This window comes from Streptococcus sp. HF-2466, from assembly GCF_015594645.1.
Taxonomy (GTDB): domain Bacteria; phylum Bacillota; class Bacilli; order Lactobacillales; family Streptococcaceae; genus Streptococcus; species Streptococcus anginosus.
In genome coordinates, this window is sequence record NZ_JADNQU010000002.1 from 1 (window position 1) to 57671 (window position 57671).

Here is a 57671-nt window from a genome sequence, read left to right on the forward strand (position 1 = left end):
TACTCAGCAGTTAAGTGACGATAGCCTAGGAGATACACCTGTACCCATGCCGAACACAGAAGTTAAGCCCTAGAACGCCGGAAGTAGTTGGGGGTTGCCCCCTGTGAGATATGGTAGTCGCTTAGCATTTATCCGGCATAGCTCAGTTGGTAGTAGCGCATGACTGTTAATCATGATGTCGTAGGTTCGAGTCCTACTGCCGGAGTTGATACATGATTAGAAACCCTGATATAATCGGGTTTCTTTTTTGCTATTTTTAAAATAGAATGCAGAATCTCGGGTTAAAATTATTATTTATAACACTAATTCAGGCTCTTGGTTGATGAAAAGCAGAGGACGAAGTTCATTCTCTTTTTTTATGTTCAAAGCAATGAGAATGTATTTTTTTAAAATTTTCATTTTTAGAGAATGAGTTACACTGTTTCATTTATCGAGAGGATTGTATTATCTTAATCAAATTAAGATTGTTTGGTTTTTAGACTGCTCATGGATGATTATATTTTGTAATAGATTTCCAGGTGAGATGCCTGACGAGTTCACCTATAAATAATACACTCTGGGGAGATTACGCATAGCAATCAATCAAAATTTGAAAATTTTTAGTTCGTACTCCTACCTACCCTATTCTGTTGCTTTTATCATCAGCTACTACATCAAGATTTTGGGGTTAATATAATGCAAGTGGCTGAGCAAAAACTCAATTCATGGTCAAAGTGTAATAATCGCTTATAGCGAAAAAAGCTTAAAATCAACCTTTTAATTAACTTGATTTTAAGCTTTTTGACTATTTTTATGAATTTTTACCTAGACTCTCAATTTTTATTCAAAAAAAGCTTTGTACAGTGCTTTTATAGCTGCTTTTTCTTGTTCGGAATTGATAACAATCATGATAGAAACTTCACTAGATCCTTGGGAAATCATTTGGATATTAATGTGATTATCTGACAATGCTTTAGTTGCGGTAGCAGTCAAACCGATGTGACTTTTCATTTTTTCACCGACAATCATAATGATTGAGAGATCATGTTCGATTTCTGCGTGGTCAACTTCTAATTTTTGTCTTAATTGACGAAGAATTTCTTCCTCTTTAATGGGGGTTAACTCACGATCCCGAAGAATAATAGATAAGTCATCGATACCGGTAGGCATGTGCTCCCAGCGGATATTTAGATCTTCCAATATTTGCAGAACTTTTCTACCAAAACCGATTTCACGGTTCATGAGGTATTTAGACATGTTAATACTGGTGAAATGGGCATCTGCAGCAATACCTACTACAGGGAAGTCCCTGTTGTTGTGCTTTAAAACAATTTTTGTACCAGGATGAGTAGGGTTATTTGTATTTTTAATAACGAGTGGAATTTTCCCACGGTAAGCTGGAATGAGTGCTTCGTCATGTAATACAGTAAAACCTGCATAAGCTAATTCGCGCATTTCGCGATAAGTTAATTCTGGAATGGAGTGTGGCATGTGGATAATGCCAGGGTGTGCTGCAAAAATACCATCAACATCTGTAAAATTTTCATAAAGATCAGCTTTTACACCTGCAGCAATAATAGAGCCAGTAATATCAGACCCACCACGTGAAAAGGTGCAAATCTGGTCGTTTTTTGTTACTCCAAAGAATCCTGGTATAATCAATACTTCATCAGCTTCATTTAATTCTTCGATTTTATCATAACTGGAGGGGAGAAGTCGCGCATTTCCTGGTTCACTGGACACAATAAGTCCTGCTTCTCTGGGATGAACATAACGTGCATTTATCCCATTTTGGGAGAAATAGGCTGCAGTAAGTTTCGCATTATTATTTTCACCTGCAGCAAGAAAAGTATCGTACAAGAACTTATTATTTTCGATAGGAAGGCTTGCGAGCTTTTGGAAACTTTTTGAAATTCTTTCTAGAATATTTGGTTTGAGCTGCAGTTCTAACGCCATATCTCGATAACGCTGAATAATCCATTGTTGGTGCTTTGTTACGTCATTACCAGCAACATAGTCTCTATAATATTTAATGAGGGCATCTGTTACCTTTGTATCCTGAGTGCTTCTCTTCCCAGGCGCAGAGACAATCACGAATCGACGTTCAGGATCAGCTTTTATAATCTGTAATACTTTTTCTAATTGACCAGCAGAGGCAAGTGAACTTCCTCCAAATTTAACAACTTTCATAAATTCTCCTATAGGCTGATTGTTTAAATTATAGCAAAATTCTGAAATCTTTTCAAATTTACTTGTGCTTACTTGCTAAAGCAAATATTTTATGTTAGAATGTAACCATATTATTTGATATTCAAATAATTTAATTGACAAAGAAAATAATTGTCGGAGGCAATTAAATGCAATTTGAAAATATTTTATATAACGTTAATGACGGTGTTGCAACATTGACTTTGAATCGCCCAGAGGTTTCCAATGGGTTTAATGTTCCCATGTGTGAAGAAATTTTAAGAGCGATAAAAATGGCTTCTGAAGATGAAGAAATCCAAATTTTGCTCATCAATGCAAATGGGAAAGTATTTTCTGTTGGCGGTGATTTGGCAGAAATGCAACGAGCGGTGGAGGCAGATGATATTCAGTCTTTGGTCAAAATTGCTGAATTGGTCAATGAAATTTCTTACTCAATGAAACAATTATCTAAGCCGGTCGTTATGAGTGTAGATGGGCCAGTCGCTGGTGCAGCAGCTAATATGGTAGTCGCCGCGGATTTCTGTATTGCAACGGATCGTTCTCGTTTTATTCAAGCTTTTGTGGGGGTAGGTCTTGCTCCTGATGCGGGTGGTCTGTATTTACTTGCTAGAGCGATTGGTGTGACGAGAGCAACTCAATTAGCAATGACAGGTGAACCGTTAAACGCAGAAAAAGCTTTAAATTATGGTCTTTTGTATAAAGTTTGTGAAGTTGAAAAGTTAGAAACTACAACGAATCAAGTGATTAAGAAGTTGAAACGTCATTCACTTAATTCTTATCGTGCTATTAAAGAATTGGTATGGAAGAGTTTGTTTACTGGTTGGGATGAGTATGCAAAACTCGAACTACAGTTGCAGAAGACATTGGCTTTCACAGAAGATTTCAAAGAAGGGGTGCGAGCTTATGCTGAGAAGCGTCGACCAAAATTTTCTGGGAAGTAAAAAAGTAGTTGCAATTTAATTTGATATTTGATATACTTTTCTAGTCAAATGTTTTGATGTTGAAAGTTTTTTGTTAGAGGAGGATAGATTTTTGGATTACCAATTGGTCAATGATTATTTAACATCTATTTTCAATAATGTATTGGTTATTGAAGAATCTAGTTTGAGAGGCAGTCGCTTCAAAGATATCTCTATCAAAGAAATGCACACGATTGATGTTGTTGGAAAAAATCCCAATGCGACTCCTAGTAGCGTAGCAAAGGAATTGATGGTGACATTAGGAACCGTAACAACTAGTTTAAATAACCTTGAAAGAAAAGGCTATATTGAACGGACACGTTCAGAAGTTGATCGTCGTGTCGTTCATCTGAATTTGACAAAAAATGGTCGCCTGATTTATCGCTTGCACAGAAGATTTCACAAGAGAATGGTTGAAAGAATCATTGAAGGAATGGGTGCTGAAGAGATGAAGGTCATGGGGAAAGGGTTAACTAATCTGTATCATTTTCTAGAGGATTTGAAATAATGAACTATGCTAAAATTAGTCAAGTCGCTCATTATGCTCCAAGTCAGGTGGTTACAAATGATGATTTGGCAAAAATAATGAATACGAGCGATGAATGGATTTCAAGTCGAACAGGAATAGAGCGTCGTCATTTATCACAAATAGAATCAACGAGTGTTTTGGCTACCAAGGTGGCAGAACAATTGTTGAAAAAGGCAAACATCAATGCAGATGAGCTAGACTTTATCATTGTGGCAACTATTACCCCAGACTCCATGATGCCTTCAACAGCTGCACGAGTTCAAGCAAATATTGGTGCAAGGCATGCCTTTGCATTTGACTTAACAGCGGCTTGTAGTGGTTTTATCTTCGCTCTGTCAACAGCTGAAAAGTTAATTTCTTCAGGTCGTTACCAAAAGGGTTTTGTTATAGGAAGTGAAACCTTATCAAAAGTTCTTGATTGGTCTGATCGTTCAACTGCAGTTCTTTTCGGTGATGGTGCTGGTGGTGTTTTGCTAGAGAGCTCAGAGCGGCAGCATTTTTTAGCTGAAAGTCAATATACAGACGGTTCGCGTGGGGAAAGCTTGACTTGTGGTAAGTTTGGTTTATCTTCACCTTATTCTGAAAAGGAAGAAGCGGCACCATATTTGACGATGGATGGTCGTAAAATTTTTGATTTTGCTATTCGAGATGTGGCAAAATCTATAAAAAATACAATTGAATCCAGTGATATTCAAGTAGAGGATATTGACTATTTATTATTACATCAAGCCAATATTCGTATTTTAGATAAAATGGCGAAAAAGATTGGTGTAGCAAGGGAAAAACTTCCTGCAAATATGATGGAATATGGGAATACGAGTGCAGCGAGCATTCCAATTCTTTTATCTGAGTGTGTTGAAAAAGGACTCATTCACCTTGATGGCAGTCAAACAGTTTTGTTGTCAGGATTCGGTGGAGGTTTGACATGGGGCACACTTATTGTTACAATTTAGTTATTATGTGGTAAACACATGAATATAAATATTTATTTTTAAAGGAGTCTATCATGGCAGTATTTGAAAAAGTACAAGAAATTATTGTGGAAGAACTTGGTAAAGAACCTTCAGAAGTTACTCTTGAGTCAACTTTTGATGATCTTGACGCAGATTCATTGGATTTGTTCCAAGTTATCTCAGAAATTGAAGATGCATTCGATATTCAAATCGAAACCGAAGAAGGATTGAACACAGTTGGTGACTTAGTTGCCTACGTTGAAGAAAAAACAAAATAAAAAGATGAAACGGGGCTGAGATAAGATTCTCGCCCTCTTTTGAAAAAGGTATTGAGGTAGGCAGTAAAGTTGACTGTATAACCGATTTTCTTTTGAGAAAAGAGCAAGAGACAGTTGATTTTGCTGGGGTGGAACAATAAAATCTATAGTTGGATGGCATGTTTCACTCCCTCTTGTTTAGGTAATAGTTTGATTTTCAAAGTATACAAGTGCTTGAACTGAAAGGATTGAGCCATTACTTAAGCAATATAAAGGAAGGTATTATGCAAACACGTGTTACAGAATTGTTAAATATTAAATATCCTATTTTCCAGGGTGGGATGGCCTGGGTTGCTGATGGTGACTTGGCTGGTGCAGTTTCTAAAGCGGGAGGTCTTGGCATTATCGGTGGTGGTAATGCACCGAAAGAAGTTGTCAAAGCTAATATTGATAAAATTAAGTCATTGACAGACAAACCTTTTGGCGTGAATATCATGCTGTTGTCACCGTTTGTGGAAGATATTGTTGACTTAGTGATTGAAGAAGGTGTCAAGGTTGTGACAACTGGTGCAGGAAATCCAAGTAAATATATGACTCGTTTCCACGACGCAGGTATTACAGTCATTCCAGTAGTTCCAAGTGTAGCATTGGCTAAGCGAATGGAAAAAATTGGTGCAGATGCAGTCATTGCTGAAGGAATGGAAGCAGGTGGGCATATTGGAAAATTAACCACCATGACTTTGGTTCGTCAGGTAGTTGAAGCAGTTGATATTCCTGTAATTGCAGCAGGAGGGATTGCCGATGGTCGCGGTGCAGCTGCAGGCTTTATGCTTGGTGCAGAGGCTGTTCAAGTGGGAACACGTTTCGTCGTTGCAAAAGAGTCAAATGCGCACCAAAATTATAAAAATATGATTTTGAAAGCTCGGGATATTGATACAACCATTTCTGCTCAACATTTTGGTCATGCAGTACGAGCTTTGAAAAATAAACTAACTAGAGAATTTGATCAAGCAGAAAAGGATGCTTTTAAGCAAGAAAATCCTGATTTAACTGTTTTTGAGAGTTTAGGAGCGGGTGCTCTGGCAAATGCAGTTGTTCGCGGTGATGTTGAACATGGCTCTGTCATGTCAGGACAAATTGCGGGGCTTGTCAGCAAGGAAGAAACAGTTGAAGAAATTTTAAAAGATATTTACTACGGTGCAGCAGAGGTAATCCAAAAAGAAGCTAGCCGTTGGGCAGGAGTAACTAGAAATGACTAAAACAGCCTTTCTATTTGCAGGTCAGGGTGCTCAGTATCTGGGAATGGCTCGTGACCTTTACGATCAGTTTGATGTAGTGAGGGCAACCTATGATGAAGCAAGTCAAGTATTGGGCTATGATCTACGATATCTGATAGATAATGAGGAAGAAAAGCTCAACCAGACACGCCATACTCAGCCAGCAATTTTAACCACTTCGGTTGCTATTTACCGATTATTGCAAGAAAAAGGAATGCAAGCTGATATGGTAGCAGGCCTTTCTCTTGGGGAATACTCTGCCATGGTAGCAGCAGGTGCTTTGGATTTTAAAACAGCGGTTTCTTTGGTTGCGAAACGTGGTGCTTTTATGGAAGAAGCAGCTCCTGCTGGCTCTGGTAAAATGGTTGCGGTACTAAACGCAGATGTGGCAACTATTGAAGCAGCTTGTCAAGCAGCTTGTCAGCTGGGAATTGTATCACCAGCAAATTACAATACGCCTAGTCAGATTGTTATTGGTGGTGAAGTTGAAGCGGTTGACAAAGCAGTAGAATTGTTAAAAGAAGCTGGTGTTAAGCGTCTCATCCCTTTGAATGTCTCTGGTCCATTTCATACAGCTTTGCTAAAACCTGCAAGTGATAAATTGGCAAAAGTTTTAGAAACAGTTGAATTTGCTGATTTCAAACTTCCTTTGGTAGGCAATACCAAAGCAACTGTCATGGAACAAGGACAAATTAAGGAACTCTTAACTCGTCAAGTTATGGAACCAGTTCGTTTTTATGATAGTATTGCAACGATGCAAAAAGCTGGTGTAACTAATTTTATTGAAATTGGTCCAGGTAAGGTTCTTTCTGGTTTTGTTAAAAAAATTGATAAATCAGCAAAGGTTGCTCACGTTGAAGATGTTAGAAGTTTATCTACTCTTCTAGAAAATAAGGAATAGGTATGGAACTGAAAGGTAAAAATGTTTTTATAACTGGTTCAACACGTGGAATTGGTCTTGCAATGGCACATAAGTTTGCAAGTCTAGGTTCCAACATTGTTTTAAACGGTCGCCGTGAGATTGATGAGGTGCTCGTCTCTGAATTTTCAGATTATGGTGTACAAGTGGCTTCTATCTCTGGTGATGTATCAGATAGCACGGATGCTAAGCGGATGGTAGAAGAAGCTATCGAAAAACTTGGAAGCGTGGATATTCTAGTCAATAATGCAGGGATTACAAAAGATAAACTCATGCTAAAATTGACAGAGGAAGATTTTGAACAGGTCTTGAAAGTGAATCTTGTTGGTGCTTTTAATATGACTCAAGCGGTTTTGAAGCCAATGTCGAAAGCTCGTCAAGGTGCTGTTATCAATGTATCAAGTGTGGTTGGTTTGATTGGCAATGTCGGTCAAGCAAACTATGCGGCTTCTAAGGCTGGACTGATTGGATTTACTAAGTCTGTAGCGCGTGAAGTAGCAGCTCGCAATGTACGAGTGAATGCTATTGCGCCAGGTATGATTGAGTCAGATATGACCGATGTTTTGTCTGATAAAGTGAAAGAAGCTACGTTAGCACAAATTCCAATGAAACGCTTTGGGAATACCAGCGAAGTGGCAGAAGTGGCAGCCTTTCTAGCTCGTCAAGAGTATTTAACTGGGCAAGTCATTGCCATTGATGGCGGGTTAACCATGAGGTAGAAGATGACTAAAACTTACGAGTTTTAAGCATGTGATATATTTTCTTAATAAAGGAGTTTGAAATGAAACTAAATCGAGTTGTTGTAACAGGATATGGAGTAACTTCACCTATTGGAAACACACCCGAAGAGTTTTGGGATAGTCTAAAAGAAGGGAAGATTGGTATTGGTCCAATTACGAATTTTGATCCTAGTGTGATTGGTGTACATAATGCAGCAGAAATTAAAGATTTCCCGCTAGAAAAACATTTTGTTAAAAAAGACAAAAATCGTATGGATATGTATTCTATTTATGCCATTCATGCAGCTTTAGAAGCGTTAGAAAATGCTCATCTAGATACCGAGACAGTTGACCATGATCGATTTGGTGTCATTGTATCTAGTGGGATTGGTGGCTTAAAAGAATTGCAAGATCAAATTATCCGAATGCATGAAAGAGGAGCCAATCGTATCCAACCGCTCTTCATTCCTAAAGCACTTTCAAATATGGGAGCTGGAAATATCGCTATTCGTGTGGGAGCTAATGGGGTGTGTAAATCTATTACAACTGCTTGTGCGTCTTCTAATGATGCTATTGGAGAGGCATTCCGTGAAATCAAATTTGGTTTTCAAGATGTTATTTTAGCAGGTGGTTCTGAATGCTCTATCAACGAAATTGGCATCGGCGGTTTTGCAGCTCTTACAGCTCTGTCTACAAATGAAGATCCAAAACGTTCATCTATTCCATTTGATAAAGATCGAAATGGATTTGTAATGGGAGAAGGTGCAGGTGTTTTGGTAATTGAAAGCCTAGAACATGCTGAAAAACGTGGGGCAACGATTTTAGCAGAAATTGTGGGGTATGGAAATACTTGTGACGCTTATCACATGACAACACCATCACCAGCTGGTACAGGGGCTGCTAAAGCTATGAAACTAGCCATTGAAGAAGCAGGATTACAACCTTCAGATATTGCCTATGTGAATGCTCATGGAACTTCTACACAAGCCAATGAAAAAGGTGAAAGTCAAGCGATTGTTAGTGTTCTTGGAAAAGAAGTACCAGTTTCTTCTACGAAATCTTTCACAGGTCACCTTCTTGGTGCAGCTGGTGCAGTAGAAGCTATTGCAACGATTGAGGCAATGCGTCATAACTTTGTACCGATGACTGCAGGAACGCAAGAACTTTCAGATGATATCGAGGCGAATGTCATCTATGGTCAAGGGCAAGAACATGATATTCCGTATGCGATTTCAAATACCTTTGGCTTTGGTGGGCACAATGCTGTACTTGCATTCAAGCGCTGGGAGGCTTAAATGAATATCAATGAAATCAAAGATTTGATGGCTCAATTTGACCAATCAAGTCTGCGTGAATTTTCTTATAAAAATCAAAGTGATGAATTAACGTTCAGTAAAAATGAAAGAACAGTTGAATCAATTGTTCCTTCTACAGAGGATTCAACAGTGAACACCAATCTTGTTTCACAAGTCGAAGTTACCCAGCCAACTGTTCCTCCAATTGTGGAGGAAACCATTAGTCCAGAAATACCTATAGCTGAAGGCGATGTAGTAGAAAGTCCATTGGTTGGAGTTGCTTATCTTGCTTCAGGTCCTGATAAACCTTCTTTTGTTTCCGTTGGCGACCAAGTGAAGAAAGGGCAAACCTTGATGATTATTGAGGCTATGAAAGTAATGAACGAAGTACCATCACCTAAAGACGGTATTGTGACAGAAATCCTTGTCCAAAACGAAGAAATGGTCGAATTTGGGAAAGGTTTGGTGCGGATTAAATGATTGATATCAATGCGATAAAAGAAGCTCTTCCACATCGTTATCCTATGCTATTGGTTGACCGTGTGCTGGAAGTGAAAGAAGATGAGATTGTAGCGCTTAAAAATGTTACAATCAATGAGCCTTTCTTTAACGGTCATTTTCCTGAATATCCTGTCATGCCAGGAGTTCTCATTATGGAGGCTTTAGCTCAAACAGCCGGTGTTTTGGAATTGTCCAAGGAGGAAAATAAGGGGAAATTGGTCTTTTATGCCGGAATGGACAAGGTGAAATTTAAAAAACAAGTTGTTCCTGGTGATCAGCTCATCATGACAGCGAAGTTTGTGAAGCGTCGTGGCACCATTGCGGTTGTGGAAGCGAAAGCAGAAGTTGACGGGAAGTTGGCAGCGAGTGGTACTTTAACTTTTGCCCTCGGACAATAAAAAAGGAGATTTCACCATGTTTCGTAAGATTTTAATTGCCAACCGTGGGGAAATTGCGGTCAGAATTATTCGTGCAGCTAGAGAGTTAGGGATTGCGACAGTCGCAGTCTATTCTACTGCTGACAAAGAAGCTCTCCATACTTTACTGGCAGATGAAGCGGTTTGTATAGGTCCAGCAAAGTCGACAGAATCCTACCTCAATATGAATGCGGTTCTTTCTGCCGCAGTTTTGACTGGAGCAGAGGCAATTCATCCAGGCTTTGGTTTTTTGAGTGAGAATTCTAAGTTTGCGACGATGTGCGAGGAAGTTGGTATTAAATTTATCGGTCCTTCGGGAGCGGTAATGGATTTAATGGGTGATAAAATCAATGCGCGTGCTCAGATGATTAAGGCTAATGTGCCTGTAATCCCAGGTTCTGATGGCGAAGTTCATACGTCAGACGAAGCACTTGCGGTTGCAGAAAAAATCGGCTATCCAGTCATGCTAAAAGCTTCCGCTGGCGGTGGTGGCAAAGGCATTCGGAAAGTCGAAAAGGTGGAAGATTTAGTGGCCGCCTTTGAATCGGCTTCCAGAGAAGCCAAAGCGGCTTTCGGAAATGGCGCCATGTATATGGAGCGGGTTATTTATCCAGCTCGGCATATTGAAGTCCAAATTTTGGCTGACCAACATGGTCATGTTGTCCACTTAGGCGAGCGCGATTGTTCACTTCAAAGAAATAATCAAAAAGTGTTGGAAGAAAGTCCGTCGGTTGCGATTGGCAAGACCCTTCGTCGTAAAATTGGGGAAGCTGCTGTACGAGCTGCCAAATCTGTCGGATATGAAAACGCTGGAACGATTGAATTCTTATTTGATGAAGGCAAAAGAGAATTTTATTTCATGGAAATGAATACTCGTGTCCAAGTGGAGCATCCGATAACGGAATTTGTAACGGGGGTGGACATTGTCAAGGAGCAAATCAATATTGCTGCGGGGCAAGAGCTGCCTTTTAACCAAGAAGATATTCATATAACAGGTCATGCGATTGAGTGTCGAATCAATGCGGAAAATCCTGCATTTAACTTTACACCAAGTCCGGGAAAGATTTCCAACCTCTATCTACCGAGTGGTGGAGTGGGGTTGCGTGTGGATTCTGCAGTTTATCCTGGCTACACGATTCCGCCGTATTATGACAGCATGATTGCCAAGATTATTGTTCATGGTGAAAATCGTTTTGATGCACTTATGAAAATGCAGCGTGCGCTCTATGAATTAGAAATCGACGGCATTGTGACAAATAGCGGTTTTCAGTTAGATTTGATTTCAGATCCACATGTCATTGCTGGCGATTATGATACAGCTTTTCTTATGGAGAAATTTTTACCAGCTTATCAAAAGAAGAAGTAGAGGAGTAAAGGATATAAGTCATGGCTTTGTTTTCCAAAAAGGATAAGTATATTCGGATCAATCCAAACCGTTCCAGTCGTGAGAAACCTCAAGTGAAACCAGAGTTTCCGGATGAACTGTTTTCAAAATGTCCAGGATGTAAGCATATCATTTACCAAAAAGATTTGGGAAGTGAGCGGATTTGCCCGCAATGTGGCTATACATTTCGTATTTCAGCTTTTGAACGCCTCAATTTAACGGTAGATGCCAATAGTTTTGAGGAATTATTTACAGGAATTGAAACATCAGACCCCTTGAAGTTTCCTAAATATCGTGAAAAATTAAGAACTGTCCGTGAAAAAACAGGTTTGGATGAAGCGGTACTAACAGGAATTGCGACAATCGGTGGTCAAAAAACTGCACTGGGGATCATGGATTCCAACTTTATCATGGCTTCTATGGGAACAGTCGTTGGAGAAAAAATTACTCGTCTTTTTGAATATGCTACAGAACATCAGTTGCCAGTCACTTTGTTTACAGCTTCTGGTGGCGCTCGCATGCAAGAAGGAATTATGAGTTTGATGCAAATGGCTAAAGTATCCGCAGCGGTGAAACGCCATTCTAATGCTGGCTTGTTTTATTTGACGATTTTGACAGATCCGACCACGGGTGGGGTGACGGCTTCTTTTGCCATGGAAGGAGACATCATTTTGGCTGAGACACAAGCGCTCGTTGGTTTTGCAGGCCGCCGAGTAATTGAAACAACTGTTCGTGAAAAATTGCCAGATGACTTTCAAAAGGCGGAATTTTTGCTTGAGCATGGTTTTGTTGATGCCATTGTCAAGCGCTTGGAATTGCGCTCCACCATTGCAATGCTCTTGGCTTTCCATGGAGGTAAACAATGACGAATATTACTCGAATTATTAAAGAAGCACGAGATCAGGCGCGGTTGACAGCTTTGGATTTTGCACAAGGAATTTGCGAGAATTTTATTGAATTACATGGCGATCGTTCTTTTCGAGATGACGGAGCGGTTATCGGTGGAATCGGAACTTTAGATGGTCAGCCCATCACCGTTGTTGGGATTCAAAAAGGACGCAATCTACAGGATAATTTGCAACGGAATTTTGGGCAACCTCATCCAGAAGGTTATCGAAAGGCACTTCGCTTGATGAAGCAGGCAGAGAAATTTGGTCGTCCTGTCGTTACGTTTATCAACACAGCCGGTGCTTATCCAGGAGTCGGTGCTGAAGAGCGCGGTCAAGGAGAAGCTATTGCGCGTAATTTGCTCGAAATGAGTGATTTAAAGGTGCCGATTATTGCTATTATTATCGGTGAGGGTGGCTCTGGAGGAGCACTAGCTTTAGCTGTTGCAGACAAGGTCTGGATGCTAGAAAATTCAATTTACGCGGTGCTTAGTCCCGAAGGTTTTGCTTCTATCTTGTGGAAAGACGGCAGTCGTGCTATGGAAGCTGCAGAACTCATGAAAATCACTTCTCATGAGCTTCTTGATATGGGAGTAGTGGACAAGGTGATTCCAGAAGCAGGACTCAGCAATCAAGATTTATTGTATGCTGTGAAACAAGAAATAGTCGCTGAATTAGCAAATTTGTCTCAACTACCACTTGAACAACTTTTAGAAGCACGTTACCAACGATTTCGAAAATACTAATAAAAATCAGAAGTGGATTAGCTTGTACCGTTCACTTCTGTTTTTTTATTTTTAAAATCCGCTTTTCTGTAATATTTTCTGCTATAATAGAGAATGGACAAAAGGAGAAGAGATGTTTATTATTGATTTTATCTTGCATATTGATGCACACATTTATAATATTGCTCATGCTGTAGGTGGCTGGACGTATTTGATTTTGTTTTTGGTGATTTTTATTGAGACAGCTGCGGTAGTATTTCCATTCTTGCCGGGAGACAGCTTACTTTTTGCTGCAGGCGCTCTATCAGCTAATCCAGCAATGCATTTTAATGTTCTACTTTTTATGCTTCTATTTTTTGTGGGAGCTTTTGTCGGTGATACCTGTAATTTCTTCATTGGCAGAACCTTGGGTTATCGTTTTGTACATTATAAATTTTTCAGTAAATTGATAAAAGAAGAAAATATCAAAGAAGCAGAAGTGTATTTTGAAAAACATGGCTCTACTTCTATTATTTTAGGACGCTATATTCCCATTATTCGTACCTTTGTGCCTTTTGTAGCAGGCATTAGTCAATTCCCTGTTCATTCTTTTCTGAAACGAGCTTTTATCGCTGCTTTGTCTTGGTCTTTGATTGCGACAGGGGCAGGATATCTTTTTGGGAATATTCCCTTTGTGAAAACTCATTTTTCAGCTATTATTTTGGGAATTGTCATTGTCACCTTACTCCCAACTGTGATAAGTGTGGTTCGAAGTGCAATGATTAAAAAGCGAAACAATCAAATGAAGAGATAAGAAAACTCTGAGATGATTTGAAAATCTCAGAGTTTTTATGTTATTTTGGAGCAATCACTTTCACACCGCCCATGTATGGACGAAGAATTTCTGGAATAGTGACAGAGCCGTCTTCATTTTGATAATTTTCAAGAATAGCTGCAACGGTACGACCAACTGCAAGACCGGATCCATTCAACGTGTGTAGGAGTTTGACCTTGCCATCTGCTTCGTCACGGTAACGGATTTGGGCACGACGAGCTTGGAAATCTTCGGTATTGGAACAGCTAGAAATTTCACGGTAGGTATTCTGTGCTGGAATCCAGACTTCCAAGTCGTAGGTCTTCGCTGCAGAGAAGCCCATATCCCCTGTAGAAAGTGCAACGACACGGTAAGGAAGATTCAACTTTTGCAGGATATTTTCCGCATTAGCGGTCATTTTTTCTAATTCTTCATAAGAATGCTCTGGCTTGGCAAATTTGACCATTTCTACTTTGTGGAATTGATGCAAACGAATCAAACCACGGGTGTCACGACCGGCAGAACCAGCTTCAGAACGAAAAGACGGACTCATGGCTGTGAAGTAGATTGGCAAGTCTTTTCCGTCTAAAATTTCCCCTCGGTAGTAGTTTGTCAAAGGAACTTCAGCAGTTGGAATGAGAACGTAATTTGTATCGCTCAATTCAAACGTATCTTCTTTGAATTTTGGATATTGACCAGTCCCAAACATAGAATCGTGATTAACCATGTAAGGAGGGATGACTTCTGTGTAGCCCTCTCTTTGATGCTCGTCTAACATGAAATTATAAATAGCGCGTTCTAGACGAGCTCCTAATCCTTTGTAAAAGAGGAAGCGAGCACCGGTTACTTTTGCTCCGCGTTCCCAGTCGAGAATATCAAGATTTTCACCAAGATCCCAGTGAGCTTTTACATCAAAGTCAAACACACGTGGCGTCCCCCAACGGCGAACTTCTACATTATCGTCTTCGTCAGCACCTACCGGCACACTATCGTGAGGAATATTTGGCAAAGTCGTTGTAAACTCGGTTAATGTAGCGTCAATTTCTGCTAACTCTGCGTCTAATGCTTTAATTTCAGCAGATAATTTTTGCATGGCAGCAATTTTATCATCAGCATTGTCTTTATTACGTTTCGCTTGGGCAATTTCTGCTGAAACCGTGTTACGCTCTGCTTTTAAATTTTCAACCTTGACCAAGAGTTCACGGCGTTTGCTATCAAACTCTTTCATTTTATCAAGTGTTGCAGCGTCAACGCCACGAGTAGCTAGTTTTTTTGCGATGATATCAAAATCTGTGCGAATGCGTTTAATATCTAACATCAGAACCTCCTTAAATAAAAATACACTTATGGAAAGTGTTGGAGTGGCAGAGCCACGGTTCCATCCAACTTCACATAAGTGCACTTGATTGTTTATGAAATTAGTATCACGGTAGAATTTCAAGCTAGCTCCCTATCTGCTCACAGCTGCCGCAGACTTTCTGAAAGAGATACTAGATTTACTTATCCGTTTCCTATGATTATACAAGAATTCTTATTTTTTTGCAAATAGATTTTTAAAAAATTGACCAATTGTTTGAATCAGTGTCGGTAATTTAACGACCTTTTCATTGCCGATATGATTTCGAGCGTGTTTCAAAATAGTTCCAGCATCTTTTGAAGCGAAAAGGAATTTTCCTTTATTGGTAAAGACTTCAAAATGACGACTAATTCGTTTGCCAGACACATTGGCACCGATTTGATGAATAGTATCCCAAGGAATTTGAATGTAGTCTTCGACATTGGCATCGGCATAAAACTCGAGCGCTTTATCTCCCACTAAGAATTTACCAACTTTCCCTCCAATTCCCAGATAAGAAATTCCTGTTGTCTGAAAATCAATTTTTGTATTTTGTGACTGTGCCATGTTCAATCCTCGTTTATCTATTATCTTTTCTATTATAGCACATTTATTGTCAATAAAAAAGAAGGCCGAAACCTTCTTTTTCCATGTTTACATCAAACCAATAACTTTGGCAATGATACCAACGATGAAGAGTCCGATGATGATAGTGATTGGTGAAACTTTCTTCTTAAGCAACCACATACAAAGGAAAGTAAGGAGAAGTCCCATCAAACCAGGAATCAATGAATTCAATTGTCCTTGAAGTGTGTTTGCTTTTTCAGGAGTTAAGCTAAGTCCATTTGCAACATCACCTAAGATTTTTTGCAGTTGAGAACCAGTTACAGCTCCCTTAGGGAAGTTGATATAAGCACCTTCAGATAGTTTTGTTGAAGGAAGTTGAAGAGCAAAGCTTACGTTTACCCAGCGTTCAACGAGTACAGCAAGGATAAACATACCAAGGATTGAAGCTCCTTTAGTGATGTCTTGAAGGATGCCACCTGACATGTCTTTAGTAATTTCAGAACCAGCTTTGTAACCAAGTTCTTGAGTGTACCACAAGAAGGCCATACGGATAAGATTCCAAAGAACGAAGAAGAGGATTGGACCCATGATGTTTCCTGTTGAGGCAAGAGAAGCACCAAGAGCACCAAGGATAGGACGAACGGTAAACCAGAAGACTGGGTCACCGATACCAGCAAGAGGTCCCATCATACCGATTTTAACCCCTTGAATAGCAGCGTCATCAATTTCAACACCGTTTGCTTTTTCTTCTTCCAAAGCAAGTGTCACACCAATGATAGGAGCAGCTACGTATGGGTGAGTGTTGAAGAATTCCAAGTGACGTTCAAGAGCAGCAGCTTGGTCTTCTTTTTTAGTATAAAGTTTTTTGATAGCTGGAATTAATGCATAAGCCCAACCTAAGTTTTGCATCCGTTCATAGTTCCAAGAACCTTGCAAGAAAGTTGAACGCCACCAAATTTTTTGACGATCTGATTTTGATAATTGAATTTTTTCTGTCATGATATTAGTAGCTCCTTTCTTAGTAGTCTTCTAAAATATCACCAATTGGGTCGCTTGATGTAGCAGAACCTCCGCCACTACCATTCCCACCTTTTTTAGAAAGGTTCAGATAGATAAGAGCAATTGCAACACCGATTGTACCAAGAGCGATAAGGGTTAATTGACTAACAGCTGCAAGTGCAAAACCGATAGCAAAGAATGGCCATACTTCGCGAGTTGCCATCATGTTGATAACCATAGCGTAACCAACGGCAACGACCATACCACCACCGATAGCCATACCATCTGACAACCATGCAGGCATCATTGCGAGTAAGTTTTGTACAGCTTCAGCTGGAATAGCAAGTAGAAGTGCAGCAGGAAGAGCGATACGCAAACCTTGAAGGACAAGAGCAAACAAGTGAGCGCGTTCTACGCCTGCGATGTCACCTTTTTTAGCGGCAGCATCAGCACCGTGAACAAGGGCAACTGAGATAGTACGTACGATCATTGTAAGGAAAAGACCAGCAACAGCAAGTGGGATAGCAACAGCAGTTGCGACAGCAACACCTTTGTTTGTAAAGTCTCCACCTTGTACCATAATGATAGCGGCAGCAACAGAGGCAAGAGCAGCATCAGGCGCAACAGCAGCACCAATATTTGCCCAACCAAGAGCGATCATTTGTAGTGAACCACCAAGCATTACACCTGCTTCCAAGTGTCCTGTTACAAGACCAATCAAGGTACAAGCAACAAGTGGTTGGTGGAATTGAAATTGGTCCAAGATTCCTTCGAGTCCAGCAAGAAAGGCAACGAAGACCACTAAAATCATAGAAATAATTGACATATTCTAAATCCTTTCCATTATTGAACGTTGGCTTTTTTAATTAAGTCAAACAAATCTTTTTTGGAGTCATTTGGCACTTTACGTACGTCAAATTCCACTCCGAGGTCACGCAATTTTTCAAAGGTTGCAACATCATCTTTGTCCATTGACAAAACGTTATTGACCATTGTTTTACCAGTTGAGTGAGCCATTGAGCCAACATTAAGTGTTTTGATATCAACACCGCCTTCAACAGCACGGAGTGCATCTTGAGGAGTTTCAAAAAGAATCAGTGCATGTGTGTTACCAAAACGAGGGTCTTTTGCTACCGCAATCAATTTGTCAATTGGGACAACATTTGCTTTGACATTACCAGGAGCAGCTTGTTTGATCAACTCTTTACGAAGTTTATCAGCTGATACGGAGTCAGAAGCAACGATGATACGGTCTGCTTTAGAATCTGGTGTCCAAGCAGTTGCAACTTGACCGTGAAGAAGACGTGTATCGATACGAGCAAGATTGATTTTCAACTTGCCATCGCCGATAACGGTTCCTTCTGGAATAGCAGCTTGAGCAGTTGGTGCAGCCGGTGCACTTGCTACCTCAGCTACAGGATTTAGTTCTTCAGGAAGAGCTTTCACTCCGTCCTTGGCTTCTTTGATGATGTTTGCGGCAACAGCGTCAACGCCAGCATTGGCATCCATCATTCGTTCTGTATAAGCTTGAATCAACATTGGCAGATTCAAACCTGTAATGATCGCGAACTTACGGTCAGGATTTTCACCCATTACACGGCTAGCTTGGTTAAATGGAGAGCCACTCCAAAGGTCAGCCAAAACTAGAACTTCATCGTTCGCGTCAAAAGCAGCCACAGCGTCATTGAACTTAGCATACAAATCATCAGGACCTTCATTTGGCATAAAAGTTACAACTTGAACTTTTTCTTGCTCACCAAAAATCATAGAACCTGATTGATGAATACCAGCAGCAAATTCACCATGGCTTGCAATAATGATTCCGATACTCATTATTGTCTTTCCTCCTTATAAAATGTTTGACTTAAGTTTAAGAAAAATTTAAGACTACTTAAGTATAAAACGTTTTCATGAAAAATGCAATAGTTTGAGCTAAAAAAATCAAAATCTTTCATATTTTTGACAGATTGTAAACGGACAAAACTAGCCATTTAAACAATATATTAACCTTGAAAAACGATTGGAAAAATAATGAAAATTTTGAAAAAATAATTCTATCTACATGAATTATTAAATAAGAAAGAGGAAAATCAATAAAAAATCTAGAAACATTTTAAATTTAAAAAAACAAAATTTATAATATTCAATTTATAGCATAAATAAACTGATAGGAAATAATTGAAAATCAACAGCTGATGAGACCGCCCCATGATTGCTAGTGCACAATCAGTCGCAGAAAAATGAAATCTGGGAAGATTACGTGTAAATATTAAAAAGTCGGGCAGAAAACCTGTCCAACTCTAAGTCTCATTATAAAAATAGTTTCGATAATTGATGAGCGACCCCGTCTTGGTCATTGGTCAGCGGCAGTTGCTCATCTGCGTAAGGAAGAAGTGTTTGGTTAGCGTTTTTCATGGCATAGCCAGTACCGGCAAAAGCTAACATCTCTGTATCATTGTGCTCGTCACCAAAAGCAATCAAATCTTTTCGCTCTACGTTCAGAACCTCTAATAAATATTTCAAAGCAAAAGCTTTGTTGACGCCTTTTGGAGTGCATTCAAGGATATTGAGCGGACCGCCCCAAGTGTTGATAGATAATTGTTGTTGATAAAATTGATTCAACTCATCCTCCAAAGCATATTTATCATTGGCATGCGTTTGCAAAAGGATACAGTTGGGATTTTTGGTAACCAATTCTGGATTAAATTGATTTTCAGGTTGAAAAGATTCTACACCAAATAATTTCGGGTCGGCAATCGTTTCATTGGGGGCTGTGATATAAAATTTCTTTCGATATTCTCCAGCAATGAAGTCTGCTTCAATCTCTTCCTTCCTTTTGACAATGTCTAATAGATATTCTTTATCTAAGGTGATACATCTTTCCTGTTGCCATTTTTTCTCCGGGATATGGGTCAAAGAGCCATTAAAGTTGATCATTGGAGTGTGTAGTTCCAATTCTTTATAAAATTCCCGTGCCATTCGATAAGGGCGTCCGGTTGTGATGACAACATGATGTCCTTTTTTAGAAATTTTTTTAATTGTTTCTTTTGTAAATTCAGATAGTTTGCTGTCAGAATTGAGCAAGGTTCCGTCTAAATCTACTGCAATTACTTTTTTTGTCATAGTCTACTCTTTCATTTGTGCTGTTTTCTATTATAGCAGATTTTAAGATGAAAGTGCAGAATTTGTGATATAATGTTTTCTTATATAACGAAGGAGGAAATCGAGTATGCGTAAAACAATTATCATTCATATTTTCTTTGCGATTATTTCTGCTATCATTTATGCTGAAGGAATTTTGACAAAAGGTCCAGATTTGATTTGGAATATGTTTCTAGCTTTGGTTGCCTATGATGCGGCTTTTCTAGCCATTCAATTTAAGAAAAAATGGTTTTTCTTGCCTATAGCAATTCTTTGGCTGGTGTTTTATCCCAATACGTTCTATATGATTACGGACTTGGTACACATGCACTGGGTGAGTGACACCTTGTGGAACCGAGAAAGTCTGCATCTTTTTATGGCCTTTGTTCCAAGTATTTTCTTCGGGGTTCTGTGCGGAATAGAGAGCTGGAATTTGATTTCTGGCTATTTGAAGCTCAGATGGTGGCTGGAATATTTGGTTATTGGAGCCGTCTCATTTTTATCGAGTCTCGCAATTTACATTGGTCGCTATGATCGGCTCAATTCTTGGGATTTAGTCAGCCATCCTACGTTAGTCTTTGAGCGGTTGGCAGCTGCTTTGCAGAGGGAGCGCCTGTTATTCATTTTAGGGTTTACCTTTATTCAAATCATGTCCTTGGTCTTTTTGAGTAAAAATCACTCTAAATAAAGATTTTCTGTATAAAACATTGAATTAATTTGTTTGTTTTTAAAACTTCTGTTGAAATCGTGAATGTTTTGTGATATTATATCTATTATCGTTCGTAAAATTTAAGGAGATTTGAAAAATGGACAAGTTTTTTAAACTAAAAGAGAACGGTACGACTGTTCGTACAGAAGTTCTTGCTGGTTTAACCACTTTCTTTGCAATGAGTTATATTCTCTTTGTCAATCCTGAAATGCTCAGTCAAACAGGCATGCCAGCACAAGGTGTTTTCTTGGCGACCATCATTGGGACTGTTGCAGGGACGCTGATGATGGCTTTATATGCCAACATTCCTTACGCTCAGGCACCTGGTATGGGACTGAATGCTTTCTTTACTTATACCGTTGTGTTTGCACTGGGGTATACTTGGCAAGAAGCACTTGCCATGGTTTTCCTTTGTGGGATTATCAGTATTATTGTCACGTTGACCAAGGTTCGCACAATCATTATTCATGCAATTCCAGAGAGTTTGAAATACGCTATTTCTGGTGGGATTGGGATTTTCCTAGCTTATATCGGAGTGAAAAAAGCAGGACTTTTGAAATTTTCAATCGATCCGGGAACATATACTGTTGCGGGAAAAGGCGCTGATAAAGCACAAGCAGCTATCACAGCTAATGGAATGGCAACGCCGGGCTTGGTAGATTTTAACAATCCAGCTGTTCTTGTAGCTTTGTTTGGAATTTTCATCACCATTTTCTTTGTTCTCAAACGCATTCGCGGAGGGATTGTTCTCTCCATTGCAGCAACCACGATCGTAGCCATTTTGGTGGGAGTTGTAGATCTTTCAAAAATCAATTTTGCTTCCAATAATATCGGTGCTGCTGTTCAGGATTTAGGAAAGATTTTTGGTGCAGCTTTAGGTAAAGACGGTTTGTTAGCTTTATTTGCAAAACCTTCTCGCATTCCAGAAGTGCTTCTTGCTATTTTGGCCTTTTCATTAACAGATATTTTTGATAACATCGGAACGTTGATCAGTACAGGGCGCAAAGCGGGCATCTTTAACATTGCAGATGAAGAAGCTGCTAAAGATTCGTCTGGGCTTCAGACTAAAATGGACAAGGCGCTGTTTTCAGACATGGTTGGGACAACGATTGGTGCGATTGCAGGGACTTCAAATGTTACGACTTATGTAGAAAGTGCAGCTGGAATTGAAGCGGGCGGTCGTACTGGCTTGACAGCGCTTGTCGTTGCAGCTTTGTTTGCTGTGTCAAGTTTCTTTAGTCCACTTCTTGCTATTGTACCAACAGTAGCGGTAGCACCTATTCTTATCATTGTGGGAATTATGATGCTCTCTAGCATGAAAGATATTGAATGGGACGATTTATCAGAAGCAGTACCAGCATTCTTTACATCCGTTTTCATGGGCTTTACTTATAGTATTACTCATGGTATTGCCGCAGGATTCATCATGTATGCTTTTGTGAAAATCATCAAAGGTGAAGCCAAGGAAGTTCATCCAATTATCTGGGTGTTGGATGCTTTGTTTATCCTAAATTTTATCAGTCTAGCTTTGGCTTAATGATTGAAAAATCGGGAGTGGGACAAAAATCGGTAATTTCGAAGAAATTTGATTTTGTCGTCCCACCCCCGCACAGTTGAGTAGGGATGTAAAGGTTTATTTATCAACCGAATAGAACCCACTCAACCACTGCGACTTGCAAGAAACTCATAAAAATCTGACGAGGTTAAGGACTTTTGCCCCACCCCTTTTTCTTTTGTCAAATTTTAGCAGAAAACGAAAAATTTTGATATAATAGTAAAATGTTTAGTCATAATGAAAATGAGTTAATGGCGTGGGGTGAGAAATTAGGCGCTTTACTCCAAAAACAAGATGTTTTGATTTTAACAGGTGATCTAGGAGCTGGAAAAACAACCTTTACCAAAGGATTAGCACGTGGGCTAGATATCAAACAAATGATTAAAAGTCCGACCTACACGATTGTTCGGGAATATGATGGTCGCCTTCCACTCTATCATTTGGATGTGTATCGCATTGGGGAAGATCCAGATTCGATTGATTTAGATGACTTTCTCTTTGGTGAAGGGGTAACAGTCATTGAATGGGGTGAATTATTGGAAGATAGTTTGCCAAGTGACTATCTCAAATTGACAATTTTAAGAAAAAGTGATGGTCGAGAATTGGTCTTTGACGCAAAAGGACATCGAGCTGAGAAACTGCTTGAGGAATTTGTCAATGGCTGAGTTAGAGCTAGTTATAAGAGAAGCAGAACCTCAAGATGCCAAATCTTTAATTGATTTTCTTAATCAGGTTGGGCAAGAGTCAGATTACATGACATTAGATGACGCAGGGATTTTGATGACAGAAGAGCAGATGAGCTCTTTCATTCAACATCAAGCTGCGTCAGATAATCAGATTTATCTAATTGCACTATTAGAAAATGAAATTGCTGGGCTTGTGAGCATTACAGCTGATTTTCATGAGCGAATTCGTCATATCGGGCAGGTCTTTATCGTGGTTAAAAGAGCATTTTGGAATCAAGGCTTAGGGAAATTTCTTCTAGAAGAAGCGATAGACTGGGCAGAGAATTCTGGAGTGATTCGACGATTAGAATTGACCGTACAAGTCAGAAATGAACGTGCTGTTCATTTGTATCAGGCATTTGGGTTTGAGATTGAGGGCGTTCAAAAAAGAGGGGCCTATCTTACAGAAGGGGAATTTCTTGATGTTTATCTAATGGGAAAACTGATAGACTAGAATAAATATGTTTAAAAAAATTATCTTAATGTTTTTGAGCTTGTGTCTTGTAACTATCGCGGGGCTAGGCGTTTATGGTTTTACTATTTATAACCAATCAACAGATTCTTTGTCTAAGACTTATAAAAGCTTTGGGAAAGAAACAAATGTGATTGCCGCTACCAAACCTTTGACCTTGCTTTTGATGGGGGTAGATACAGGTAGTGGATCACGGTCAGATCGGTGGGCTGGAAATAGTGATTCCATGATTCTCGTAACAGTTAATCCTAAGACAAAAAAAACGACAATGATGAGTTTGGAAAGGGATATTCTTACCAGAATTAAAACCGCTGATGGGACAACGCAAGCAAAGCTTAATGCGGCTTATGCAAATGGTGGAGCTGAGCTAGCTATTTCCACAGTGCAAAAGATGATGAATATTCACATTGACCGCTATGTGCTTATCAATATGAAAGGTCTGGTACAATTAGTTGATGCTGTTGGGGGCATTACGGTCAATAACACCCTTGGTTTTCCTATCTCGATTGAAGAAAACGAGCCAGAATACAAAGCAGTTGTTGAACCAGGGAAACAACATATCAATGGTGATCAAGCACTGGTCTATTCTCGCATGCGTTATCAAGATCCGGAAGGGGATTATGGACGTCAAAAGCGCCAACGTGAAGTGATTCAAAAAGTAGTCCAAAAAGTGCTGAGCTTAAACAGTGTCAGCCACTATCAAGCAATTTTAAAAGCTGTTAGCAACAATATGCAGACCAATGTAGAGTTGTCTTCTGGCAGTATTCCGCAATTATTAGGTTACCAAGATGCTTTTAAAAATATTGAAAGTAAGCAATTGAAAGGTGAGGGTGCCACTTTACCAGACGGTGGATCTTACCAAATCGTAACTTCGGAGCATATGTTGGAAATGCAAAATGTTCTGAGAAAATCGCTTGGCTTGGACGAAGTGACTGAATTGGAAACCAATGCGGTTTTATATGAAGAATTGTATGGCAGTGCTGCTCCTAGTTCCGGTCAGTCAGGAAATGACGCAACAACTGGTGCTGCTGATTCTTCTGCGTATTCAAGCAATCCTTATGGAACAGATCAAAATGGACAGTATTATGGTCAATACGGACAATGACATAATAAAAAAGAATTTAGCGTGTGTCTAAATTCTTTTTAACTTCTTAGTTGATGTGAGCCTTCCAGATATCTTGAATTTGCTGAAGTCGAGCAGTAGCGTCTTGCTCAAAAAGTTTGAATTGGTAAGTCAAATCCTGTGAAATTGTTTGGAGATTGTCTTTTTGCTCTTGAACGACTTGGAGATTTCGTTGAATATTTTGTAGATTGTCTTGAATCCTGTCCATTAGCTCATAACTTTCAACAGCCTCGTTCATGAGTTTTTCTCTATTTTTAACAAGGAAAAAGCTGGCTGCAGCTGCACCGGTGAATAATAATAGATTACTAAGTTTCATGGTTTCTCCTTATGCTTTTGAAATTTTTTCGGCTAATTCTGCAAGAGCAGGGAAGTTTGGTTCGTGCGCCACGAAAGTCAGTTTTAAATCATCATTTTCTGTATAGCGTGGTGCTAAATGGACATGTGTATGGAAGACAGATTGACCGGCAATTTCTTCGTTGTTATTGATGATATTCATCCCCTTTGCACCAGTAGCCTTCATCACTTTACGAGCAATATCTGGAATGCGTACAAAGAGTTGACTGGCAGCTTCACCGTCCATTTCAAGCATGTTGCGGAAATGTCTTTTAGGGACAACCAAGGTATGTCCGGGTGTTACTTGTGAGATGTCTAAAAATGCTAGAATTTCATCGTCTTCATATACTTTAGAAGCTGGAATTTCTCCTGCAATAATCTTACAAAAAATGCAATCTGCCATCAAATTTACCTCTACTTTGCTAGATTTTGTTATAATATAAGAACATTATACCAGAATTTGGAGAAAATATGTTAGAAATAAAAGGGCTTACAGGGGGCTATGTAAATATCCCTGTTTTAAAAGACATCAGTTTCACAGTAGGAAATGGGGAACTGGTGGGGTTGATTGGCTTGAATGGTGCGGGTAAATCCACTACAATCAATGAAATTATCGGACTTTTAACTCCTTATAAAGGTGAAATTTTAATTGACGGTGCCAAACTGCAAGATAGTCCTACGGCTTATCGTAAGAAAATTGGTTTTATTCCGGAAACACCTAGTTTGTATGAGGAATTAACGCTGCGCGAGCATATTGAAACGGTTGCTATGGCTTATGATGTGGAGCAAAAGGTGGCTTTTGCACGCGTGGAAAAATTATTGACGATGTTTCGCTTGAAAGAAAAATTAGATTGGTTTCCGGTGCATTTTTCTAAGGGGATGAAGCAAAAAGTCATGATTATCTGTGCATTTGTGGTTGACCCCAGCCTTTTTATCGTTGATGAACCATTTTTAGGACTTGATCCAGTTGCCATTGCTGACTTGATAGAGCTTTTGGAGGATGAAAAGGCAAAAGGCAAGTCAATTCTTATGAGTACGCATGTGCTGGATTCGGCAGAAAAGATGTGTGATTCATTCGTGATATTGCATAAGGGAGAAATCCGAGCTAAAGGCAATTTAGCAGAATTACGAGCAGAATTTGCCATGCCAGAAGCTAGTCTCAATGACATTTATCTAGCTTTGACAGAAGAGGCGAGCCTATGAGAAATCTGTTTCAAAAGCGCAGGCAAGTATTTCGCAATCAATGTTTGAAGTATTCACGCTATGTTTTTAATGACCATTTTATCCTCTTTTTATTGGTCTTTATTGGCTTTTTAGCTGTTCAATACAGTCAACTGTTACGAAATTTTCCTAAAAATCACCTGCCAATCATTCTTGCTTTAGTGGTTCTTTTGTTCTTATTATTGCCTTTGGGACGAATCGCGACTTATATGGAAAAACCAGATAGTCTGTTTTTATTGGTCAAAGAAGAGGAATTAAAAAGCTACCTACAAGAACAAACGCGTTTATCTTATCGATTATGGGCCTTGCTTCAAACCGTTGTGTTGTTACTATTAGTACCGCTTTTTCTTGCCTTAGGCATGCCGCTTTGGGGCTGGTTTATTCTTGTTTTTCTTATGTTGATAGCAAAATGGTTCGTATTTTTGCAGAAAAGTCAAAAATTTTACCAAGGTGCAGGGGTGAATTGGAGCTATCTCATTGCTTATGAAGAAAGACGTAAGCAGACAATCCTACGTTTCTTTGCTCTCTTTACCAATGTCAAAGGAATTTCTAATAGTGTGAAACGCCGTGCGTATCTTGATGGTTTGACAAATATTCTACCCAAAAGACAGTCAACTACTTGGCAAAATATATATTTGCGTTCTTATTTACGAAATGGTGATTTTCTGGCCTTGACTATACGGTTGCTGTTTCTGTCTCTTTTGGGAATTGGTTTTATCAGTCAATCATGGATTGCGGCTATTTTCGTGGCTTTGTTGAATTATCTCTTGCTATTTCAGTTGACAGCCTTGTACAATGCTTTTGATTATCAATATTTGACGTTCTTATTTCCTTTGGAAACTGGATTGAAATTAAAAGGAGTGAAACAAGTGATTATTCTTATTGGCTACAGCGTGCTTTTTGTGGAAACAATGATGGCTTTGTTGTTTTTCCAAGATAGAGTAGCTTTGCTTTTTATGATTGGAATTACATTGCTACTTTATTTCATCTATTTACCATTTAAATTAAGAAGTTTGGTTGACTAAAGGAAGTAAAATTAGTAAAATAGATAGGAAACTTTTTACGGAGGGGAATAATGGACTTGGTTGATAATGAGCTAACTCTGACGCCGATTGCAGGCAAGAGTGGAAAAGCCTACATGGGCACCTATCCAGATGGGGCGCGCGTTTTCGTCAAGATGAATACAACCCCAATCTTAGTAGGTTTAGCTAGAGAACAAATTGCACCACAACTATTGTGGAGTCGTCGCATGGCAGATGGCAACGTTATGAGTGCGCAAGAGTGGCTGTCAGGAAAGATCTTGACACCAGCTGAAATGGACAAAAAGCAAATTGTAAATATTTTGACGCGTTTGCATCGCTCACGTCCCTTGATGACACAACTGCGCCGGCTGGGTTATGCTTTGGAAACGCCAGCAGATTTAGTGGAATCCTGGTTGGAACATGCTCCAATCGCACTTAGCAATAATCAATATTTACGGTCTGTTTTAAGAGACATGCGTAGCAATCTGCCGCAATTTCGTGAGGATTATGCAACGATTGTACATGGAGATGTTCGGCATAGTAATTGGATTGAAACGGACAGCGGTTTGGTGTATTTGGTAGATTGGGATTCTGTGCGTTTGACAGATCGAATGTTTGATGTGGCCCATATGTTAAGTCATTATATTCCAGAAGCGCGTTGGAAAGAATGGTTGACCTACTATGGCTATCGCTATAATGAAACGGTATTGAAGAAATTATACTGGTATGGTCAGTATGCTTACCTATGTCAGATTGTGAAGTATTATGAAAATGCAGACTTGGAAAATGTGAATCGGGAGATTTATGCCTTGCGCAACTTCCGCTCAAAATACGGAAGAAAGGTGTCATGAGAGTTAGAAATCGCAAAGGCGCAACGGAATTACTAGAAGCAAACCCGCAATATGTGATTTTAAATCCTGCTGAAGCAAAGGGCAAGTGGCATGAGATTTTTGGGAATAAGCACCCTATTCATATTGAAGTGGGAAGTGGGAAAGGTGCGTTTGTTTCAGAAATGGCAAAAGCTCATCCAGAAATTAACTATATCGGAATTGATATTCAAAAATCTGTTTTGAGTTACGCCTTGGATAAGGTTTTAGTAGCTGATGTTCCCAATATCAAGCTCCTTTGGGTAGATGGTTCTGATTTGACCAACTACTTTGAAAATGGAGAGATTGATTGTTTGTATCTGAATTTTTCTGATCCTTGGCCCAAGAAACGCCATGAAAAACGGCGCTTGACCTACAAATCTTTTCTCGATACCTTTAAGCAAATTTTACCAGAACATGGTGAGATTCATTTCAAAACAGATAATCGTGGTCTCTTTGAATATAGCTTGGTAAGTTTTTCTCAATACGGCATGAAACTAAATGGCGTTTGGTTGGATTTGCACGCGAGCGACTTTGAGAATAATGTGATGACGGAATATGAGCAAAAATTTGCCAACAAAGGTCAAGTAATCTATCGGGTTGAGGCAGAGTTTTAAGGTGAAATAGATAATTGAAAGAGGCTGGGCAAAAAGTATCCCAGCTTCTATCAGATTTAGTAATAAACGAATAACGCAGTAGGTGATTGGGCTCTTCATTCGCTGTTCAAGCTCGGAAGAGCACTTTTGGCGAAAACTTCGTTTTCTTCATCTGCAACCTTAAACAGCTTGATAACTGTTTAAGCACCCTTGCGGGGGTGGGACTACGAACTAAAAATTTTCAATTTTTAGTTTTGTCCCACTCCCTTTTCTGATTTTTAGGAGAAAAGATTGCTAAAAAACAAGAGGAGCAAAAGAATGTCTCAAGCGACAAAATGAACTTTAAAAGCTTCATTTAAACATTTTGTTATAAAAGCTATTAACAAAATTTACGATTCAGGACATTGTAGAAGATTGTGGTATCAATCGGATGACCTTTTACCATATATATATATGATTTGGTAGAATGGTCTTGTTTTGAGCTTGCTAAAAAGTAAAACGTTGCTGTCCAAGTAGATGTTTAAGAAATTTTATTAAATAGTAGAACTTTTCTCATTTTGTTCTTTTCTCTTGTGCTTGATTAAGTTTTTATTTATAATAATTCTAAATAAAGAGAAAAGAGAAGATTGACGATGATGAGAGAACAAGAAATTGATAAGAATTTTAGCGGTCGGCTTAATATTTTGCGAGCTGGAGTATTGGGGGCCAATGATGGTATTATTTCTATCGCGGGTGTGGTAATAGGGGTAGCAAGTGCGACAGAAAGTATTTGGATTATCTTTCTTTCTGGGTTAGCAGCAGTCTTTGCGGGAGCTTTTTCCATGGCAGGTGGTGAATATGTATCTGTCTCCACTCAAAAGGATACGGAGGAGGCCGCAGTTGTCAGAGAGCGAGATCTTTTAATGAAAAATCCAGATATTGCTAGGCAGTCGCTCTATGCAGCTTATATCCAGAATGGCGAGTGTGAGACTTCTGCCCAGCTTTTAACCAATCGAGCTTTTTTAAAGGATCCTCTCAAAGCTTTGGTAGCGGAAAAGTATGGTATTGAAGTGGAAGAATTTACTAATCCTTGGCATGCAGCAATCTCCAGCTTTATCGCTTTTGTAGCAGGAGCTATTTTTCCCATGCTGAGCATTGTCTTCTTTTCTGCTAGTTATAGAATTCCGGCGACAGTAGTCATCGTTGCTTTATCGCTATTGGGAACGGGATACACCAGTGCCAAGTTAGGAAAAGCACCGATAAAAAATGCCATGATTCGAAACTTAGTCATTGGACTTTTGACTATGACAGTAACTTATCTTGTAGGTCAATTATTTGCTATTTAATTTCGAAATAAAAAACCTTTATGAGGAGTGATTTTGATTGTAGGTTATTCTATTTGACTTTATAGTCAATTCTTTTTAGAATTATCTGTCAACCACAATGCTGAAATCAATCAATTTTCTTACGATTGATAAGTATAGCATCAAATAAAATACAGGAATATATTTTCTTGCATTTTATTTTTTCTTATGCTATAATACAAGTAACGAATATGAAAGAGAGGCGAGGAAGTATCTTCGCCTCTTATCTGTGAGGAGGTGTAGTCTTATCGCAACGATTGTAGAATTGGTAAAAGAGGTTGTCGAGCCAGTCATCCAAGAGCCGTATGAATTAGTGAATATTGACTATGGTAAGATGGGGAGCGACCATGTTCTCAGTATTTTTGTAGATAAGCCGGGAGGGATTACCGTAAATGATACGGCAGATTTGACGGACATCATCAGTCCGCTTTTGGACACGATTAAGCCGGATCCTTTTCCTGAGCAGTATTTCCTTGAGGTGACGAGCCCAGGGTTGGAACGTCCGCTGAAAACGAAAGAACAATTAGCAGATGCAGTTGGGGAATATATCCATGTTAGTCTGTATCAAGCACTTGATAAAAGTAAAGTCTTTGAGGGGACACTGCTTTCTTTCGAGGAAGATCATTTAACAATGGAATATATGGATAAGACGCGTAAGAAAGTTGTTCAAATTCCTTACCAGCTAGTATCCAAAGCAAGATTAGCAGTCAAATTTTAGCAAGAATATAATAAAGAAAGGATTGCTTTTGTTTCCACAAAAGCTGAAAAAACATGAGTAAAGAAATGCTAGAGGCCTTCCGTATTTTGGAAGAAGACAAAGGGATCAAAAAAGAAGATATTATCGAAGCAGTGACAGAATCCTTGCGCTCCGCTTATCGTCGCCGTTATGGTCAAGCAGATAGCGCAGCCATTGAATTTAACGAAAAAACAGGAGATTTTCGTGTCTATACAGTTCGTGAAGTGGTGGACGAAGTTTTTGATAGCCGTTTGGAAATCAGCTTAAAAGATGCTCTTGCCATTAGTTCGGCTTATGAACTTGGTGATAAAATCAAATTTGAAGAAGCACCAACTGAATTTGGCCGGGTAGCAGCTCAATCTGCTAAGCAAACGATTATGGAGAAAATGCGCAAGCAAACTCGTGCAATTACTTATAATAAGTACAAAGAGCATGAAAATGAAATCATGTCAGGAACAGTCGAACGCTTTGATAATCGTTTCATCTATGTCAATCTTGGCAGCATTGAAGCGCAGTTGTCTAAACAAGATCAAATTCCTGGAGAAGTCTTTGCTTCACACGACCGCATTGAAGTTTTTGTTTATAAGGTTGAGGACAATCCTCGCGGTGTGAATGTTTTTGTTAGCCGTAGTCATCCAGAGATGATCAAACGCTTGATGGAGCAAGAAATTCCTGAAGTTTATGACGGAACGGTTGAAATCATGAGCGTTTCTCGTGAAGCAGGTGATCGAACCAAGGTTGCGGTACGCAGTCACAACCCAAATGTAGATGCAATTGGTGCAATCGTTGGACGTGGTGGCGCAAATATTAAGAAAATTACCAGCAAATTTCATCCGGCTAAATATGACGCCAAATCTGGCCGTATGATTCCTGTAGAGGAAAATATTGATGTCATTGAGTGGGTAGCAGATCCTGCTGAATTCATCTACAATGCGATTGCTCCGGCAGAAGTGGATCAAGTCATCTTTGATAGTCAAGATAGCAAGCATGCTCTTGTCGTTGTGCCAGATAACAAATTGTCTCTTGCAATCGGTCGTCGCGGACAAAACGTACGCTTGGCAGCTCATTTGACAGGTTACAGAATTGACATCAAATCTGCAAGTGAATTTGAAGCTATGGAAGAAGCTGGTGAACTCGGCGGATTTGCTGAAGAAGTAGAAGAATTTACAGCAGTTGAAAGTCCTGTAGAAACAGAATTTGTGGAAAGTGAAGTTGAAGCAGCAGACTAAAGGAGGGAAAGAATGGCAAAAACAAGAAAAATCCCTTTACGAAAATCAGTAGTTTCTAACGAAATCATTGACAAGCGTGATTTACTCCGCATTGTCAAAAACAAAGAAGGTCAAATTTTCATTGATCCGACAGGAAAGGCGAACGGGCGTGGAGCTTATATCAAACTTGATAATGAAGAAGCGCTTCAAGCTAAGCAAAAACGAGTCTTTAATCGCAGTTTCAATATGGAAGTGGAAGACGATTTTTACGATGAACTGATTGCTTACGTGGATCACAAGGTCAAAAGAAGAGAGTTAGGTCTTGAATAAGCAAAAACTAGCAAATTTACTTGGCTTAGCACAACGAGCAGGTCGCATCATATCGGGTGAAGAATTGGTTGTTAAGGCAATACAAGATAAGAAAGCAAAGTTAGTCTTTTTATCCAATGATGCTGCTCCAAATTTGACCAAGAAAATTACTGATAAAAGTCATTACTATAAAGTAGAAGTATCAACCGTGTTTTCAACACTGGAATTAAGCACCGCAGTAGGCAAGGCAAGAAAAGTGCTTGCCATCACTGATGCTGGATTTACAAAGAAAATGAGGTCTCTTATGGAATAGAAGAGGAGGACAAGATTTGTCTAAAGTAAGATTGTACGAAATCGCGAAAGAACTGGGAAAAGAAAGCAAGGAAATTGTGGCGCGTGCAAAAGAGCTTGGTATTGAGGTAAAAAGTCATGCCAGCAGCGTGGAAAGTGAAATAGCAACACGTATCACAGCTAGCTTTTCTCAAGCAGCAGCTCCTAAAAAAGAAACGACTCAAAAGCCGACTCAATCGTTGCCTAAAGAGCAACCGTCAGCTCCAACGGCAGTGAAAGAAACGACCGAGGCTGAGAAGAAAGCAGAGCCGAAGGCAGTAGCTCCGACGCAAAAGTCGGAAGTGGAAGCGAAGTCGGCGTCTGCAAAACCAAAAAGTCGTAATTTTAAGGCTGAACGAGAGGCAAGAGCGAAAGAACAGGCAGAACGACGAAATAAACAGCGAGACAATCGTCCGCAAAAACAACAAAATGGCGATAAACGAAATCGAGATGAACGTAATCAGCGTAATGATCGAAGCAATCAAAATCGCAATGACCGAGGAAATCGCAACGAACAACGCGACAACCGCAATCATCGAAACCAAGACAATCGTCGCCAAGGGCAAAATCGTTCACATGTTGCAAATCAAAATCGCCCTCAAACGGATCAAGGGCCACGCATTGATTTTAAAGCACGTGCAGCAGCTCTGAAAGCTGAACAAAATGCTGAATACGCTCGTGGTAGTGAAGAACGTTTCAAACAAGCTCAGGCTGCGAAAGCAGCTCAACGCGAGCAGAATAAACGGAAAGAACCTGTAGAAGAATTATTCAAAGCAGCAGCGCCTATCGTGGAAGCAACAAAGCCAGCTCCACAGCCCCAAGTTGCTCCTGAAGCGAGTCAAACTCCCGCAGTTGACACTCGTCGTAAAAAACAAGCCCGGCCAGACAAGAAGCGCGATGACTTTGATCGTGAAGAAGATGGTCCAAGAAAACAACAAAAGAATCGAAGCAGTCAAAATCAAGTGAGAAATCAAAAGAATAGTAATTGGAATCATAACAAGAAAAATAAAAAAGGCAAGAACAATCGGAATAACACTCCAACTCCAAAACCAGTTACAGAACGCAAGTTCCATGAATTGCCTAAAGAATTTGAATACACAGAAGGTATGACCGTTGCAGAAATTGCAAAACGGATTAAACGTGAACCAGCCGAAATTGTCAAGAAACTCTTTATGATGGGAGTCATGGCGACCCAAAACCAATCGTTAGATAGTGACACCATTGAACTCCTCATGGTGGATTATGGTATTGAAGCTCATGCTAAAGTTGAAGTGGACAATGCAGATATTGATCGTTTCTTTGTGGATGATGATTATCTTGATCCAGATGCCTTGGTAGAGCGTCCGCCAGTTGTGACCATCATGGGACACGTTGACCATGGGAAAACAACACTTTTGGATACCTTGCGTAATTCTCGTGTTGCTACAGGTGAAGCAGGTGGGATTACACAACATATTGGTGCTTACCAGATTGAAGAAAATGGTAAGAAAATTACCTTCCTTGATACACCAGGGCATGCGGCCTTTACTTCTATGCGGGCGCGCGGTGCTTCTGTCACAGATATTACGATTCTTGTCGTAGCAGCAGATGATGGAGTCATGCCTCAAACGATTGAAGCCATTAACCACTCAAAAGCAGCAAATGTCCCTATTATTGTAGCAATTAACAAGATTGATAAGCCAGGTGCCAACCCTGAACGGGTTATCGGTGAATTGGCTGAATATGGCGTTATGTCAACTGCTTGGGGCGGTGATTCTGAATTCGTTGAAATCTCAGCGAAATTCAATCAAAATATTGAGGAGTTGCTCGAAACCGTTCTCCTTGTAGCCGAAATTCAAGAATTAAAAGCCGATCCAAATGTTCGCGCAATCGGTACGGTTATCGAAGCGCGCTTGGATAAAGGAAAAGGTGCAGTGGCAACTCTGCTCGTTCAACAAGGTACTTTGAATGTGCAGGATCCAATTGTTGTCGGAAATACCTTTGGACGTGTACGTGCGATGACCAATGACCGTGGACGCCGAGTGAAAGTTGCTGGACCGTCTACACCAGTATCTATCACGGGTCTAAATGAAACACCGATGGCTGGTGACCATTTTGCCGTATATGAAGATGAAAAAGCAGCGCGTGCAGCTGGTGAAGAACGTGCAAAACGTGCTCTCATGAAGCAACGTCAAGCAACTCACCGTGTTAGTCTTGAAAATCTCTTTGATACCCTTAAAGCAGGCGAAGTCAAGTCTGTCAATGTCATTATCAAAGCAGACGTGCAAGGTTCTGCTGAAGCCTTGACAGCTTCCCTTCAGAAGATTGAAGTGGAAGGTGTTAAAGTAACAATTGTTCACTCAGCAGTTGGTGCGATTAACGAATCAGATGTTACTCTTGCGGAAGCTTCCAATGCCTTTATCATTGGTTTCAATGTTCGTCCTACTCCACAAGCTCGTCAACAAGCTGAAGCGGATGACGTCGAAATGCGTCTTCACAGTATCATTTATAAAGTGATTGAAGAAGTAGAAGATGCCATGAAAGGGATGCTTGATCCAGAATTTGAAGAAAAAATTATTGGTGAAGCTGTTATCCGTGAAACCTTCAAGGTTTCTAAAGTCGGTACCATTGGTGGCTTTATGGTGGTTAGCGGTAAAGTAACGCGTGATTCTAAGGTTCGTGTGATTCGTGATGGTGTTGTCATCTTTGATGGTGCGCTTGCTAGCCTCAAACATTATAAGGATGATGTGAAAGAAGTTGGCAATGGGCAAGAAGGTGGTCTTATGGTTGAGAACTACAATGACATCAAGGTAGACGACATGATTGAAGCCTACATCATGGAAGAAATCACAAAATAAGATATGAATGGAAGAGAGACAGACTATGATTTATTGAAGTCTGCCTCAACCTTTTTCTAAAGTAAGTGAAAGGAGATATCATGGCAAATCAATTTCGTGTGGATCGTGTGGGCATGGAAATCAAACGTGAAGTCAATGAAATCTTGCAAAAAAAAGTTCGTGATCCGCGTGTTCAAGGAATTACCATTACAGATGTGCAAATGTTGGGCGACTTGTCAATGGCAAAAGTATACTACACGCTGATGAGCAACCTTGCTTCTGAGCAAGAAAAAGCTCAAATTGGTTTAGAAAAAGCCAAAGGAACGATCAAACGTGAATTGGGTCACAACTTGAAGATGTATAAAATTCCTGATTTGACATTTATCAAAGATGAATCCATTGAATATGGGAACAGAATTGATCAAATGCTCCGTGATTTAGATCAAAAATAAGACGTGATTTTAGCTATATCAATATATTTAAAAAGAAAGGAAATTTTATTTTTCTTTCTTTTTTTGATAAAAATGCTAAAAAAGGCTTGTTACTTTTACACTTATCCTTTAAAATAGAAAAGGAGATAATCCGCTACAGATTTTTCGGAGGAGAAAAGATGTCCATCAATTGGCAGCAAATTATATTTAGCTTTTTAGGCGGTTTAGGACTTTTCCTATATAGTATTCGGATGATGGGAGATGGTTTGCAGCAGGCTGCGGGTGATCGGCTTCGTTATTTCATTGACAAATATACCAGCAATCCATTTTTTGGTGTTCTAGTTGGAATTGGTCTAACAGCCTTGATTCAGTCAAGTTCAGGTGTGACAGTTATTACAGTTGGATTGGTGAGTGCAGGCCTTTTAACACTCAGACAGGCAATTGGGATTGTCATGGGGGCCAATATTGGAACAACGGTAACCTCTTTTATCATTGGTTTTAAACTGGGCGATTATGCATTACCCATTCTCTTTTTAGGAGCGATTTGTCTCTTCTTTACCAAAAAACGCTCTATCAATAATATTGGTCGTGTCTTATTTGGGGTCGGTGGGATTTTCTTTGCTTTGAATTTGATGAGTGGTGCTATGGAGCCATTGAAAAATTTAGATGCTTTTCGTGAATATATGATAAAGTTAAGTGGAAATCCAGTCCTTGGTGTGTTTGTAGGAACAGGGATTACATTGCTCATTCAAGCTTCGTCTGCTACCATTGGGATTTTGCAGAATCTGTATGCAAGTGGCTTGATTGAGCTAAAAGGAGCTTTGCCAGTTCTTTTTGGGGATAATATCGGGACAACGATTACAGCGATTATTGCATCATTAGGAGCCAATATTGCTGCTAAACGTGTGGCAGGTGCCCATGTCACTTTCAATGTGGTCGGTACCGTTTTATGCTTGATCGTTTTAGGTCCATTTACAAGCTTGATTCAGTGGTTTCAAACAGCTCTCCATTTAAGTCCAGAAATGACCATTGCCTTTGCTCACGGAACTTTTAATGTTACTAATACCATTATTCAATTTCCATTTATTGGCTTGTTAGCTACCTTGGTAACAAAACTGATTCCAGGTGAAGATGAAGTTGTGAAATATGAACCGCTTTATTTAGATCCGATTTTAATCAAACAAGCTCCGTCTTTGGCGCTTGGAAATGCCAAAAAAGAATTGCTGCATTTAGGACGTTATGCGATGCGTTCATTTGAGTTGGCTTATGATTATATTGTGAACAATACTGAAAAGTCAGCAGACAAGGGACACAAGGTAGAAGAAGCAATCAATAAGATTGATGAAGATCTCACACGTTACCTCATTGATTTATCTAGTGAGCCTCTTAGCCAAAAAGAAAGTGAAGTGCTGACAAATATTTTGGATTCATCTCGAGATTTAGAAAGAATCGGGGACCATGGTGAAGCGCTGATTAACTTGACTGATTATATCCGTCGGAAAAAGGTGGAATTTTCTCCAGCAGCTTTGCAAGAGTTGGAATTGATTTACAATATGACGCTCAGCTTCATAAAAGAATCATTGAAGTCTGTAGAAGATAATGATATTGAATTGGCCAATAGTTTGGTGGCTAAGCATGAAGCGATTGATAAAATGGAACGAAAGCTACGGAAAACGCACATTCATCGTCTGAACAGAGGTGAATGCTCTACGCAAGCTGGGGTGAACTTTATTGATATCATCTCTCACTATACGAGAGTAGCGGATCACGCCATGAACTTAGCGGAAAAGGTCCAAGCTGAACAAATATAATCATGAGAAATAAACTGCTGGTGCGGTTTATTTTTTTTGTACCCTACTTATCTTGTATGATCAAGTAGAAAGTTTATTAATAATGACTCTGTGAGATCAAGTTGGGTACACAAGAAAAAGTGGAACATCTGTGCTGTAATACTGGCTTGACTCTGTTATCAATCCAATGTGATAGAGCAAATAGAGGTAGAGTAGAACTTGAAAGATGTCACAGTTTATCTTTCTCAAAACTTACAAACTCTAAACCAGTTCATCAAGGAGAAAAATATAAATTTCGAAATATACTTTTTACTTTTGATTAAATCTTTCTTGTAAAATTGCATTTGTTAAACTATTCGAACCTCTTATTGCTGGCTATCAGTAGATTGTGGGTATTGAATTAGAAAAAGTTTTTGGTATGTTTTGTAAGATAAACTTATGTTTTTGATGAAAACATCACTGTGATGAGGGCTTGTCATAACTAGTGGTAACGAAATCTGCTCTGAAACTAGTCATATAAAAACCAGTCCTCATTAAGCGAGGACTGGCTAGTTGTTTAGTTTGTTATTAGAACAATATATCAAAAGTTAGTTTAACCACTGTGTGCTGAATGGTATACATAAATAATGTAAGAAAACCTATAAATTAGCCCTACTGCATTATTCAAAAGTTACCTTAATTGGTATTTTGGCAACAGTTTCTGTAATATCATAAATGACTTCTAAATTGCATTCTAAAACTTTTGGTTTGGTAATACTAGCTGCTTCTAAAGCATTTATTGGTAATTTAATACTACCTTCAGAAGTAGCAGAAGCTTTTAAGGTATCAGAGCAAATGATAATTTTGTGGTCATCATTATTGGAAATATTATTGACTTTACCATTACGAGTTTGCACTTCATATTCTTTATTGGAAGTATTTTTATATGCTAACTTAAGGGTATATTCGTAATCATCTTTTTCTAGCCCTTTATAGGTAAGTGTGACACCTTTGCCTTCGTAAATAACTGTGTCAATAGCTGTGGTAGAAAATTCAATGGTTTTTGAGCTTTGTTCTGCTTTTTGACTAGAACTGGTCTTGGGTATTTCAGAAGATGATGTGTCTGTTGATTTCTTATTATTACCGCAAGCAACTAAAAGCAGAATGGTAAGTAAGGAGACAGCGACTGTAAAGACTTTCTTTTTCATGATACACCTCCAAAGATAAGTGTGCTAGGCGCAGACTAAAGTCGTTTAAAGCCGATTTGTCTCTTTTAAATTGGGAATCAGCTCCTTGCGACAAAAATCAACACAAAATACTTTTTCCATATTTATTATAACACAATACAGACAATTATTCAAATAAAAGATAGAACATAGAAGTGTAAATAATTAGAAAGTAATGTATTAACTTGATGGAGTTTAATAGCTAAATCAACCTATTTGGTAGGATCCATCTATTTCGCACTAGGTAAAATGACATCAATTATACAAATAGATAGGGCTTGCAGAATTAGATATCAATTATCATCTGCAAACAATGGGAAAAGAATTAAGACGATTATAGAAATGGTATGAATTAAATATTAAAAACTATCTAGCAAACAAAAATTTAAATTGGAGTGTCCGCATTATTATCTTTTTTAGAATAAACAGTGTCAAAGCCAGATTTTTCCAATATGAGGCTGGTTAACTATTTAGCTTGTTAGTTAAAATGACGTGTATCACAAATTCATTATACTGTAGCTGAATAGTATAAACAGTAGTGTAAGAGTTAAATTTAATCCCTACAGGATCACCTAAAACTCAGTAAATAGGTCTATACCATTTACAAAAAAAGAAGAAAGCGGTATAATAAAAGGGACATAATGAATAAATGTGAGAGTGACTCAAAATATCAATTACAGTTGCTAAAAATAATAGTAGCTTAACATAAACTCTCATCAAATGAAGGAGGTTTTATTATGCCTAAATACATTCAAGCAGATCAATTTTTCTATCCTCATGGTATTCGTCAAGGTGGCTATCTGGAATTAGTTAATGGCAAATTTGGAAAATGGGTAACAAAAATCCCAGCAGATGCGGAAGTGATAGATTACACAGGTTATTCTATTGCACCAGGCTTGGTAGATACTCATATTCATGGCTTTGGTGGTGTAGATGTGATGGACAATAATATCGAAGGAACGTTACACACCATGAGTGAAGGACTGTTGTCAACAGGTGTTACCAGTTTTTTACCGACAACTTTGACCTCAACTTTTGAATTGTTGCTAGATGTGACCGAAAATATTGGTGCTCATTATCAAGAAGCGACAGGTGCTAAGATTCGTGGGCTTTATTTTGAAGGTCCGTATTTTACAGAAAAATATAAAGGGGCTCAAAATCCAACCTATATGAAAGATCCTAGAATGGATGAATTTCGCGCTTGGCAAAAAGCTTCAAATGGTTTGCTCAATAAAATCGCTCTAGCGCCAGAACGAGAAGGTGTTGAAGACTTTGTCCGTACCATTACAGATGAGGGTGTAACGGTTGCGTTGGGACACTCAAATGCAACTTTTGAAGAAGCAAAAGTTGCTGTGGACGCGGGTGCTAGTGTCTGGGTTCATGCTTATAATGGAATGCGTGGATTGACCCACCGAGAACTTGGCATGGTCGGAGCTATGTACGAGCTGCCTCATACTTATGCGGAATTGATTTGCGATGGACACCATGTAGATCCGAAAGCCTGTGATATTTTGATGAAGCAAAAAGGACACGAAAATGTAGCGCTCATTACAGACTGTATGACTGCAGGCGGCTTGGAAGATGGAGATTATATGTTGGGCGAATTTCCAGTAGTGGTCGCCAACGGAACTGCTCGTCTCAAATCAACAGGCAACCTCGCGGGCTCTATCTTGAAATTGAAAGACGGACTGAAGAACGTTGTCAAATGGGGCATTGCCAACCCACATGAAGCAGTTATGATGGCAACGCTCAATCCAGCAAAATCAGTTCACATTGATGATGTTTGTGGTCAAATCAAAGAAGGTCACGATGCGGACTTTATCGTTTTGGACAAGGATTTAGAACTCGTTGCAACTTATCTTGATGGTGAAAAACGATACGAAGCTAAATAGAATCTTTTTATCTTGAAAGAGTTGGGAAACCGACTCTTTTCATTTTACTTTTTAAAATACATGTAGTTAAGAAAAGGTTTTTAAGGATTTGAATTGCAATAAGAGGCGTGATATAATGAGGTTATCTGAGTCGTATGCTCATGATTGTAGTTGGCATAACTTTTATTACTTATAGTTTTCTCGGCAGGGGAATGGCACCAACCAAGGAGAATGTCTTTAAACCCAAATCCTTGAAAAAGAAAGCTAAGAAATAGATTTTTTGTTGGAAAGGGTAGTTGACTGGGCTGCCTGCTTGCTTAATAAAGGAGACGGAGATGGAACGTTATCAATTAAACAATGGTGTAGAGATTCCGGTTTTGGGCTTTGGAACTTGGAAGGCTCAGGATGGTGAAGAGGCCTATCAGGCAGTGCTCACAGCACTTGAAGCAGGCTACCGGCACATTGATACTGCAGCTGTTTATAAGAATGAGGGAAGTGTGGGTCGTGCAATCAAAGACAGCGGTATCCCGCGGGAAGAGCTCTTTATTACGACCAAGCTCTGGAATGGTAATCATACTTATGAGGAGACTCAAGAAGCTTTTGCCCGCTCCTTAGAGCGTTTGGAGCTGGACTATCTGGACCTCTATCTTATCCACTGGCCCAATCCAAAACCTTTGCGGGAGCAGGACGCTTGGAAACAGCGCAACGCAGAGGTTTGGCGGGCTATGGAAGACCTCTATCGGGAGGGGAAAATCCAAGCTATCGGTGTCAGCAATTTCCTGCCTCACCACCTAGAGCCTCTGCTTGAGACAGCGCGTATTTTGCCTGCGGTCAATCAAATTCGTCTGGCACCTGGTGTCTATCAGGCTGAAACAGTGGACTATTGTCGTAAGCATGATATTCTCCTAGAGGCTTGGGGTCCCTTCGGTCAAGGGGAACTTTTCCGCAATGAAGAAGTCAAGGCTGTGGCCGATAAATACGGCAAATCTGTCGCCCAAATCGCTCTGGCTTGGAGCCTGCAAGAGGGCTTCCTGCCCCTGCCCAAGTCGGTTACGCCTGAGCGAATCAAGAGCAATCTGGACTGCTTTGACATTACCCTCAGTCCAGCAGACCTAGAAGTGTTGAAAAACATTCAAGGTCTTGAAGGCGGCGCTCCAGATCCAGATAAGATGGATTTTTAGATGATGATTGACTGAAACTGTAATCAAAACTTTCTCTTCTGTGCGATAAAGAAATCAAAGGGCTGATTGAGGAGGTTATTGAGCTACTGGGAGTGGGAAGATAAGGAAGAAAAGAAGCAGTCAAGGCTTCAGTCAATATCATTTATCAACGTCCTACTCCAATCTAGGAGTCGAATCGTCTTCCTTACTAAAATTTGGAGGGAATCTAGCTTTCAGATAGTCCTATTTATGAAAATTTCCAAATAATCTATCCCTCGAATGACAGGATTTACTAAAATTGATTGGCATTCTATGTCTAGGATGACACTAATCACTAAAGTTTCTAGGTATTCTAAGTCTTGAATGATCGGATGATTCGTTTTTTATAGACAAATAGTCCCCGTCGGAAGGTTTACTAGCAATCAGATGGGGATTTTTGCTGCCTTTTTTCTTTGAAAAAGAGAAAAATGCCTTTTCGGAGCTTAAAAACAACATTTCAGAGTAGCCTTGCCAAAGATTTATCACCACATGCTATACTTGTTTTATCATATTTGTGGAAAGGATTATTATGACAAAAACCTACACCATTCGCCCCCTGCCTTACAGCAACTTTACTAACCGTGAGTTTGAGAGCTTGATGACGGACTCTCATCAGGTTCTTACTAGCTTTGCCAAATCCTACAAGGATGAGGCTATGTATGATGATCATCTTGAAGTCTTTGACAGTAAGCTGGAGCAATTCCAAGCCCAGTTGGCCAGCGTAGAAAATAAACAAACCTTGAGTCTAGCAGAAGTGGATAAGGAGCGGGACAGTGCCCTAGTCGGACTGTTTACTTTGCATAGGGGCTTTGCCAAAATCAAGGAGCCCAATCTCAAAGTTGCCCACGAAACCCTAACGCCAGTCCTTGCGAAGTATAAGGACATCACCAAGCATACCAACGATGTCGCAACTGCTGAAATCAAGAGTCTCCTCAAAACCCTCAAGGAGGAACCTTATGATGCAGCAGTGACTACCTTGGGGCTTTTGCCGATGCTTACTGCCGTGGCAACAGCTCAGGAAGACTATGATCGGGCAGAAGCTCTGGCGCGTGCAGCCAAGTCCAGCAAAGAAGTTGGCAAAACCAAGCAGCTGCGTACCGAGATCTCCCGTATCTATGACCTCTTTATGCGCTATACCGCAGCCTCCGCCGAAGCCTATCCCGAAAAACTCCACTTTACTAAACTCCTCAAAGACCTCAACACCATTCGCGACAGCAAGCGCCGCCTATCCAGTCCAAGCAAGAAAACAAAAACGGAACCAGCAGCGGAAGTGGCTGGATAAAGTCAATCCCTTAGAAATGATTTTCTAGGGGATTTTTGGTGGTTTCGTGGTATAATTCTAGTAATCATATTAAAAGGAATCTACATAGCTTAGCTTGATTACAAAGAATTAATAAATATGTGGAATAAAATATGAATAGTCTATAGTATAGAGGAGAAATCTTATGGTGGATACTATTCTAATTTTGGGTAATGGTTTTGATATTGCGATGGGGCGAAAAACCAAGTACACGGATTTTATCGAGTTTGAAAAATATCTATATTCTAATCCAGATAAGGAGTTACAAGAGTTTCTAAAATTTAAGGGGATAGATATTGATAAATATAGAGATAATTTGTATTTGAAATTTATTAACGAGAATAGGGATATTCTTGGTAAAAATTGGTCAAATCTTGAAATAATGATTTCAAATCTTGCAGATGCAATAATGTATTTTAAAGAAAACAGTGATTTATTATATGTTGCTTATTACGACGAATATAACCAGAAATATCGCAGTATAGAGAAAGTTATAGAACGATTACAAATTAACAATAACTATGGAGCAAAATTATTTATTCTAAAAAGTTTTTTGAAATTGCGTGACAAGATGGGATGGCGACATATAGAAAGAGAATATGCACTGGAACAATTTAATAATGTGTTTATTGAACAGTTGGATTTATTGATTGAATTGTTAGAGTTATATCTGTCCTACATAGACTATCTTGACTTTGAAGTTAGGAATATTGGAATTAGTTCAACTGCCTTGGATGTGATATCTGATTTATCCAATTCTAGCGTATTGAATTTTAATTATACCAATACTACGGGTCATCTATTTGATACTTCTGAGGAGCGAACTCATTTTATACATGGTAGAATTGATTTAGATAGGACTATCAGTCGAATCAACACCATGGTGTTTGGAATTGAGGACAAAGAAAATAACGTCAACAGTGATTTGATTCCTTATCAGAAATACTATCAACGTGTTCTTAAAGAAACAGGAAATCAATATGAGGATTTTTTCAAACGACAAATTAATTTTGAAAATGATAATTATATGACTCCTTATTCAGTCTCTAAGAATATTGTTATATTTGGACATTCAGTGGATCCTCTGGATAAAGAAATTTTTCAAAAATGTTTTGAATTAGGGAATTCAAAAGTAGATTTATTTTTACCTATTACGATGAGTTTGTTAAACGTTCTGTCATCAAAAATTTAGCTATTATCATTGGGAAGGATAAATTAGTCGAATTGACTGGTAAGAAAAAAGTAGTATTTGTTCAAAGTGGAGATATTGATAGAATGAGACAAGTTCTATTACCATAAATAATTTGGAAAGAAGATATATAAACCTGCTATTCATTTTAGGGGTTATGGAGACTTTTGGGAATGTAAAAAGCTTGGTAGTAGGGACTCAGTAACTATGAATAGAAGAATGTTCAAGTATGGAATTTCTTTCCTAGAATTACAACGAACGGCAGGCTATAGGAGCTTTCTTCTCAAGCTTTGACATCTTATAAGATTTTACAAAGATAAGATTTCTCGGTTGGAGCTCTTGAAGAAAAAACTGTTGTAGGATACGTTTATTTAGGAGATTTGAGATGTCACGGAATGATTTTATAAAGTTAGGACACATTGATACTTCAGCCGCCACACAGAATTTTGTCAAATTATTAGAAGATAATAAGACTTATTTTCTAAATGGAAAGTGGGGGTCAGGAAAAACTGAGTTTTTGGAAGAAGCTAAACGATATACAAAGAAGAAATTTGTCATAGTTGATTTCTGGAAATTGAATGACAGCCGAACGACAATAGAAATTGCCTTTGCTAAATTGCATCCTAACTACTACTGGGGAATAAGATGTTTAATGGTCTTTCTAGTTGCTATATCTATCTTGATGACCAATGTTGTCAATCTTGGCTTGAGTCAAATTTTTCCGAATTGGATAGTAAAATTTGCTGGAGTTTTAGCTCTATTTGTTGCTGTTTATCAATTTTTCAAAGCCAAAACAGATGGATTCTATAGCTCGCTATTAACTAGTAAATATGTTTCATTATCTAACAAAATATTGGTTATTGATGATTTTGACCGCCTATCAGAAAAACAACAGGAAGAAGCCTACAAATTATTTAGTCTTTTAAAAGGACGCCTGCCTATTGTTTTTGTCGGTGATATTGAGCTGATTCATGTAGTTAAAGAAAATTATCTATCTAAGATTATTGACAGAAGAGTTGAATTGCCTTTTGATTTGCACCCTTCCAATATTTGGGATGATTATTTTGTTATTCTTGAGCATAAGCTAGGAACAGAGCTTCCTTATGATTTCAAGAATCATATTCGTTCTGAAAATAGAAATTTGCGAGATAGAGAACATTTTAATGATTATGTTAATCAGGAATTCTTTGTTAGAGGCAAATTAGGTCATGTTCAAATAGAACAGCAACTCTGGGTTATTTATATTTATTTATTCCATTCAAATTTATACAAGGATTTAGTTGAAGAAAAATTGATTAAAGTTGATGACAATGAGAAAGCGGATTTTACTGAGATAATGAAATTAGGGCCGACTATTAAAGAATCCATTCAGAAAATACAACAATATGATAACAAAGAATATCCAGTTTGTTTCAACAAGAATAAAAATGCCTATTTTCTTTATGAATCAACTTCAAATCGTACAAGTGATGAAATGGCTACTTTTTTTGAATATAGAGGAGAAGAATTTATAGACGAGTTACGAGATTCTTCTCAATCATCTGATTTCTATCAATATTTGGCTAGCCAATTTCGATATTTTAGTGATGAAAAACAGGATAGCTTAATTCGATTAGTTATTAGAGAATCTATGAAATTTTACAATAGTCCGTCAATGGAATATATAATTCATGAAAAATTTAAAAAAGCTTTTCCAATCTATGAACGTAGGGAGCCTGATGATGAAGAAACAATTTTTAAAATTATAGATACATGGAAGGATTTGTTAGAATCAGAAAATCTGGATATTTCGGAAAGAATTTATTTTTTCCAAAAATATAGGTTGTTGAGTTTTCATGAGTTGGGAATAGCTTACCCTGATTTAGAACGTGAACTAAAGAACATTGGTTCTTTTAAACGTGGGGATTTTTTAGTGTTAACATACTTATCTAGTTTAAACATATGGGAAAAATTTGACGAATGGAATGAGTTTATCTGGAAGACAGTTAATTCATTGAATGACCATCAATTTCTGTCATTTTGGATTGTTCAATCAATTATTTCAAACAAGATGGGAATTAAAGAATTTGATTACATTCCACCTGATAAAACTTATATCTTATGGACGGGAAGGTATGAATTTGATAATCCGTATAAGTTCACTGACTACACAAAGAAGGTAATTAGCAAAATATCTTCTAGACTATCTATCCTTGAAAGTAATGGATTCACTTTCAAGAGAAAAGATGATACTCGATACAAAATAGATTTAGAATAGGAAACAAGCTAAGAAACTGCAGAAAGTAACCGATGATACAAGAAACAACTTTATCAGGCCCTCTGGAGTTCGGCGGATGTGCTCCGCTCTAAGATGGATGCCAATGACTATAAGTCCTACCTGCTGGGTATGGTCTTTTACAAGTACCTGTCCGACAAGCTGCTCTTATTTGTAGCAGAGATTATGGATGAGGAGCTAGAGAAAAATAACTTTAATCTCAAGGGGTATCCCCCGCTATGTGGATACCTTTGAGGAGGAGGAAGTGGCTCCGCTGACGGAGATTGTCGCCAATATTAACTGCACTAATAGCGAGATTGAGACCAAGACCTCCGACCTCCTGAACATGCTGGACCAGCTCAGAGGCACCATCCAGAAGCCTAGCAAAAACTAGACGAGTTTTTGAAAGGGCTTAGGGAATAATTCACTGCGAAGACAGGCAAAATAGTAGTTTTAGTTAGATAACGAATGGAACGAATCAGATAACCATCTGGTAGGTGTTTACTAGCTCAATTAGTGTAGTTTGTGTGGAAATTCTAACAAATAGACGTAAAAGAAAATATTTTCCTTTTACAAATTTCCTATTTCTTGCTATAATGTTTTGTATGAAAGAAGTCTCATGCAATTACTTGCTAGCGAGTCTGGGATGGTGGAAGCCAGATAAGAGCTGAATGAAGATGGAGCTTTCGGTAAATTTTAGTCCTTGATGTTATCTTAAGGCTATATTAACAATGAAGTAATAAACTAGGGTGGAACCGCGTTTTGACGCCCCTATGCAATTTGTGTAGGTGTCGTATCGATGCAGTTCCACTTTTTTGATGATAAGGGATAAGGAGTTATAAATGTCTAAAAAATTAACCTTTCAGGAAATTATTTTAACGTTGCAGCATTTTTGGAATGAACAGGGCTGTATGCTTATGCAGGCCTATGATAATGAAAAAGGTGCTGGGACCATGAGCCCATACACTTTTCTTCGTGCCATTGGTCCTGAGCCGTGGAATGCAGCTTATGTAGAGCCTTCACGTCGTCCAGCAGATGGACGTTACGGTGAAAATCCGAATCGCCTTTACCAACACCACCAGTTTCAAGTTGTGATGAAACCAAGTCCAAGTAATATTCAAGAGCTGTATTTGCAGTCTTTGGAGTTATTGGGAATTAATCCGTTGGAACATGATATTCGCTTTGTAGAGGACAATTGGGAAAATCCTTCAACAGGTTCTGCAGGTCTAGGATGGGAAGTATGGCTTGACGGTATGGAAATCACGCAGTTTACTTATTTCCAACAGGTCGGTGGTTTGCCTACCAACCCAGTGACATCTGAAGTTACCTATGGTTTGGAGCGCTTGGCATCTTATATTCAAGAGGTGGATTCTGTTTATGATATTGAATGGGCTGATGGCGTAAAATACGGAGAAATCTTCCGCCAACCAGAATTTGAACATTCAAAATACAGTTTTGAAGTGAGTGATCAAGCTTTGCTTTTAGCAAATTTTGATCATTTTGAAGCTGAGGCTAAGCGTTGTTTAGAGTATAATCTCGTTCACCCTGCTTACGATTATGTTTTAAAATGTTCGCACACCTTTAATCTATTGGATGCTCGCGGAGCTGTTTCGGTGACGGAGCGGGCAGGTTACATTGCTCGGATTCGCAATTTGGCACGTATTGTTGCTAAAACTTTTGTGGCAGAGCGCAGACGACTAGGCTATCCATTATTAGATGAAGCAACACGTGAGAAATTATTGGCTGAGGAGGAATAAAAATGACAAAGAATTTATTGGTTGAGTTAGGGCTGGAAGAAATGCCGGCCTATGTCGTAACACCAAGTATGAAGCAATTACGTGATAAAATGGCAGCCTTTTTAACAGACAATCGTTTAACTTTTGATAAGATTGAAATGTTTTCAACTCCTCGTCGCTTGGCTGTGCGCGTGTCCAATTTAAGTGAGAAGCAAACGGACTTAACAGAAGATTTTAAAGGTCCAAGCAAGAAGATTGCTTTGGATGCAGAGGGAAATTTCACCAAAGCCGCGCAAGGTTTTGTTCGTGGAAAAGGCTTGACGGTTGAAGATATCACATTTCGTGAAGTAAAAGGTGAGGAATATGTCTATGTGACCAAACAAGAAATCGGAAAACCTGTTGAAGAATTAATTGATGGAGTTGTTGATGTGCTGACTTCACTAAGCTTTCCGGTCAATATGCACTGGGGGAGCAATACATTTGAATATATCCGTCCCGTTCATACCCTAACTGTGTTGTTGGACGATGAGTCCTTTTTGATGAATTTGTTCGATATTGAAAGCGGACGGACAAGTCGGGGTCATCGTTTTCTCGGTCATGAAGTGAAGATTCAGTCAGCAGATTCTTATGAAGAGGACTTGCGCAAAGTTTTTGTCATTGCCAGCCCAATGGAACGAGAAAATATGATTTTGGATCAAATCAAAGAAATCGAGAAAATGCACAACGTTCATGTGGAGATTGACGAAGATTTGCTGGACGAAGTGCTGAATTTAATTGAATACCCAACCGCTTTTATCGGACGTTTTGACGAGCGTTATCTGGAGGTACCTGAGGAAGTTCTCGTGACTTCCATGAAAGTCAACCAACGCTATTTCGTCGTTCGCAATGAAAATGGCAAACTGCTTCCATATTTCGTATCGGTACGCAACGGAAATGCAGAACACCTTGAAAATGTCGTCAAAGGAAATCAGAAAGTTTTAGTGGCTCGGTTAGAAGATGCAGAATTTTTCTGGCGTGAAGATCAACGATTGGTTATTTCTGACTTGGTGGACAAGTTGAAAAATGTGACTTTCCATGAAAAAATCGGCTCTCTGGCAGAGCACATGGAGCGAACAGCAAAAATTGCAGCCCTTTTAGCAGAAAAAGCTCAGTTATCTAAGCAAGAAATGAAAGACGTAGCGCGAGCTGCAGCCATTTACAAGTTTGATTTGTTGACTGGTATGGTTGGTGAGTTTGATGAGCTGCAAGGTATCATGGGTGAAAAATATGCCCTGCTTGCAGGAGAAAACACAGCAGTAGCTAAAGCCATTCGGGAGCATTATTTGCCAACTGCAAGTGACGGTGAATTGCCAGACACGAAAATTGGTGCCATTTTAGCCATTGCAGACAAGATGGACACGATTCTTTCTTTCTTCTCAGTCGGACTCATTCCAAGCGGTTCAAATGACCCTTATGCTCTTCGTAGAGCAACGCAAGGTGTCGTGCGTATTCTTGATAAATTTGGTTGGCACATTGCTTTAGATGAATTGGTAGAAGAGATTTATGCGCTGCAATTTGACAGTCTCACATATAGCAATAAAGAACAAGTGCTTGATTTCTTCCGTGCACGTATTGAAAAAATGATGGACAGCGATGTTCCAAAAGATATCGTGTCTTCTGTTTTAAATAGTTCAACGTTTGTTGTGCGGGACTTGGTTGAAGCAGCAAGTCTTTTGGCAGAAAAAGCACAAGAAGATTCTTTCAAATCGTCGGTCGAAAGTTTAGCACGTGTCTTTAACTTGGCAGAAAAAGCAGAAACGGCTGGTGTTGTGGACGAGAGCCTCTTTGAAAATGCCGAAGAAAAAGCCCTTTATGCAGCAGTAGAAAACTTAACGTTATCTGATGACTTAACAGATAATATTGAGCAACTCTTCGCTTTAAGTCCAGTGATTGACGCTTTCTTTGACAATACTATGGTTATGGCTGAAGATGAAACAATCCGAGCAAATCGTTTGGCACTCTTAGCTGCCTTAGTGACGAAAGCCAAAAAAGTGGCACAATTTAACCAAATCAATACAAAATAATCCAAGGAGGAAAAAATGGAACCAAAGAAAATCAAACGCATCAACGAACTTGCCAAAAAGAAAAAAACAGTTGGTCTAACGCCAGAAGAAAAAGTACAGCAAGCTAAATTGCGTGAAGAATACATTGAAGGCTATCGTCGTAGCGTTCGCCACCACATTGAAGGGATTAAAATTGTGGATGAAGAGGGAAATGACATCACGCCAGAAAAACTTCGCCAAGTCCAACGTGAAAAAGGCTTGCACGGTCGAAGCTTGGATGACCCAAATTCGTAATAAAGACAACAAAAATCGCCGAGAATGTTTCTCAGCGATTTTTGTTGGGCTATTTTGTAATATCTTCAAAATGGTCAAATGTTTGACTGTCAATAACTGCCATCAACAATTCGTCCTTTTTAAAGGTATAGTCAGGTGATGTATCAATGTTGAGAACACCGTCGGGCATTTCTCGAAAACCAATGATATTGAGGTTGTAGTTTTGACGAAGTTTTAATTGGGCTAAGTTCTTACCAATCCAAGACTGAGGTGGATAAAATTCGATAATAGATACATTTTTATCTAGTTCAATGACGTCAGTCGTAGCTTGATGCAGGATATTTTTTGCAAGTGAAATTCCTGTTTCTCGCTCAGGGGAGATACAGCGATCTGCTCCGACCTTTAGCAGCACTTCACGGGTTGTTTTACTTTTCACTTTGGCAATTACTTTTTCAACGCCTAATGATTTGCAGTGCATGACGGCAAGGACACTCGATTCTAGATTGTCACCAGTAGCGACCACTACCGTATCACAGGTATCAATTCCTGCAGCTTGCAGCAAATCGTGGTCTGTAATATCGCCGACCACGCCTCGTGCTAAAATGGGTTCAAAATGGTTGATGACATCTTCATGATCGTCAACAGCGATAATATCGCAGTTGTATTTACGGAGCGTGTTAATGATACTGCGGCCAAAAACTCCTAGTCCCAGTATGCCAATTGTTCGTTTATCCATGAAATTCCTTCCTATCCGATAATAATATTTGCGTTGGAAAATTTAATCGTATCTTTTTTCTTTGATTTTCGATTGGAGAGACTAACGATTAGGGTCAGTGGTCCAATTCGTCCGATAAACATCAAAAACATAATCACCGTTAAGGCGGCATGATTTAAAGTAGGCGTTAGATTTGCCGTTACGCCTACCGTTCCAAGAGCGGACATGGCTTCAAACATTAAGTAAATAAAACGATGTCCGTTATCAGCGACCATAGTCAAAAAAGTCAAGCCAATGATAAAGGTTGTTGTAAAGACAATCAAGACACTAAAGGCTTTTTGAATGGTAGAGGGAGAAAACGTATGGTGTCCAAAATTAGTATGAGGCAAGCCAAGGATTTCCGTTCGGGCAAAGGCTAATACGACCAAAAAAGTAGTGATTTTCAGTCCCCCTGCCGTTCCTCCGGGAGCACCCCCTAGAAACATTTGAATGATGTAAAGGAGAAGTGTCACTGGGCGAGCTTGTGTATAGTCAATTGTTGCAAAGCCAGCCGTCCGCATGGTGACAGTTTGAAAGAAGCTGACTAACAGTTTTTTTCCAAAAGGAAGTTGCCCGATTGTAGCTGCATTTTGGTATTCTGTTAGAAATGTCAAACAGCTTCCACTGATTAAGATAATGGCAGTCAAAGCCAGAACTAATTTTGTATGAAAACGTAGTTTTCGTTTTCGCCCATTTGTTTGAATATTTGTTTTTAAGTCAAACCAAACTGAAAAACCCAAGCCTCCCATGATAATCAAGGCAGCAATGGTCAAATTGACCAAGGCATCTGTTTTGTATGCCAATAAGCTAGTGCTTCCTAAGTTGTCAAATCCAGCATTACAAAATGCAGAGATAGCAAGGAAAATGGAAGTTAGAAGTCCTTTTCCCCATCCTAAAAGGGGGACAAAGCGAAAACTGAGGATAAATGCTCCAAGAGCTTCAATGCTGAAAGTAATGAGAAAAATGGAGCGAAGAAAGTCGCGAATAGAATTTGTCTCATCTCGACTAAGACTTTCTTGTAAAGTAGTACGATTGGAAAAACTGAGTTTCTGATTGGAGTGGACATAAATCAGCCCAATAAAGCTAATCAGCCCCAATCCGCCAATCTGAATGAGGAGCATACAGATAATCTGTCCCCAAACATTGTAAGTATCTGCAACAGACTGCGTAAAAAGCCCCGTCACACAAACCATTGAAACTGATGTAAAGAGGTGGTCAAAATAATTAGCTTTAGAAGTCGCTGTCTGCATAAAAGGCAGATCTAAAAGAAGAGAGCCCACCACGATAACGAAGGCAAAACTCAATAAAATACGCCTCGCAGGAGACAATCTTGATAAAAAACGTGACATTCTTATCTTCCTTCATAGAATAATGACTTTATTTTACCACAAAGTAGCTTAAAAAACGACAAGGAAGGCGCAAGAAGTCTAATCCTTCTTCAAAAATTTTCGACCGAGAAAGATGCAGCAAGCAATCACTGCCACATCTATCCAAAACAATATAGGATCTGTCAAGGTGAAGAAAAAGTAGAAGGAAATGATAAGGAGAATAGTTAGAAGAGGTAAAATAATTTTTTTGTATTGTTGAAGTTTCATTTGAATGTAGCCTTTCTATTTTTTACTTATTCCAAAAAAGTGTGTTTAAGTCTGTCTCCAAAGCTAGTGCTAGGTTAATGCAAAGTTCTAGTGTGGGATTATATTTGTTGTTTTCAATCATGTTAATTGTCTGCCGCGAAACGCCGATTTGTTTGGCAAGGTCTAGTTGCGATAGTCCTAGATTTTTTCGGAAATCTTTCACGTGATTCATGCATTTCTCCTTATCCTAGTGTCAAATATAAGTGACTTTTGTCCTTTTATTATAAATATACTTGTGAAATATGTCAAATATAATTGACAAAAAACTTTACATGATTCTAAAATTCTTTTTTTAAATCTTTGTGGTATAATAGTAAAGATATGACAAATGAATTTCATCATGTAACAGTTCTTCTGCACGAAACCATTGATCAACTTGATATAAAACCAAATGGAGTCTATGTTGATGCAACATTAGGTGGAGCAGGACATAGTGAATATTTATTGAGTAAATTAGGAAAAAACGGTCATCTATATGCTTTTGATCAAGATCAGACTGCTATTGAGCATGCTCAAAAACGCTTAGCACCCTATGTGGCGCGAGGAATGGTGACTTTTATCAATGACAATTTTCGTCATTTAAAGGCTCGTTTGAATGAGCTAGGTGTTGAAGAAATTGATGGTATTTGTTATGATTTAGGAGTTTCGAGTCCGCAACTTGATGAGCGTGAGCGTGGCTTTTCCTATAAACAAGATGCCCCGCTTGATATGCGAATGAATCGTGAGGCAAAGCTAACAGCTTATGAAGTAGTTAATCAATATAGCTATCATGATTTGGTGCGGATTTTTTTTAAGTATGGAGAAGATAAATTTTCAAAACAAATTGCTCGTAAAATTGAGCAAATGCGTGAAAAGAAACCGATTGAAACCACTACGGAGTTGGCAGAGATTATTAAATCTGCTAAGCCTGCCAAGGAATTAAAGAAAAAAGGTCACCCAGCTAAACAGATTTTTCAAGCCATTCGTATTGAGGTCAATGATGAGTTGGGAGCGGCAGACGAGTCCATTCAACAGGCGATGGATTTGTTAGCGGTTGATGGGCGGATTTCTGTGATTACTTTTCATTCGTTAGAAGACCGCTTGACCAAGCAACTTTTTAAAGAGGCATCAACAGTGGATGTGCCGAAAGGCTTACCATTTATTCCAGAGGATTTACAACCTAAAATGAAATTGGTTACTCGAAAACCTATTTTACCAAGTAAAGAAGAACTAGATAACAATAATCGCGCGCATTCAGCCAAGCTGCGTGTAGCGCAAAAAGTACATAAGTGAGGATTGAGATGGCAAATAATAGACCAAGAATGACTAGTCAGATACTTCAGGCGCGTATCCAAAAATTTTCTCGTGTTGAAAAGGCATTTTATGGCGCTATAGTCTTGACAGCGGTTATCTTAGCAACCAGTGTTGTCTTTATGCAAACAAAATTATTGCAGGTGCAACGTGATTTAACGACTGTCAATTCAAAAATTGAAGCAAAGCGCACAGAACTAGATGATGCTAAACAAGAAGTAAACGAATTGATTCGTAGTGAACGTTTGTCAAAATTAGCGAGTTCGCAAGAAATGACTCAGAATAATGAAAATATCAGAACGGCGGAGTAGAGCATGAATGGACTCAGAAGACGAATTTTAAACCATGCTTTGAAAAATCGTAGGAATCCTGGTTACAACCGTAGACGAGTAGGGAAAAATCTAAGCGTTTTGACGGTTTTTGTCTTTTTTGTTTTCCTAATCAATTTTGCAATTATCATTGGAACGGGAAAGAAGTTTGGTGTGAATTTAGCTGAACAGGCAAGTCAAGTGCATCAAATCACAAAGATCGTCCCAGCTAAACGTGGAACTATTTATGACCGTAATGGTTTGCCAATAGCTGAAGATGCAACTTCTTATAATGTTTATGCTGTTATTGATAAAAGCTATAAGTCAGCAACAGGAGAAATTCTCTATGTAGAAGAATCTCAATACGATAAGGTAGCTGATGTATTTAACAAGTATCTTGGTATGGACAAGGACTACGTCAAAAAACAACTATCTCGAAAAAAATTACAACAAGTTTCGTTTGGTGCTCAAGGAAATGGTATCAGTTATAGCAATATGAATACCATTCGTGAGGAATTGAAAAAAGCGAAAGTAAAGGGAGTTGATTTCACAACTAGTCCAAATAGAAGCTATAAAAATGGGAATTTTGCTTCTGTTTTTGTTGGATTGGCTCAGTTACAAGAAAATAAAGATGGTAGTAAAACACTTGTTGGAACAACAGGTTTAGAAGCTGCTTTAAACAAGACGTTAGCCGGAACAAATGGTGTCATCACCTATGAAAAAGATAAAAACGGAAATATAGTACCGGGATCAGACAAGGTTTCAAGGCAAACACAAGATGGAAAAGATGTTTATACAACCTTATCCTCAGACCTACAGTCTTTCCTTGAAACGCGGATGAATGCGTTTGTGGAAAAAGCTAAGGGAACTTATGCCAGTGCCACATTAGTCAGTGCAAAAACTGGAGAAATCCTTGCAACGACGCAGCGTCCAAGTTTTGATGCTGATACGAAGCAAGATCTGACAAAAGACTTTGCTTGGTCTAGTGCTCTCTATCAAAATCAGTATGAACCTGGCTCAACGATGAAGGTTATGACACTAGCTGCAGCTATAGACAATAACACTTTCCCAGAAAATGAAACGTATAATAATAGTGGCTTACAAATTGCGGATGTAACGATTCGAGACTGGAATGTCAACATGGGACTTTCTGAAGGACAGACATTAACCTATGCTCAAGGCTTTGCTCTTTCTAGTAATGTGGGAATGGCTTCTCTTGAGAAAAAAATGGGTGACGAAAAATGGCTAGACTATCTTAGCAAGTTTAAATTTGGACTACCTACACGCTTTGGAATGAATTATGAAGATTACGGTGGTCTTCCGGCAGATAATATCGTTACGTATGCAATGAGTGCTTTTGGTCAAGGGATTTCAGTTACTCAGATACAAATGTTGCGTGCTTTTTCTTCCATCGCTAATGATGGTGTAATGGTTGAACCAAAATTCATCAGTGCAATTTATGATTCCAAAAGTGGGAGTGCGCGTAAGGCTTCTACAGAAATTGTCGGGCACCCTGTTTCCAAAGATGCTGCTAAGTCAACGAGAGACCATATGGTGACTGTCGGTACAGATCCTATTTACGGAACCTTATATAGCAAGGCAGAAGGTCCGATTATCAAAGTGCCTAATCAAAATGTGGCAGTTAAATCCGGTACAGCACAAATTGCCGGAGAAAATGGCAGCGGTTATCTGACAGGGGCAAATGATTACATCTATTCTGTTGTGGCAATGACACCAGCAGAAAATCCTGATTTTATCATGTATGTAACTCTGAAACAGCCCTCAGAATCTTTCCAACCAATCTTCTGGAAAGAAGTTGTTAATCCGGTGCTAGAAGAAGCAGTGGCAATGAAGGATACGTTGAACTTGACGACGCAACCCCCTATTCTAAAGTCGGTTTCAAAAGAAATGGCTTATAAAATGCCCTCTACTAAAAATACCAGCTCTGGTGATTTAGCAGATGAGTTACGACGTAATCTTGTACAACCTATTATCCTAGGTACTGGTAAAAATATTAAAAAAGTTTCTGTAAAAACAGGTGAAGCACTGAAATCCAATCAGCAAATCCTTGTCTTAACAGATGACTTTACTGAAATGCCGGATATGTACGGTTGGACCAAGAAAAATGTTGAAACATTCGGTGAATGGTTAGGCATAAAAGTGCATGTTAAGGGCAAAGGCTCTAAAGTCGTTGCCCAAAGTATTAAAACCAACGCATCACTCAAGAAAATAAAAGAAATAACAATTACATTAGGAGATTAGCATGTTACAAGCTATCGTTGCAGGTGTTGTGACCTTTATTCTAACTCTGGTTGGAATACCTGCTTTTATTCGTTTTTATCATAAAGCCCATATTTCTGGGCAACAAATGCACGAGGATGTGAAGCAGCACCAAGCAAAAGCGGGAACTCCAACCATGGGTGGGACTGTTTTCTTGCTAGCTTCCGTTTTGTCCAGTTTTGTGATTGCGCTTATATCAAGAGAACTCTCAAGCGCTGCCTTGATGATATTGTTTATTCTTGTTTTGTACGGCATTGTTGGTTTCTTAGACGACTTTTTAAAAGTTTTTCGCAAAATAAATGAAGGTTTAAATCCCAAGCAGAAACTAGCTCTTCAAATTATCGGTGGTATTGTTTTTTACTTTTTCTTTGATACTCATGGTGGCGGTGACTTACTCAATGTTTTTGGTTTCCCAGTTCATTTAGGTTATCTTTATATCGCTTTTGCACTCTTTTGGCTGGTCGGTTTTTCCAACGCAGTCAATTTAACAGATGGTATTGATGGGTTAGCTAGCATTTCTGTTACAATCAGCTTAGCAGCTTATGCAGTTATTGCGACTGTTCAGCATCGTTTTGATATTTTAATTGTCATTTTGAGTATGATTGGCGGTCTGCTTGCCTTCTTCATTTTCAATCATAAACCAGCTAAAATTTTTATGGGTGATGTAGGGAGCTTAGCGCTTGGCGGTATGTTAGCAGCCATTTCGATGGCGCTCCATCAAGAATGGACGCTGCTCATCATTGGAATTGTCTATGTCTTTGAGACAACTTCGGTTATGATGCAGGTTTCTTATTTCAAATTGACCGGTGGTAAAAGGATTTTCCGGATGACACCAGTTCATCACCATTTTGAATTAGGTGGTTTGTCAGGACATGGTAAAGCTTGGAGCGAATGGAAGGTCGATTTC

55 protein-coding genes, 1 tRNA gene, 1 rRNA gene and 2 pseudogenes (1 of these 59 running past the window's edge) are annotated in these 57671 nt (G+C 39.1%); 46 read left to right on the plus strand and 13 right to left on the minus strand.

All coding sequences use genetic code 11. The features are described from left to right. The first annotated feature begins 10 nt into the window (after window positions 1–10). Window positions 11–126: ribosomal RNA gene (rrf, locus tag IYQ91_RS02665) — 5S ribosomal RNA — on the plus strand. A 5-nt stretch (window positions 127–131) separates the two neighbouring features. After that, a tRNA-Asn gene (locus IYQ91_RS02670) sits at window positions 132–205 on the plus strand. 614 nt (window positions 206–819) lie between these two features. Here IYQ91_RS02670 and IYQ91_RS02675 read toward each other — a convergent pair. Further along, on the minus strand, window positions 820–2169 hold the full coding sequence (locus tag IYQ91_RS02675; protein WP_195673004.1) for an aspartate kinase: 1350 nt from the start codon (window positions 2167–2169) through the stop codon (window positions 820–822). A gap of 167 nt (window positions 2170–2336) precedes the next feature. Between IYQ91_RS02675 and IYQ91_RS02680 the strand changes: the two genes are divergently transcribed. From IYQ91_RS02680 to IYQ91_RS02745, 14 genes are all read left to right on the plus strand, one after another. Next, window positions 2337–3128, plus strand: a complete 792-nt coding sequence (locus IYQ91_RS02680) for an enoyl-CoA hydratase (protein ID WP_003033087.1) — start codon at window positions 2337–2339, stop codon at window positions 3126–3128. A 91-nt stretch (window positions 3129–3219) separates the two neighbouring features. Continuing rightward, window positions 3220–3654 (plus strand): MarR family winged helix-turn-helix transcriptional regulator, encoded by a 435-nt coding sequence (locus tag IYQ91_RS02685; RefSeq protein ID WP_195673005.1) that lies wholly within the window; start codon window positions 3220–3222, stop codon window positions 3652–3654. After that, a complete protein-coding gene (locus IYQ91_RS02690; RefSeq protein ID WP_195673006.1) occupies window positions 3654–4628 on the plus strand; it encodes a beta-ketoacyl-ACP synthase III in 975 nt (324 codons plus the stop codon). Before IYQ91_RS02685 ends, IYQ91_RS02690 begins: the two co-directional genes overlap by 1 nt. Window positions 4629–4681: 53 nt before the next feature. Next, window positions 4682–4906 carry an acyl carrier protein gene (locus IYQ91_RS02695; RefSeq protein WP_003026017.1) on the plus strand — a complete coding sequence of 75 codons (225 nt, stop codon included), beginning with the start codon at window positions 4682–4684 and terminating at the stop codon, window positions 4904–4906. Between the two features lie 263 nt (window positions 4907–5169). Beyond that, window positions 5170–6144, plus strand: coding sequence for an enoyl-[acyl-carrier-protein] reductase FabK (gene fabK / locus IYQ91_RS02700; RefSeq protein ID WP_049508712.1), 975 nt, complete (start codon window positions 5170–5172; stop codon window positions 6142–6144). Next, window positions 6137–7063 carry an ACP S-malonyltransferase gene (gene fabD, locus IYQ91_RS02705; protein ID WP_195673007.1) on the plus strand — a complete coding sequence of 309 codons (927 nt, stop codon included), beginning with the start codon at window positions 6137–6139 and terminating at the stop codon, window positions 7061–7063. Before fabK ends, fabD begins: the two co-directional genes overlap by 8 nt. 2 nt (window positions 7064–7065) lie before the next feature. Further along, window positions 7066–7800: a 3-oxoacyl-[acyl-carrier-protein] reductase gene (fabG, locus tag IYQ91_RS02710; RefSeq protein WP_003033081.1), complete on the plus strand. Its 735-nt coding sequence runs from the start codon at window positions 7066–7068 to the stop codon at window positions 7798–7800. A gap of 62 nt (window positions 7801–7862) precedes the next feature. After that, window positions 7863–9095 carry a beta-ketoacyl-ACP synthase II gene (gene fabF, locus IYQ91_RS02715; protein WP_003033777.1) on the plus strand — a complete coding sequence of 411 codons (1233 nt, stop codon included), beginning with the start codon at window positions 7863–7865 and terminating at the stop codon, window positions 9093–9095. A gap of 27 nt (window positions 9096–9122) precedes the next feature. Next, the gene (locus IYQ91_RS02720) at window positions 9123–9575 is read left to right on the plus strand and encodes an acetyl-CoA carboxylase biotin carboxyl carrier protein (RefSeq protein WP_373110848.1); all 453 of its coding nucleotides are present in this window, start codon (window positions 9123–9125) and stop codon (window positions 9573–9575) included. Beyond that, window positions 9572–9994, plus strand: coding sequence for a 3-hydroxyacyl-ACP dehydratase FabZ (gene fabZ, locus IYQ91_RS02725; protein ID WP_003043557.1), 423 nt, complete (start codon window positions 9572–9574; stop codon window positions 9992–9994). Before IYQ91_RS02720 ends, fabZ begins: the two co-directional genes overlap by 4 nt. Before the next feature lie 16 nt (window positions 9995–10010). After that, a complete protein-coding gene (accC, locus tag IYQ91_RS02730) occupies window positions 10011–11378 on the plus strand; it encodes an acetyl-CoA carboxylase biotin carboxylase subunit (RefSeq protein ID WP_195673008.1) in 1368 nt (455 codons plus the stop codon). 20 nt (window positions 11379–11398) lie between these two features. After that, window positions 11399–12262, plus strand: a complete 864-nt coding sequence (gene accD / locus IYQ91_RS02735; protein ID WP_195673009.1) for an acetyl-CoA carboxylase, carboxyltransferase subunit beta — start codon at window positions 11399–11401, stop codon at window positions 12260–12262. Further along, a complete protein-coding gene (locus tag IYQ91_RS02740) occupies window positions 12259–13029 on the plus strand; it encodes an acetyl-CoA carboxylase carboxyl transferase subunit alpha (RefSeq protein WP_049508699.1) in 771 nt (256 codons plus the stop codon). The genes accD and IYQ91_RS02740 overlap by 4 nt, the downstream gene beginning before the upstream one ends. 112 nt (window positions 13030–13141) lie before the next feature. Next, the gene (locus IYQ91_RS02745) at window positions 13142–13801 is read left to right on the plus strand and encodes a VTT domain-containing protein (RefSeq protein WP_126466473.1); all 660 of its coding nucleotides are present in this window, start codon (window positions 13142–13144) and stop codon (window positions 13799–13801) included. Between the two features lie 40 nt (window positions 13802–13841). Here the strand turns inward: IYQ91_RS02745 and serS are convergent, their stop codons facing one another. The 6 genes from serS to IYQ91_RS02775 form a co-directional block, all read right to left on the minus strand. Beyond that, window positions 13842–15119, minus strand: a complete 1278-nt coding sequence (gene serS, locus IYQ91_RS02750; protein ID WP_195673010.1) for a serine--tRNA ligase — start codon at window positions 15117–15119, stop codon at window positions 13842–13844. Window positions 15120–15332: 213 nt separating this feature from the next. After that, a complete protein-coding gene (locus tag IYQ91_RS02755) occupies window positions 15333–15704 on the minus strand; it encodes a DUF956 family protein (protein WP_195673011.1) in 372 nt (123 codons plus the stop codon). A gap of 87 nt (window positions 15705–15791) precedes the next feature. Continuing rightward, window positions 15792–16703, minus strand: a complete 912-nt coding sequence (locus IYQ91_RS02760) for a PTS system mannose/fructose/sorbose family transporter subunit IID (RefSeq protein ID WP_174721240.1) — start codon at window positions 16701–16703, stop codon at window positions 15792–15794. 19 nt (window positions 16704–16722) lie between these two features. Beyond that, on the minus strand, window positions 16723–17529 hold the full coding sequence (locus tag IYQ91_RS02765; protein ID WP_106100801.1) for a PTS mannose/fructose/sorbose transporter subunit IIC: 807 nt from the start codon (window positions 17527–17529) through the stop codon (window positions 16723–16725). Window positions 17530–17546: 17 nt separating this feature from the next. Then, window positions 17547–18536, minus strand: a complete 990-nt coding sequence (locus IYQ91_RS02770; RefSeq protein WP_004344531.1) for a PTS sugar transporter subunit IIB — start codon at window positions 18534–18536, stop codon at window positions 17547–17549. A gap of 477 nt (window positions 18537–19013) precedes the next feature. After that, entirely contained in the window at window positions 19014–19826 is an 813-nt protein-coding gene (locus IYQ91_RS02775) for a Cof-type HAD-IIB family hydrolase (RefSeq protein ID WP_195673012.1), read from the minus strand. 106 nt (window positions 19827–19932) lie between these two features. On the opposite strand from IYQ91_RS02775, the gene IYQ91_RS02780 reads away from it, so the two are divergent. The 5 genes from IYQ91_RS02780 (at window position 19933) to brpA (ending at window position 24410) form a co-directional block, all read left to right on the plus strand. Then, entirely contained in the window at window positions 19933–20532 is a 600-nt protein-coding gene (locus tag IYQ91_RS02780) for a DUF1361 domain-containing protein (protein ID WP_049508691.1), read from the plus strand. A gap of 118 nt (window positions 20533–20650) precedes the next feature. Next, entirely contained in the window at window positions 20651–22090 is a 1440-nt protein-coding gene (locus IYQ91_RS02785) for an NCS2 family permease (protein ID WP_195673013.1), read from the plus strand. A gap of 242 nt (window positions 22091–22332) precedes the next feature. Further along, window positions 22333–22773, plus strand: a complete 441-nt coding sequence (tsaE, locus tag IYQ91_RS02790; RefSeq protein ID WP_195673014.1) for a tRNA (adenosine(37)-N6)-threonylcarbamoyltransferase complex ATPase subunit type 1 TsaE — start codon at window positions 22333–22335, stop codon at window positions 22771–22773. Next, complete coding sequence (locus IYQ91_RS02795; RefSeq protein ID WP_195673015.1) at window positions 22766–23287, plus strand: GNAT family N-acetyltransferase; 522 nt, start codon at window positions 22766–22768, stop codon at window positions 23285–23287. The genes tsaE and IYQ91_RS02795 overlap by 8 nt, the downstream gene beginning before the upstream one ends. A gap of 7 nt (window positions 23288–23294) precedes the next feature. Further along, window positions 23295–24410 (plus strand): biofilm formation/cell division transcriptional regulator BrpA, encoded by a 1116-nt coding sequence (brpA, locus tag IYQ91_RS02800; RefSeq protein ID WP_195673016.1) that lies wholly within the window; start codon window positions 23295–23297, stop codon window positions 24408–24410. Between the two features lie 46 nt (window positions 24411–24456). On the opposite strand, the gene IYQ91_RS02805 is transcribed toward brpA, so the two are convergent. Continuing rightward, complete coding sequence (locus IYQ91_RS02805) at window positions 24457–24744, minus strand: hypothetical protein (RefSeq protein ID WP_022527021.1); 288 nt, start codon at window positions 24742–24744, stop codon at window positions 24457–24459. A 9-nt stretch (window positions 24745–24753) separates the two neighbouring features. Then, complete coding sequence (locus IYQ91_RS02810) at window positions 24754–25164, minus strand: HIT family protein (RefSeq protein ID WP_195673017.1); 411 nt, start codon at window positions 25162–25164, stop codon at window positions 24754–24756. Between the two features lie 68 nt (window positions 25165–25232). Between IYQ91_RS02810 and IYQ91_RS02815 the strand changes: the two genes are divergently transcribed. From IYQ91_RS02815 to IYQ91_RS02870, 12 genes are all read left to right on the plus strand, one after another. Next, window positions 25233–25964: an ABC transporter ATP-binding protein gene (locus IYQ91_RS02815; protein ID WP_049517074.1), complete on the plus strand. Its 732-nt coding sequence runs from the start codon at window positions 25233–25235 to the stop codon at window positions 25962–25964. Then, complete coding sequence (locus IYQ91_RS02820; protein WP_195673018.1) at window positions 25961–27007, plus strand: ABC transporter permease; 1047 nt, start codon at window positions 25961–25963, stop codon at window positions 27005–27007. The genes IYQ91_RS02815 and IYQ91_RS02820 overlap by 4 nt, the downstream gene beginning before the upstream one ends. A 50-nt stretch (window positions 27008–27057) precedes the next feature. Next, the gene (ccrZ, locus tag IYQ91_RS02825; protein WP_195673019.1) at window positions 27058–27855 is read left to right on the plus strand and encodes a cell cycle regulator CcrZ; all 798 of its coding nucleotides are present in this window, start codon (window positions 27058–27060) and stop codon (window positions 27853–27855) included. Further along, window positions 27852–28487, plus strand: coding sequence for a tRNA (guanosine(46)-N7)-methyltransferase TrmB (gene trmB / locus IYQ91_RS02830; RefSeq protein ID WP_195673020.1), 636 nt, complete (start codon window positions 27852–27854; stop codon window positions 28485–28487). Before ccrZ ends, trmB begins: the two co-directional genes overlap by 4 nt. 614 nt (window positions 28488–29101) lie before the next feature. Continuing rightward, complete coding sequence (locus IYQ91_RS02835) at window positions 29102–29791, plus strand: VIT1/CCC1 transporter family protein (RefSeq protein ID WP_026248194.1); 690 nt, start codon at window positions 29102–29104, stop codon at window positions 29789–29791. Window positions 29792–30038: 247 nt separating this feature from the next. Next, complete coding sequence (gene rimP / locus IYQ91_RS02840; RefSeq protein WP_195673021.1) at window positions 30039–30527, plus strand: ribosome maturation factor RimP; 489 nt, start codon at window positions 30039–30041, stop codon at window positions 30525–30527. 53 nt (window positions 30528–30580) lie between these two features. After that, window positions 30581–31774, plus strand: coding sequence for a transcription termination factor NusA (gene nusA / locus IYQ91_RS02845; RefSeq protein WP_195673022.1), 1194 nt, complete (start codon window positions 30581–30583; stop codon window positions 31772–31774). Between the two features lie 12 nt (window positions 31775–31786). Continuing rightward, window positions 31787–32083, plus strand: coding sequence for an RNase P modulator RnpM (gene rnpM, locus IYQ91_RS02850; RefSeq protein ID WP_003025961.1), 297 nt, complete (start codon window positions 31787–31789; stop codon window positions 32081–32083). Next, a complete protein-coding gene (locus tag IYQ91_RS02855) occupies window positions 32076–32375 on the plus strand; it encodes a YlxQ-related RNA-binding protein (protein ID WP_003033813.1) in 300 nt (99 codons plus the stop codon). Before rnpM ends, IYQ91_RS02855 begins: the two co-directional genes overlap by 8 nt. A gap of 16 nt (window positions 32376–32391) precedes the next feature. Further along, window positions 32392–35229: a translation initiation factor IF-2 gene (gene infB / locus IYQ91_RS02860; protein WP_195673023.1), complete on the plus strand. Its 2838-nt coding sequence runs from the start codon at window positions 32392–32394 to the stop codon at window positions 35227–35229. A gap of 80 nt (window positions 35230–35309) precedes the next feature. Further along, window positions 35310–35660: a 30S ribosome-binding factor RbfA gene (rbfA, locus tag IYQ91_RS02865; protein ID WP_195673024.1), complete on the plus strand. Its 351-nt coding sequence runs from the start codon at window positions 35310–35312 to the stop codon at window positions 35658–35660. Window positions 35661–35818: 158 nt separating this feature from the next. Further along, window positions 35819–37450: a Na/Pi cotransporter family protein gene (locus IYQ91_RS02870; RefSeq protein ID WP_195673025.1), complete on the plus strand. Its 1632-nt coding sequence runs from the start codon at window positions 35819–35821 to the stop codon at window positions 37448–37450. Window positions 37451–38088: 638 nt separating this feature from the next. Here IYQ91_RS02870 and IYQ91_RS02875 read toward each other — a convergent pair. Next, window positions 38089–38616, minus strand: a complete 528-nt coding sequence (locus tag IYQ91_RS02875) for a hypothetical protein (RefSeq protein ID WP_004224278.1) — start codon at window positions 38614–38616, stop codon at window positions 38089–38091. Between the two features lie 755 nt (window positions 38617–39371). On the opposite strand from IYQ91_RS02875, the gene nagA reads away from it, so the two are divergent. From nagA to IYQ91_RS02920, 9 genes and pseudogenes are all read left to right on the plus strand, one after another. Next, the gene (gene nagA, locus IYQ91_RS02880) at window positions 39372–40526 is read left to right on the plus strand and encodes an N-acetylglucosamine-6-phosphate deacetylase (protein WP_195673026.1); all 1155 of its coding nucleotides are present in this window, start codon (window positions 39372–39374) and stop codon (window positions 40524–40526) included. A gap of 314 nt (window positions 40527–40840) precedes the next feature. Beyond that, complete coding sequence (locus tag IYQ91_RS02885; protein WP_195673027.1) at window positions 40841–41686, plus strand: aldo/keto reductase; 846 nt, start codon at window positions 40841–40843, stop codon at window positions 41684–41686. Window positions 41687–42233: 547 nt separating this feature from the next. Then, the gene (locus tag IYQ91_RS02890) at window positions 42234–42986 is read left to right on the plus strand and encodes a DUF6261 family protein (protein WP_195673028.1); all 753 of its coding nucleotides are present in this window, start codon (window positions 42234–42236) and stop codon (window positions 42984–42986) included. A 163-nt stretch (window positions 42987–43149) separates the two neighbouring features. Continuing rightward, window positions 43150–44303, plus strand: a pseudogene (locus tag IYQ91_RS02895) (AbiH family protein). Between the two features lie 275 nt (window positions 44304–44578). Continuing rightward, on the plus strand, window positions 44579–46450 hold the full coding sequence (locus IYQ91_RS02900) for a P-loop NTPase fold protein (protein WP_195673029.1): 1872 nt from the start codon (window positions 44579–44581) through the stop codon (window positions 46448–46450). Window positions 46451–46492: 42 nt separating this feature from the next. Then, window positions 46493–46651: pseudogene (locus IYQ91_RS09960) on the plus strand (type I restriction-modification system subunit M N-terminal domain-containing protein); the annotation flags it as partial. Window positions 46652–47289: 638 nt separating this feature from the next. Continuing rightward, the gene (glyQ, locus tag IYQ91_RS02910) at window positions 47290–48204 is read left to right on the plus strand and encodes a glycine--tRNA ligase subunit alpha (protein ID WP_049507212.1); all 915 of its coding nucleotides are present in this window, start codon (window positions 47290–47292) and stop codon (window positions 48202–48204) included. A 2-nt stretch (window positions 48205–48206) separates the two neighbouring features. Further along, window positions 48207–50246, plus strand: coding sequence for a glycine--tRNA ligase subunit beta (gene glyS, locus IYQ91_RS02915; RefSeq protein WP_195673030.1), 2040 nt, complete (start codon window positions 48207–48209; stop codon window positions 50244–50246). 15 nt (window positions 50247–50261) lie between these two features. Beyond that, complete coding sequence (locus tag IYQ91_RS02920; RefSeq protein WP_195673031.1) at window positions 50262–50519, plus strand: DUF896 family protein; 258 nt, start codon at window positions 50262–50264, stop codon at window positions 50517–50519. 49 nt (window positions 50520–50568) lie between these two features. Here the strand turns inward: IYQ91_RS02920 and IYQ91_RS02925 are convergent, their stop codons facing one another. The 3 genes from IYQ91_RS02925 to IYQ91_RS02935 all read right to left on the minus strand — a co-directional run bounded on the left by IYQ91_RS02925 (window position 50569) and on the right by IYQ91_RS02935 (window position 53058). Continuing rightward, complete coding sequence (locus tag IYQ91_RS02925; protein WP_003025935.1) at window positions 50569–51234, minus strand: potassium channel family protein; 666 nt, start codon at window positions 51232–51234, stop codon at window positions 50569–50571. Window positions 51235–51245: 11 nt separating this feature from the next. Then, on the minus strand, window positions 51246–52601 hold the full coding sequence (locus tag IYQ91_RS02930; protein ID WP_195673032.1) for a TrkH family potassium uptake protein: 1356 nt from the start codon (window positions 52599–52601) through the stop codon (window positions 51246–51248). A 268-nt stretch (window positions 52602–52869) separates the two neighbouring features. After that, window positions 52870–53058, minus strand: a complete 189-nt coding sequence (locus IYQ91_RS02935) for a helix-turn-helix transcriptional regulator (protein WP_195673033.1) — start codon at window positions 53056–53058, stop codon at window positions 52870–52872. Window positions 53059–53207: 149 nt separating this feature from the next. On the opposite strand from IYQ91_RS02935, the gene rsmH reads away from it, so the two are divergent. The 4 genes in view from rsmH to mraY are tightly spaced (at most 8 nt apart) and all read left to right on the plus strand, a layout consistent with a single transcriptional unit that may run on beyond the window. Next, window positions 53208–54158, plus strand: a complete 951-nt coding sequence (gene rsmH / locus IYQ91_RS02940; RefSeq protein WP_126466491.1) for a 16S rRNA (cytosine(1402)-N(4))-methyltransferase RsmH — start codon at window positions 53208–53210, stop codon at window positions 54156–54158. An 8-nt stretch (window positions 54159–54166) separates the two neighbouring features. Next, window positions 54167–54487, plus strand: coding sequence for a cell division protein FtsL (ftsL, locus tag IYQ91_RS02945; protein ID WP_195673034.1), 321 nt, complete (start codon window positions 54167–54169; stop codon window positions 54485–54487). Window positions 54488–54490: 3 nt separating this feature from the next. Beyond that, the gene (pbp2X, locus tag IYQ91_RS02950) at window positions 54491–56746 is read left to right on the plus strand and encodes a penicillin-binding protein PBP2X (RefSeq protein ID WP_195673035.1); all 2256 of its coding nucleotides are present in this window, start codon (window positions 54491–54493) and stop codon (window positions 56744–56746) included. A gap of 1 nt (window position 56747) precedes the next feature. Continuing rightward, window positions 56748–57671, plus strand: partial view of a phospho-N-acetylmuramoyl-pentapeptide-transferase gene (gene mraY / locus IYQ91_RS02955; RefSeq protein ID WP_195673036.1) — the 5' portion only. Its footprint extends 60 nt past the window's final position; 924 of the gene's 984 nt are visible here — the first part of the coding sequence; the start codon lies at window positions 56748–56750; its stop codon lies off the right edge, out of view.

Coding starts and splice junctions, on each gene's coding strand:
- IYQ91_RS02675 (WP_195673004.1), bottom strand. CDS start 2,169: ATGAAAGTTGTTAAATTTGGAGGAAGTTCACTTGCCTCTGCTGGTCAA.
- IYQ91_RS02680 (WP_003033087.1), top strand. CDS start 2,337: ATGCAATTTGAAAATATTTTATATAACGTTAATGACGGTGTTGCAACA.
- IYQ91_RS02690 (WP_195673006.1), top strand. CDS start 3,654: ATGAACTATGCTAAAATTAGTCAAGTCGCTCATTATGCTCCAAGTCAG.
- IYQ91_RS02695 (WP_003026017.1), top strand. CDS start 4,682: ATGGCAGTATTTGAAAAAGTACAAGAAATTATTGTGGAAGAACTTGGT.
- fabK (WP_049508712.1), top strand. CDS start 5,170: ATGCAAACACGTGTTACAGAATTGTTAAATATTAAATATCCTATTTTC.
- fabD (WP_195673007.1), top strand. CDS start 6,137: ATGACTAAAACAGCCTTTCTATTTGCAGGTCAGGGTGCTCAGTATCTG.
- fabG (WP_003033081.1), top strand. CDS start 7,066: ATGGAACTGAAAGGTAAAAATGTTTTTATAACTGGTTCAACACGTGGA.
- fabF (WP_003033777.1), top strand. CDS start 7,863: ATGAAACTAAATCGAGTTGTTGTAACAGGATATGGAGTAACTTCACCT.
- IYQ91_RS02720 (WP_373110848.1), top strand. CDS start 9,123: ATGGCTCAATTTGACCAATCAAGTCTGCGTGAATTTTCTTATAAAAAT.
- fabZ (WP_003043557.1), top strand. CDS start 9,572: ATGATTGATATCAATGCGATAAAAGAAGCTCTTCCACATCGTTATCCT.
- accC (WP_195673008.1), top strand. CDS start 10,011: ATGTTTCGTAAGATTTTAATTGCCAACCGTGGGGAAATTGCGGTCAGA.
- accD (WP_195673009.1), top strand. CDS start 11,399: ATGGCTTTGTTTTCCAAAAAGGATAAGTATATTCGGATCAATCCAAAC.
- IYQ91_RS02740 (WP_049508699.1), top strand. CDS start 12,259: ATGACGAATATTACTCGAATTATTAAAGAAGCACGAGATCAGGCGCGG.
- IYQ91_RS02745 (WP_126466473.1), top strand. CDS start 13,142: ATGTTTATTATTGATTTTATCTTGCATATTGATGCACACATTTATAAT.
- serS (WP_195673010.1), bottom strand. CDS start 15,119: ATGTTAGATATTAAACGCATTCGCACAGATTTTGATATCATCGCAAAA.
- IYQ91_RS02755 (WP_195673011.1), bottom strand. CDS start 15,704: ATGGCACAGTCACAAAATACAAAAATTGATTTTCAGACAACAGGAATT.
- IYQ91_RS02760 (WP_174721240.1), bottom strand. CDS start 16,703: ATGACAGAAAAAATTCAATTATCAAAATCAGATCGTCAAAAAATTTGG.
- IYQ91_RS02765 (WP_106100801.1), bottom strand. CDS start 17,529: ATGTCAATTATTTCTATGATTTTAGTGGTCTTCGTTGCCTTTCTTGCT.
- IYQ91_RS02770 (WP_004344531.1), bottom strand. CDS start 18,536: ATGAGTATCGGAATCATTATTGCAAGCCATGGTGAATTTGCTGCTGGT.
- IYQ91_RS02775 (WP_195673012.1), bottom strand. CDS start 19,826: ATGACAAAAAAAGTAATTGCAGTAGATTTAGACGGAACCTTGCTCAAT.
- IYQ91_RS02780 (WP_049508691.1), top strand. CDS start 19,933: ATGCGTAAAACAATTATCATTCATATTTTCTTTGCGATTATTTCTGCT.
- IYQ91_RS02785 (WP_195673013.1), top strand. CDS start 20,651: ATGGACAAGTTTTTTAAACTAAAAGAGAACGGTACGACTGTTCGTACA.
- tsaE (WP_195673014.1), top strand. CDS start 22,333: ATGTTTAGTCATAATGAAAATGAGTTAATGGCGTGGGGTGAGAAATTA.
- IYQ91_RS02795 (WP_195673015.1), top strand. CDS start 22,766: ATGGCTGAGTTAGAGCTAGTTATAAGAGAAGCAGAACCTCAAGATGCC.
- brpA (WP_195673016.1), top strand. CDS start 23,295: ATGTTTAAAAAAATTATCTTAATGTTTTTGAGCTTGTGTCTTGTAACT.
- IYQ91_RS02805 (WP_022527021.1), bottom strand. CDS start 24,744: ATGAAACTTAGTAATCTATTATTATTCACCGGTGCAGCTGCAGCCAGC.
- IYQ91_RS02810 (WP_195673017.1), bottom strand. CDS start 25,164: ATGGCAGATTGCATTTTTTGTAAGATTATTGCAGGAGAAATTCCAGCT.
- IYQ91_RS02815 (WP_049517074.1), top strand. CDS start 25,233: ATGTTAGAAATAAAAGGGCTTACAGGGGGCTATGTAAATATCCCTGTT.
- IYQ91_RS02820 (WP_195673018.1), top strand. CDS start 25,961: ATGAGAAATCTGTTTCAAAAGCGCAGGCAAGTATTTCGCAATCAATGT.
- ccrZ (WP_195673019.1), top strand. CDS start 27,058: ATGGACTTGGTTGATAATGAGCTAACTCTGACGCCGATTGCAGGCAAG.
- trmB (WP_195673020.1), top strand. CDS start 27,852: ATGAGAGTTAGAAATCGCAAAGGCGCAACGGAATTACTAGAAGCAAAC.
- IYQ91_RS02835 (WP_026248194.1), top strand. CDS start 29,102: ATGAGAGAACAAGAAATTGATAAGAATTTTAGCGGTCGGCTTAATATT.
- nusA (WP_195673022.1), top strand. CDS start 30,581: ATGAGTAAAGAAATGCTAGAGGCCTTCCGTATTTTGGAAGAAGACAAA.
- rnpM (WP_003025961.1), top strand. CDS start 31,787: ATGGCAAAAACAAGAAAAATCCCTTTACGAAAATCAGTAGTTTCTAAC.
- rbfA (WP_195673024.1), top strand. CDS start 35,310: ATGGCAAATCAATTTCGTGTGGATCGTGTGGGCATGGAAATCAAACGT.
- IYQ91_RS02870 (WP_195673025.1), top strand. CDS start 35,819: ATGTCCATCAATTGGCAGCAAATTATATTTAGCTTTTTAGGCGGTTTA.
- IYQ91_RS02875 (WP_004224278.1), bottom strand. CDS start 38,616: ATGAAAAAGAAAGTCTTTACAGTCGCTGTCTCCTTACTTACCATTCTG.
- nagA (WP_195673026.1), top strand. CDS start 39,372: ATGCCTAAATACATTCAAGCAGATCAATTTTTCTATCCTCATGGTATT.
- IYQ91_RS02885 (WP_195673027.1), top strand. CDS start 40,841: ATGGAACGTTATCAATTAAACAATGGTGTAGAGATTCCGGTTTTGGGC.
- IYQ91_RS02890 (WP_195673028.1), top strand. CDS start 42,234: ATGACAAAAACCTACACCATTCGCCCCCTGCCTTACAGCAACTTTACT.
- IYQ91_RS02900 (WP_195673029.1), top strand. CDS start 44,579: ATGTCACGGAATGATTTTATAAAGTTAGGACACATTGATACTTCAGCC.
- glyQ (WP_049507212.1), top strand. CDS start 47,290: ATGTCTAAAAAATTAACCTTTCAGGAAATTATTTTAACGTTGCAGCAT.
- glyS (WP_195673030.1), top strand. CDS start 48,207: ATGACAAAGAATTTATTGGTTGAGTTAGGGCTGGAAGAAATGCCGGCC.
- IYQ91_RS02920 (WP_195673031.1), top strand. CDS start 50,262: ATGGAACCAAAGAAAATCAAACGCATCAACGAACTTGCCAAAAAGAAA.
- IYQ91_RS02925 (WP_003025935.1), bottom strand. CDS start 51,234: ATGGATAAACGAACAATTGGCATACTGGGACTAGGAGTTTTTGGCCGC.
- IYQ91_RS02930 (WP_195673032.1), bottom strand. CDS start 52,601: ATGTCACGTTTTTTATCAAGATTGTCTCCTGCGAGGCGTATTTTATTG.
- IYQ91_RS02935 (WP_195673033.1), bottom strand. CDS start 53,058: ATGAATCACGTGAAAGATTTCCGAAAAAATCTAGGACTATCGCAACTA.
- rsmH (WP_126466491.1), top strand. CDS start 53,208: ATGACAAATGAATTTCATCATGTAACAGTTCTTCTGCACGAAACCATT.
- ftsL (WP_195673034.1), top strand. CDS start 54,167: ATGGCAAATAATAGACCAAGAATGACTAGTCAGATACTTCAGGCGCGT.
- pbp2X (WP_195673035.1), top strand. CDS start 54,491: ATGAATGGACTCAGAAGACGAATTTTAAACCATGCTTTGAAAAATCGT.